46 protein-coding genes and 1 pseudogene (1 of these 47 running past the window's edge) are annotated in these 57671 nt (G+C 47.5%); 39 read left to right on the plus strand and 8 right to left on the minus strand.

Features of this window, described 5'->3' with window-relative positions; genetic code table 11:
* Positions 1-166: 166 nt before the first annotated feature.
* The 3 genes from pssA to trxC all read right to left on the minus strand — a co-directional run bounded on the left by pssA (position 167) and on the right by trxC (position 3047).
* Complete coding sequence (pssA, locus tag GVI43_RS10810; protein ID WP_159566965.1) at positions 167-1522, minus strand: CDP-diacylglycerol--serine O-phosphatidyltransferase; 1356 nt, start codon at positions 1520-1522, stop codon at positions 167-169.
* Between the two features lie 202 nt (positions 1523-1724).
* Positions 1725-2468, minus strand: coding sequence for a tRNA-uridine aminocarboxypropyltransferase (locus tag GVI43_RS10815; protein WP_159566875.1), 744 nt, complete (start codon positions 2466-2468; stop codon positions 1725-1727).
* 153 nt (positions 2469-2621) lie between these two features.
* Positions 2622-3047 (minus strand): thioredoxin TrxC, encoded by a 426-nt coding sequence (trxC, locus tag GVI43_RS10820; RefSeq protein ID WP_159566876.1) that lies wholly within the window; start codon positions 3045-3047, stop codon positions 2622-2624.
* 182 nt (positions 3048-3229) lie between these two features.
* Between trxC and GVI43_RS10825 the strand changes: the two genes are divergently transcribed.
* Positions 3230-4273, plus strand: a complete 1044-nt coding sequence (locus GVI43_RS10825; protein WP_159566877.1) for a tRNA/rRNA methyltransferase — start codon at positions 3230-3232, stop codon at positions 4271-4273.
* Between the two features lie 89 nt (positions 4274-4362).
* On the opposite strand, the gene GVI43_RS10830 is transcribed toward GVI43_RS10825, so the two are convergent.
* Entirely contained in the window at positions 4363-4623 is a 261-nt protein-coding gene (locus tag GVI43_RS10830) for a YfhL family 4Fe-4S dicluster ferredoxin (protein ID WP_159566878.1), read from the minus strand.
* Positions 4624-5068: 445 nt separating this feature from the next.
* Here GVI43_RS10830 and yfhb point away from each other — a divergent pair, with 445 nt between their 5' ends.
* Positions 5069-5725, plus strand: coding sequence for a phosphatidylglycerophosphatase C (yfhb, locus tag GVI43_RS10835; RefSeq protein ID WP_159566879.1), 657 nt, complete (start codon positions 5069-5071; stop codon positions 5723-5725).
* Between the two features lie 118 nt (positions 5726-5843).
* Positions 5844-6347 (plus strand): tRNA adenosine(34) deaminase TadA, encoded by a 504-nt coding sequence (gene tadA, locus GVI43_RS10840; protein WP_159566880.1) that lies wholly within the window; start codon positions 5844-5846, stop codon positions 6345-6347.
* Between the two features lie 19 nt (positions 6348-6366).
* Here tadA and mltF read toward each other — a convergent pair whose 3' ends face one another.
* Entirely contained in the window at positions 6367-7839 is a 1473-nt protein-coding gene (mltF, locus tag GVI43_RS10845) for a membrane-bound lytic murein transglycosylase MltF (RefSeq protein ID WP_159566881.1), read from the minus strand.
* A 334-nt stretch (positions 7840-8173) separates the two neighbouring features.
* On the opposite strand from mltF, the gene purL reads away from it, so the two are divergent.
* The 6 genes from purL (at position 8174) to glnB (ending at position 18714) form a co-directional block, all read left to right on the plus strand.
* Entirely contained in the window at positions 8174-12064 is a 3891-nt protein-coding gene (purL, locus tag GVI43_RS10850; RefSeq protein ID WP_159566882.1) for a phosphoribosylformylglycinamidine synthase, read from the plus strand.
* A gap of 876 nt (positions 12065-12940) precedes the next feature.
* The gene (locus tag GVI43_RS10855) at positions 12941-14365 is read left to right on the plus strand and encodes a sensor histidine kinase (RefSeq protein ID WP_159566883.1); all 1425 of its coding nucleotides are present in this window, start codon (positions 12941-12943) and stop codon (positions 14363-14365) included.
* 6 nt (positions 14366-14371) lie between these two features.
* Entirely contained in the window at positions 14372-15301 is a 930-nt protein-coding gene (qseG, locus tag GVI43_RS10860; RefSeq protein WP_159566884.1) for a two-component system QseEF-associated lipoprotein QseG, read from the plus strand.
* Between the two features lie 24 nt (positions 15302-15325).
* Complete coding sequence (gene glrR / locus GVI43_RS10865) at positions 15326-16663, plus strand: two-component system response regulator GlrR (RefSeq protein WP_159566885.1); 1338 nt, start codon at positions 15326-15328, stop codon at positions 16661-16663.
* A gap of 77 nt (positions 16664-16740) precedes the next feature.
* The gene (locus GVI43_RS10870; protein ID WP_159566886.1) at positions 16741-18363 is read left to right on the plus strand and encodes an NAD+ synthase; all 1623 of its coding nucleotides are present in this window, start codon (positions 16741-16743) and stop codon (positions 18361-18363) included.
* Between the two features lie 12 nt (positions 18364-18375).
* Positions 18376-18714 carry a nitrogen regulatory protein P-II gene (glnB, locus tag GVI43_RS10875; protein ID WP_159566887.1) on the plus strand — a complete coding sequence of 113 codons (339 nt, stop codon included), beginning with the start codon at positions 18376-18378 and terminating at the stop codon, positions 18712-18714.
* A gap of 79 nt (positions 18715-18793) precedes the next feature.
* Here the strand turns inward: glnB and hmpA are convergent.
* Positions 18794-19990, minus strand: a pseudogene (gene hmpA / locus GVI43_RS10880) (NO-inducible flavohemoprotein).
* 238 nt (positions 19991-20228) lie between these two features.
* Between hmpA and glyA the strand changes: the two are divergent.
* The 5 genes from glyA (at position 20229) to GVI43_RS10905 (ending at position 24442) form a co-directional block, all read left to right on the plus strand.
* Complete coding sequence (gene glyA, locus GVI43_RS10885; protein ID WP_159566888.1) at positions 20229-21482, plus strand: serine hydroxymethyltransferase; 1254 nt, start codon at positions 20229-20231, stop codon at positions 21480-21482.
* Between the two features lie 155 nt (positions 21483-21637).
* On the plus strand, positions 21638-22012 hold the full coding sequence (locus GVI43_RS10890) for a rhodanese-like domain-containing protein (protein WP_159566889.1): 375 nt from the start codon (positions 21638-21640) through the stop codon (positions 22010-22012).
* Positions 22013-22036: 24 nt separating this feature from the next.
* The gene (locus GVI43_RS10895; protein WP_425482144.1) at positions 22037-22672 is read left to right on the plus strand and encodes a DUF1007 family protein; all 636 of its coding nucleotides are present in this window, start codon (positions 22037-22039) and stop codon (positions 22670-22672) included.
* Positions 22663-23676 carry a nickel/cobalt transporter gene (locus tag GVI43_RS10900; protein WP_159566891.1) on the plus strand — a complete coding sequence of 338 codons (1014 nt, stop codon included), beginning with the start codon at positions 22663-22665 and terminating at the stop codon, positions 23674-23676. The genes GVI43_RS10895 and GVI43_RS10900 overlap by 10 nt, the downstream gene beginning before the upstream one ends.
* A gap of 40 nt (positions 23677-23716) precedes the next feature.
* The gene (locus tag GVI43_RS10905; RefSeq protein ID WP_159566892.1) at positions 23717-24442 is read left to right on the plus strand and encodes a glycerophosphodiester phosphodiesterase family protein; all 726 of its coding nucleotides are present in this window, start codon (positions 23717-23719) and stop codon (positions 24440-24442) included.
* Between the two features lie 69 nt (positions 24443-24511).
* Here GVI43_RS10905 and suhB read toward each other — a convergent pair whose 3' ends face one another.
* Positions 24512-25315 (minus strand): inositol-1-monophosphatase, encoded by an 804-nt coding sequence (gene suhB / locus GVI43_RS10910; RefSeq protein WP_159566893.1) that lies wholly within the window; start codon positions 25313-25315, stop codon positions 24512-24514.
* Positions 25316-25447: 132 nt separating this feature from the next.
* Here suhB and trmJ point away from each other — a divergent pair, with 132 nt between their 5' ends.
* The 21 genes from trmJ (at position 25448) to der (ending at position 51303) form a co-directional block, all read left to right on the plus strand.
* Positions 25448-26218 carry a tRNA (cytosine(32)/uridine(32)-2'-O)-methyltransferase TrmJ gene (gene trmJ / locus GVI43_RS10915; protein ID WP_159566894.1) on the plus strand — a complete coding sequence of 257 codons (771 nt, stop codon included), beginning with the start codon at positions 25448-25450 and terminating at the stop codon, positions 26216-26218.
* Positions 26219-26417: 199 nt separating this feature from the next.
* Positions 26418-26921 carry a Fe-S cluster assembly transcriptional regulator IscR gene (gene iscR / locus GVI43_RS10920; RefSeq protein ID WP_159566895.1) on the plus strand — a complete coding sequence of 168 codons (504 nt, stop codon included), beginning with the start codon at positions 26418-26420 and terminating at the stop codon, positions 26919-26921.
* 48 nt (positions 26922-26969) lie between these two features.
* Positions 26970-28184, plus strand: a complete 1215-nt coding sequence (locus GVI43_RS10925) for an IscS subfamily cysteine desulfurase (protein ID WP_159566896.1) — start codon at positions 26970-26972, stop codon at positions 28182-28184.
* 55 nt (positions 28185-28239) lie between these two features.
* Positions 28240-28626: a Fe-S cluster assembly scaffold IscU gene (gene iscU, locus GVI43_RS10930; protein WP_159566897.1), complete on the plus strand. Its 387-nt coding sequence runs from the start codon at positions 28240-28242 to the stop codon at positions 28624-28626.
* Between the two features lie 24 nt (positions 28627-28650).
* On the plus strand, positions 28651-28974 hold the full coding sequence (gene iscA / locus GVI43_RS10935) for an iron-sulfur cluster assembly protein IscA (RefSeq protein ID WP_130593012.1): 324 nt from the start codon (positions 28651-28653) through the stop codon (positions 28972-28974).
* A 138-nt stretch (positions 28975-29112) separates the two neighbouring features.
* Positions 29113-29631 carry a co-chaperone HscB gene (gene hscB, locus GVI43_RS10940; RefSeq protein ID WP_159566898.1) on the plus strand — a complete coding sequence of 173 codons (519 nt, stop codon included), beginning with the start codon at positions 29113-29115 and terminating at the stop codon, positions 29629-29631.
* A gap of 12 nt (positions 29632-29643) precedes the next feature.
* Complete coding sequence (gene hscA, locus GVI43_RS10945; RefSeq protein WP_159566899.1) at positions 29644-31494, plus strand: Fe-S protein assembly chaperone HscA; 1851 nt, start codon at positions 29644-29646, stop codon at positions 31492-31494.
* 2 nt (positions 31495-31496) lie between these two features.
* Complete coding sequence (fdx, locus tag GVI43_RS10950) at positions 31497-31832, plus strand: ISC system 2Fe-2S type ferredoxin (protein WP_108901591.1); 336 nt, start codon at positions 31497-31499, stop codon at positions 31830-31832.
* A gap of 54 nt (positions 31833-31886) precedes the next feature.
* Positions 31887-32087: a Fe-S cluster assembly protein IscX gene (iscX, locus tag GVI43_RS10955; protein WP_159566900.1), complete on the plus strand. Its 201-nt coding sequence runs from the start codon at positions 31887-31889 to the stop codon at positions 32085-32087.
* Positions 32088-32301: 214 nt separating this feature from the next.
* Positions 32302-33597, plus strand: a complete 1296-nt coding sequence (gene pepB, locus GVI43_RS10960) for an aminopeptidase PepB (RefSeq protein WP_170324327.1) — start codon at positions 32302-32304, stop codon at positions 33595-33597.
* Between the two features lie 344 nt (positions 33598-33941).
* Positions 33942-38882: an alpha-2-macroglobulin family protein gene (locus GVI43_RS10965; protein WP_159566901.1), complete on the plus strand. Its 4941-nt coding sequence runs from the start codon at positions 33942-33944 to the stop codon at positions 38880-38882.
* A gap of 124 nt (positions 38883-39006) precedes the next feature.
* Positions 39007-41334, plus strand: coding sequence for a peptidoglycan glycosyltransferase PbpC (gene pbpC, locus GVI43_RS10970; RefSeq protein WP_159566902.1), 2328 nt, complete (start codon positions 39007-39009; stop codon positions 41332-41334).
* Between the two features lie 298 nt (positions 41335-41632).
* On the plus strand, positions 41633-42064 hold the full coding sequence (gene ndk, locus GVI43_RS10975; protein WP_159566903.1) for a nucleoside-diphosphate kinase: 432 nt from the start codon (positions 41633-41635) through the stop codon (positions 42062-42064).
* Between the two features lie 264 nt (positions 42065-42328).
* Positions 42329-43495, plus strand: coding sequence for a dual-specificity RNA methyltransferase RlmN (rlmN, locus tag GVI43_RS10980; RefSeq protein ID WP_159566904.1), 1167 nt, complete (start codon positions 42329-42331; stop codon positions 43493-43495).
* 78 nt (positions 43496-43573) lie between these two features.
* Positions 43574-44326 carry a type IV pilus biogenesis/stability protein PilW gene (pilW, locus tag GVI43_RS10985; RefSeq protein ID WP_159566905.1) on the plus strand — a complete coding sequence of 251 codons (753 nt, stop codon included), beginning with the start codon at positions 43574-43576 and terminating at the stop codon, positions 44324-44326.
* Complete coding sequence (gene rodZ / locus GVI43_RS10990; RefSeq protein ID WP_159566906.1) at positions 44316-45269, plus strand: cytoskeleton protein RodZ; 954 nt, start codon at positions 44316-44318, stop codon at positions 45267-45269. Before pilW ends, rodZ begins: the two co-directional genes overlap by 11 nt.
* Positions 45270-45315: 46 nt before the next feature.
* A complete protein-coding gene (ispG, locus tag GVI43_RS10995; RefSeq protein WP_159566907.1) occupies positions 45316-46431 on the plus strand; it encodes a flavodoxin-dependent (E)-4-hydroxy-3-methylbut-2-enyl-diphosphate synthase in 1116 nt (371 codons plus the stop codon).
* Between the two features lie 145 nt (positions 46432-46576).
* The gene (gene hisS, locus GVI43_RS11000) at positions 46577-47866 is read left to right on the plus strand and encodes a histidine--tRNA ligase (RefSeq protein WP_159566908.1); all 1290 of its coding nucleotides are present in this window, start codon (positions 46577-46579) and stop codon (positions 47864-47866) included.
* A 15-nt stretch (positions 47867-47881) separates the two neighbouring features.
* The gene (locus tag GVI43_RS11005) at positions 47882-48487 is read left to right on the plus strand and encodes a YfgM family protein (protein ID WP_159566909.1); all 606 of its coding nucleotides are present in this window, start codon (positions 47882-47884) and stop codon (positions 48485-48487) included.
* A gap of 10 nt (positions 48488-48497) precedes the next feature.
* A complete protein-coding gene (bamB, locus tag GVI43_RS11010; protein ID WP_159566910.1) occupies positions 48498-49679 on the plus strand; it encodes an outer membrane protein assembly factor BamB in 1182 nt (393 codons plus the stop codon).
* A gap of 160 nt (positions 49680-49839) precedes the next feature.
* Entirely contained in the window at positions 49840-51303 is a 1464-nt protein-coding gene (gene der, locus GVI43_RS11015; RefSeq protein ID WP_159566911.1) for a ribosome biogenesis GTPase Der, read from the plus strand.
* A 53-nt stretch (positions 51304-51356) separates the two neighbouring features.
* On the opposite strand, the gene GVI43_RS11020 is transcribed toward der, so the two are convergent.
* Positions 51357-53150 (minus strand): monovalent cation:proton antiporter-2 (CPA2) family protein, encoded by a 1794-nt coding sequence (locus tag GVI43_RS11020; RefSeq protein WP_159566912.1) that lies wholly within the window; start codon positions 53148-53150, stop codon positions 51357-51359.
* Between the two features lie 495 nt (positions 53151-53645).
* Here GVI43_RS11020 and GVI43_RS11025 point away from each other — a divergent pair, with 495 nt between their 5' ends.
* The 4 genes from GVI43_RS11025 to GVI43_RS11040 all read left to right on the plus strand — a co-directional run.
* Complete coding sequence (locus GVI43_RS11025) at positions 53646-53909, plus strand: hypothetical protein (RefSeq protein WP_159566913.1); 264 nt, start codon at positions 53646-53648, stop codon at positions 53907-53909.
* A gap of 12 nt (positions 53910-53921) precedes the next feature.
* Positions 53922-54149: a zinc ribbon domain-containing protein gene (locus GVI43_RS11030; protein ID WP_159566914.1), complete on the plus strand. Its 228-nt coding sequence runs from the start codon at positions 53922-53924 to the stop codon at positions 54147-54149.
* An 80-nt stretch (positions 54150-54229) separates the two neighbouring features.
* Positions 54230-56110, plus strand: a complete 1881-nt coding sequence (locus GVI43_RS11035) for an ATP-binding protein (protein WP_159566915.1) — start codon at positions 54230-54232, stop codon at positions 56108-56110.
* 73 nt (positions 56111-56183) lie between these two features.
* A protein-coding gene (locus GVI43_RS11040) for a tetratricopeptide repeat protein (RefSeq protein ID WP_159566916.1) crosses the window boundary here: on the plus strand, positions 56184-57671 show its 5' portion. It continues 828 nt past the right edge of the window; only the first 1488 of its 2316 coding nucleotides appear in the window; the start codon lies at positions 56184-56186; the stop codon falls past the right edge of the window.

The raw sequence follows: 57671 nt of genomic DNA on the forward strand, positions 1-57671 counted from the left end.
TCGTAACGAGAAACGAGATCAAGGGCCTGTCCAATGTGCATAAAAAAATCCGGAAACGGGTGAGCATTTCCGGATTCTTACACAACCACTGGATCGGTCAACCGATCCTTAACTGATCGGCATTACCCAGATTCAGGAGGTTTTCATATTAACGTTATAGATCTGATTACAGGATGCGGCTAATCAATTTATCAATACGGATTCGCCTTAATCGCCTGATTAATTTGCGTATTTTAACCGGATAAAACTGAATGCTTTGTAGCTGTTGGAAATGGCTAACAATAAAGGTATGCGTCCGAATACAATCCAATTCATGAAGACGGGCCTGCTTTAATTCCTCTTTGGGGTCATGAATTAAAATTGCATTTTCTAAGTCCAGATGCCATGCCCGGGGATTAAGATTATTACCGGTAATTAATTGCCAATTATTGTCTACCCACATGCCTTTTAAATGGTAAGTGTTATCTTCATCTTTCCATAATCGAATAGTCAGTAGTTCTTGATCAATATAACGCTGTAAGCGGGTAACAAAACGGCGTAGGTTGATTTCATAAAGGTAGGGTAATGCGCCAATAATTTTAAATGGCTCATCTTCCGGAATATAGAAGTCATTAGCTGTTTTATCACCGACAATAATTTCAACCTGCTTTCCTTGGCGCAGCAGTGAAATAATATTTTTCACCAATTGGGCTGGTAAATTAAAATAAGGAGTGCAAATTGTTAGTTTTTCTTCGGTGCCGTTCATTAGCCAGTTAATTGTTTTATTTAACGGACTGTGGCGACCTAAACCGACTAATGGCGTTACTGCTAGCTGATTATTATCGGCGTTGGCTTCAAATTGATAATTTTTAACCCGTAGTTCCTGTCTGAATCTCTTTATTTCATTTTTTAACTCTGGGCTACGAGGCCGGTCTTTGTAGTCTAAGCGGTGTACCGCATCAGACGTTAGTACTGATTGTTTCGCATAACCAGCCATACTATCTGCTAGCGCAGTATTAGTAATAAATTGATAGCGGTCGTAACGGTATTTATCGTGTCTATGAAGATAAACGTCATTAACGCTGGCACCGGTATAGGCAACGGTATTATCGATAATACTACCTTTTAGGTGTAGAACGCCTAAAGCTTCACGAGTATTAACTGGAACACCATATATAGGAATTTCAATACCTGAGTGCTGCTGAGCCATTTTGTAATACCAGTCAGCATTAGTGTTTTCGGCGGTAGCACCAATTCTACCTCGCTGAGCACGATGCCAGTCTACTAGTATCGCCACCTCTAATTCAGGTCGGCGAATCTTAGCCTGATACACCGCTGACAGAATATCAATACCAGCATCATCATGTTCTAAATAGAGTGCAATCAGGTATATGCGGTGTTCTGCATGGTTAATCAGGTCAAGTAAAGTAGAGCGATAATCACCAGGCGTTGATAATATTTTAATATTATCAATTGGCTGAGATATTTTAGGCAATTGTGCAAGGTGTTGTTGAGATTTCTTACGTTTAAATGATGACAACATCACAGTGCATTCTTCTCTTGTTGGGCTATGGCAAGGGGCCATAGCGTGCAATTAGTTAACAGTCGAATCGGACAATACTACCACCACTCAATGGTAATGTGACCAAAAAACAGCACCTATCTTGTAAATCTGTCGATGATATAACATATTTTAACTAGATTGTATCGTATCTATTTGATACTAATGAATATTATTCTTTGAGTTATAATTTAGCCGTACAATTTTCAGCGGAATGAGCGATGAGGCTTTCCAGTGAGCGGTTAGCTTTACCAGCCAGATAACGTTGCTTAAAGTTAACAAAGTAACTATTTAACTGCTCTGACGCTGTAATTTCATTGACCTGTGCCAATAATTTGATAGCTACTTCTACAGTGCAAAGCTGCTCTTTGGTGCTTGCTTCACGCAAAAGATAATCTGAACTTTCATCTGCCTCAATAGCTAGAATTGGCAGATTATCTAGATAAGGGCTCTTGCGAAACATTTTCCGGGCTTCAGCCCATGTGCCGTCAAGCATAATAAATAGCGGGTGCTTTCCGAGCTGTTTGTCGACCGTTTTGGTGACTCTGCCGGGAAGGGCGTAAGAGGCGGGGAATATCAGATAGGGCTGATAGCTATTATCGGATAATAAAGTCAATAACTGTGGATCGACCGTTGTTCGTGACCAAATGAACGCTGTAGTCTCAGGAAGTATGTCTGCAATTAGCCTACCGGTATTGCTCGGTTTCAATGGTTCTGTGTCATACATTAATAAACAGAAGCGGCTGTCTGACGTCATTGGTGAAATCGAAGAGCATAGGCAATGAATTTTGGGTAGTAGGCAGCGGGTACAGCGTATCACTCGGCAGCCTCTGGCTTTATATGACCGGGTTGATTGAGCAAGACGTTTTTCACGAAGGCCTAATACAGCGTTGTCAACGGAGGGCGTGAATTCAATTTCTGGCTCCATTTGATCTTTACCTGAAAAATGTATGTTTGGTGGCAACGATCGATTTTAACACTTTTCCAAAGGAGCATTGATGAAACCAATCAGTTAAGGAGCGCAATAATACGTTATTATGCGCGCCTCGGTTATGGTTTTATCATTGATTTATGTTCGAAATTATTTTGCCAGTACTTCATTCAGCCATTGGTTAAATGACTCTTTTGGCATCGCTCCATTCAACATATCTATGCGTTGTCCCTTCTTGAATACCATAATGGTAGGTATACTACGGATACCATAACGGGCACTTAGCTCCTGTTCTGCTTCGGTATCGACTTTTACAAAGCGGAATTGACGCTCTCTTTCTTGAGCTGTATCTTCAAAAATAGATGCAAAGTTAAGGCATGGGCCACACCAGGGTGCCCAAAAATCAACGACGACGGGTAAATCGTCTTTTAATAATGAATCAAGAGACGTTTTGGTAGCGTTGATCACCTCGCCATCAAAAAGCTCATGTCCGCAGCGACCACATTTGGCGTCTTCTTTAACTCGCTCTTCAGCAATACGATTGGTTGTTAGGCAAGAAGGACAAAGGGTATTCATGCTGTTACCTCAGTAAAATTACACACTAATTTTACTTATTATGTATAAACGATTAACTGTCCACAATGTGGTTTTGTCGATGGTTACAATAGTTTTAGTCTTTTAGCAGATCATTAGTGGCTTACCGGTAAAACATCAGGTAATCTGCGCGCCGAGTGCGATGGTGGGAGTGGAGAATAGATATGAATGACTCTTTTAGCGGTAAGAATGGCAAAGTTAAAGTAATGTACGTTCGCGGTGATGACAATAAAGATGATAAGAGCAACAAACGCTCTGATAAAAGTCGCCCGGTAAATAAAAATGCTAACCGCAGCGATAAGAATCCACGTTGGGGCGATAGTGACCGTCCGCGTAAACCAGTACGTAATGAAAATGAAAAGCCAGCCCGCTCAGCATGGCAGGCAAGGTTGCAGGACGTCAGCGAGCCTGAGCCGTTTGATCACGGTGGAATTAGCGGTAAAAGTCAGATAGATCCGGCTCAACTGCGTAAGCAACGTGAAGAAGAAACAAAGGTTTATGGGGAAAATGCTTGTAAAGCGTTATTCCAGAGCCGTCCTGATGCGATTGTTCGCGCTTATTTTATTCAATCCGTGACTCCTCGTTTTCGTGAAGCGCTTCGCTGGATGGCGGCTAATCGTAAAGCGTACCACGTCGTTGAAGAAGAAGAGTTAGCCAAAGTATCAGGTACAGAACACCACGGTGGCGTCTGTTTTCTGATTAAAAAACGTGGTGGATTATCCGTTGCTGATTATTTAGCGAAAGCAGCAAAAACCGACTGTGTGGTTGCTATGGAGAATGTAGGCAATCCTCATAATCTCGGCGGAATGATGCGTTCTTGTGCTCATTTTGGCGTCAAGGGCGTATTGCTGCGCGATCCTAGCATGTTGGAGTCCGGTGCTGCCATTCGTACTGCTGAAGGTGGTGCGGAGCATCTTAGCGCTATTGGTATTGATGATTTTCCTGAAGCTCTTGATATTTTCCGCCGCGCGGGATATACCATTGTTACTACTTCTAGCCACAAAGGGACGCCATTATCTAAAGCGACCTTACCGGCTAAAACCGTATTAGTGATTGGTGAAGAGCGTGACGGATTGTCCGATACGGCGATGGAGCAAAGCGATATAAGTGTATCAATTGGCGGTACAGGAAACGTTGAAAGTCTAAACGTTTCAGTTGCTACAGGTATTTTATTAGCCGAATGGTGGCGCCAGAATTTAGCCAAATAGGCCAGTTCGGTCGGTTTTAGTTTCGAAACTAAATGAAATTCAAGGGAGCGCTATTAGCGCTCTTTTTTTACGATTACTTTTTGTCTTTATTATAGTTTATCGGCGTGATGGATTAAAACGAACTTGTCCCACAGCTGCTCATTGCTCTCTTTGTGCTCGGGATCGTGAATGATAGTGTTATCGATCGGGCATACTTTCATGCAGGTTGGTTGATCGTAGTGGCCAACGCACTCAGTGCAGAGATTAGGATTAATTTCATAGATTTCAGCGCCCATTGTAATTGCCTGATTCGGGCATTCCGGCTCGCACATGTCACAGTTAATACAGCTCTTTTTTATCAATAACGCCATTTCAATCACTTACCTAAAATTCTTATTTGTATCTGAGAGTGAATCCGCTTGTCTTATCTCATGCTTTTACGCACTCATTGTATTGATATTCAGTGTATGGAACGTTGAAAAACGTAAAATATGCAGCAGAGATATTTTTCAGCTCCTAAATACGATGTGTACGAACCATTATCTATAGTTCAGTAAACACGGGGGATCCAGCGCCGCGCACTGTAACACAAAACCTAAAAAAGCCCAATAATGGCGTTTTTTTAACCGTATTGAAGAGTTAGGCTCTGCGTAAACTGGCGTGTGCCTATTAGGTAGACAAATCCGTTGGCTGCCTGAAGGGAAAAGGATCGCTACTATAGACGATAAACAGTCAGAGAAAAGGTATACTCTCCTAATTATTTTTTCGAGAAGTTTGGTTCAATGAGCATCGCCATATTCTATTATAGGAGTCAGTTTGTCAGCTAACCAACCACATCGGCGTACCGTATTTTTTGATTTGGACGGTACCTTACACCAGCAGGATCTATTTGGTAGCTTCTTACGCTATTTGGTTAAACGTTTACCTATAAACCTGATACTGGTTATTCCTCTGTTACCTTTAATTGCTCTCGGTTTGTTGATTGGCGGGCGCTCATGCCGCTGGCCTGTTAGTTTATTTTTATGGGCAATGACGGTAGGGCAGGGTGAGGCTAGGTTGAAACGGCTGGAAGCCCGGTTCGTTGAAAATTTTAAACGGCAGGTTGTTGCTTTTCCTGCCGTTCAAGGGCGCTTGGCTGAGTATATCAACGATGAAAATACTGACGTATGGCTGTTAACCGGTTCGCCTCAGAGGCTGGTTGAACAGGTTTATGCCGACTCTTTTTTCATTAAAAAAGTTAATCTTATCGGCAGTCAGGTAGTCAGAGCCTACGGTGGTTGGGTTATTACTATGCGTTGTCTGAATAAAGAAAAAGTTAATCAGCTCGAACTTCGCCTTGGTAAACCGCTGACATTATATAGCGGCTACAGCGATAGCATTCAGGACGATCCGGTTCTTTCGCTTTGTGAGTTTGCTTGGAGGGTTGATGCAGAAGGCAATTTAAGTCCGCTAAAATTTACGTCGCGATTTTGATAGTTAGCAGGAAAGCATCATAAGAGTGCTTTTCCTGAATTAACTAAAAGCGTAATTACATTGCCTGTCTGAATAGCTCAACAATTGGCAACGCTCTACAACATGAGGGGGAATAACCATGCAGCAAGAGTTGTACACTGATGAATACTGGATGCGTTATGCGCTTGAGCTAGCAAAGAAAGCCGATAATGAAGGCGAAATCCCCGTTGGTGCCGTTTTGATTTTAGACAATGAAATAATTGGTGAAGGCTGGAATCGCCCGATTGGCAAGCATGATCCAACCGCTCACGCTGAAATTATGGCTCTTCAGCAGGGGGGGGGCGCTCTACAAAATTACAGGCTACTGAACACTACGCTATACGTTACGTTAGAGCCCTGCGTCATGTGCGCCGGAGCTATGGTACATAGTCGTATTCAGCGTTTAGTCTATGGCGCTAAAGATCTCAAAACGGGTGCCGCAGGGTCGCTACTTGACGTCTTAGGGCATCCGGGGATGAATCATCAGGTTGAAGTGATATCGGGCGTATTGGCTGATGCCTGCTCGGCCTATTTGAGTGATTTTTTTAAACGGCGTCGTGAACAAATAAAGACAATGAAGAAGCATAAAACCGGGCTGTCTTAGCCCCCGCGTTTGGGCGAAACTAATTGCGCACGACTAACTGGTTCGGCTTTACTGCTGGAGAAGATGCGTTTATTTTTGCTTCTTTAGCTGCCTCTAGCAACGTCTGAGACATCTGATGTTCTTTTTCTTGCAGATAGCCAGCTAGGCTAATTCTGTAACGGCGGATATTTTCAACAAATTGGTATGCCTGATGGCCGCGGGCATAGCCATACTGGGTCCTAGCGTAATACTGCTTCTGGCTGAGCATGGGCAGCCTTTTCTTTACGTCAGCCCAACTGTCAGGATTTTCTCCCTGCTGTGCCGTAAGGCTACGAGCGTCAAGCATATGGGCATATCCCATATTGTAAGCCGCCAGAGCGAACCAAATGCGGTCATCTTCAGGAATAGTTCCCGGTATTTTTTCTATCAGCTGTTCAAGGTAAGTAATTCCGCCCTTGATACTCTGTTCCGGGTCTAGCCGGTCGGTTACGCCCAACGATTCAGCCGTATTACGGGTTAGCATCATAACCCCCCTGACTCCGGTAGCCGATGTTGCCAGTGGATCCCAGTGGGACTCCTGATAGGCAATCGCGGCGGCTAACTTCCAGTCTATTTTTGTCACGTGTTTTTCAAAGTAAGGCCGAAGGTTCGGTAATACGTCATCAATAGCGTTTAGAAAGGTTTTAGTATCCACATAATTGAATTCACCCACGTGGCCCAAGTATTTTTCTTCTAGATTAGCCAACGTTCCGTCTTCAACAACTTGATTAAAGAAATCCAGCATGGCCGCGTTAAGACTATTGTCTTCGCTATTTTTGACGTACCACATTACAGGCTCTTCTTCAGTGACATCAAAGGCAACGGCCAGATTTGGATAAACCCGTTGCACAATGGCAATAGTCACTGAATCAGCGATGGTGTAATCCAGCTTGCCGTCAGCCACTTGCCTGAGTAACTCTGTCGATGAACTGGTTGATGAGGCATTCCAGTTTAGCTCCGGATATTTGCTCTTTTTTAACTGCTGGAGAGTTGAAATGCTGGCTGAGCCTGTCACCACCGTGAGTTGCCCTTTTATATTATCCAAGGACGATGGCTTAGGCGTGCTCTGGTGATAGACCAACTGCTGGGATACGGAGTAGTAAGCCGGGCCAGTATTGTAGTCTTTCATACGCTCGGGGTTATAAATTAGCCCGGCCGCTAAAATGTCGGCCTTCCGCCCGTCGAGTTCTGGAAAAAGGGTAGTTATATTATGCTGGGCTTCAATATTGAGTTTTACACCTAGATACTCAGCGAACAGTTTTACCAGTTCATAATCGAGCCCCCTGGTACCATCACTGCTTTTGTAATAGTAAGGGGTAACGTTCAGCGTGCCGACATTCAGTACTCCGCGAGCCTGTATTTCTTGTACTTGGCTGCTGTCGCTACTGCGCCAATGGAGCATTGGCCATAGCGTTAAGGCAATGAGTAAGGTAACGACACCAATAAACAGATAACTAATCTTTAGTGGCTTCAAATAATTTTCTCTATAGGTGAAATTTGGGCTGAATACGGTTAGAGCGGGATGCTATTTGAGGTTTAACGTGCTCCGATCTGAATCATTTCGGACAGCGATCTATCTGTTGATATTCAATGAAATTATCTATTTTTCTATCGTGTGATAGCCAGCGAGCCTATATGCTATTGAGGCATTTTGCTTAACTAGACGCCTCTTGGCAAACACTATGTGTCAGGTACGGAATTTTCCCATTAGAAAATAATAGCGACGCAAACGGTTTCGTCATCGTGATTGATTCTCTATAATGGCGTCAGTTTTCCTTCGCTCATCCTTAGACTAGAGAAACGCTACTATGGAAATTTTGCGTGGTTCCCCTGCTTTATCCGCTTTTCGTATCACTAAATTACTCTCTTTATGTGAGGATGCTCAAATTCCAGTCAGCGATATTTACGCTGAATACGTCCATTTTGCGGCTTTGACTTCCCCGCTATCAGAAAGTGAGGCCACCAAGCTCCAGCGTTTACTCAAATATGGCCCGTCTTTGGCGGAACACCAACCTGAAGGTCGGTTGCTGCTGGTTACGCCAAGACCGGGAACGATTTCACCATGGTCTTCTAAAGCGACGGACATTGCACATAACTGTGGTTTAGGGCTGATTCAGCGTCTGGAACGTGGAATTGCCTACTATATTCAGGCCGAGACATTAACGTCATCCCAGTGGCATACGTTGGCCGGGTTACTCCACGATCGTATGATGGAGTCGGTATTTACCGATTTCAACCAGACGGAAGCCTTGTTCTCTCAGCATCAGCCGGCTCCTTTAGTTGAGGTTGATATTTTGAACGAGGGGCGTGAAGCGCTCGAAGATGTGAACCAGAAGCTAGGGCTGGCTTTAGCTTCGGATGAAATTGATTACCTGTTAAACGCGTTTAATCGTCTGGGTCGCAATCCGACCGATATTGAGCTGTATATGTTCGCTCAGGCTAATTCTGAGCACTGTCGGCATAAGATTTTTAACGCTGACTGGATTATCGATGGGAAAACCCAGCCTAAATCATTATTTAAGATGATTAAGAACACCTTTGAACAACATCCTGACTATGTTTTATCTGCCTATAAAGATAACGCGGCCGTGATGGAAGGGTCTGACGTCGGCCGATTCTTTGCTCAACCGGATTCAGGCATCTATGACTACCGTCAGGAATTAGCTCATATTCTGATGAAAGTAGAAACGCATAATCATCCGACGGCTATTTCACCTTGGCCGGGAGCCGCTACCGGTTCTGGCGGAGAAATCAGAGACGAGGGCGCGACCGGCCGGGGGGCTAAACCTAAAGCTGGCTTAGTCGGATTTTCCGTTTCAAACCTGCGCATTCCCGGCTTTGAACAACCGTGGGAGCAAAACTTCGGTAAGCCTGACCGCATTGTGACCGCGTTAGATATTATGACCGACGGGCCTTTAGGCGGCGCTGCTTTTAACAACGAGTTTGGTCGCCCGGCTATTTTAGGCTACTTCCGTACCTATGAAGAAAGCGTCGCTAGCCATAATGGGCAGGAGCTTCGAGGCTACCATAAACCGATTATGCTAGCCGGTGGTCTGGGGAATATTCGAGCGGATCACGTTCAGAAAGGTGAGATTGTAGTCGGAGCCAAGCTGATTGTGCTCGGTGGCCCATCAATGAACATTGGTCTTGGTGGCGGTGCGGCTTCATCGATGGCATCGGGTCAGTCAGATGCTGATTTAGATTTCGCTTCCGTTCAGCGAGATAACCCTGAAATGGAGCGCCGCTGTCAGGAGGTTATCGATCGCTGCTGGCAAATGGGCGATGACAACCCAATTTTATTTATTCATGACGTCGGTGCTGGTGGTTTGTCTAACGCTATGCCGGAGTTAGTCAGCGATGGTGGGCGCGGCGGTAAGTTTGAACTGCGTGACATTCTTAACGATGAGCCGGGCATGAGCCCGTTGGCAGTTTGGTGTAATGAATCGCAGGAGCGTTATGTCTTAGCGATATCACCGGATCAACTATCGCGATTCGATGCCATTTGCCAACGCGAGCGGGCCCCGTATGCGGTAATTGGTGAAGCCACCGAAGAGCTTCATTTAACGATGAATGACCGCCATTTTGATAATAAACCGATCGATCTGCCGCTGGACGTTTTATTGGGTAAAACGCCAAAAATGGTACGGGATGTCAAATCTCTGAGCTTCAGTGGCCAGATGCTAGATCGTGCAGGTATCACGCTCGAAGATGCCATTAAGCGAGTGCTTCATTTACCTGCGGTCGCTGAGAAAACCTTCCTGATTACCATTGGCGATCGCTCGGTAACCGGTATGGTTGCCAGAGATCAAATGATTGGACCTTGGCAAATACCGGTCGCGGACTGTGCCGTGACGACTGCCAGCTATGATAGCTACTATGGTGAAGCGATGTCGCTGGGCGAAAGAGCCCCGGTGGCGTTACTGGATTTTGCCGCATCGGCCCGTCTGGCCGTTGGTGAAGCGATAACTAACATTGCAGCGACTCAGATTGGCGAGCTTAAACGAATTAAGCTCTCGGCAAACTGGATGGCTGCTGCGGGCCATCCGGGAGAAGATGCCGGTTTGTACGAAGCCGTTCGTGCCGTTGGCGAAGAGCTTTGTCCGGCACTGGGCATCACCATACCGGTGGGTAAAGACTCGATGTCGATGAAAACCCGTTGGCAGCAGGGCGATGAAACGCTTGAGATGACTTCCCCTTTATCATTAGTCATTACGGCGTTTGCCCGTATCGAAGACGTGCGTAGTACCGTAACGCCACAGCTGCGTACCGATAAAGGCGAAAATACGCTGCTATTGATAGACTTAGGCGAAGGGCGTAATGGCTTAGGCGCAACGGCGTTAGCGCAGGTTTATCGGCAGCTGGGCAATAAACCGGCAGATGTGCATAGCGCAGACAAGCTGGCCGGTTTCTTTAATGCGATGCAGACTCTGGTCGCCGATCGCTCACTGTTGGCTTATCACGATAGGTCTGACGGCGGATTAATCATCACATTAGCCGAAATGGCTTTTGCTGGCCATTGTGGACTGGACATTCAGCTGGAATCGTTAGATGAAGATCTGCTATCCGTATTGTTCAATGAAGAGCTTGGTGCTGTTATTCAAGTCACTCAAAGCAATCTCGAGCAGGTTAAACAGCGTCTGGCTACGTTTGGTTTGGCTGACTGCGTTCATGAAATTGGCCGTGCCGTGGTGGGCGATAATATTTGTCTTCGTCAGGGGAAACGGTCGGTGTATCAGCAAAGCCGTCAGGCGCTGAGGATCTGGTGGGCTGAAACCACGTGGCAAATGCAGCGTTTACGGGATAATCCGGCCTGTGCAGATTCAGAACATCAGTCTAAACACAATATTCAGGATCCGGGTTTGAACGTCAGCCTAACTTTCGACCCTAAACAAGACGTTGCCGCACCTTATATTCTTAAGCAGGCTCGTCCGCGTCTGGCGGTATTACGCGAACAAGGCGTTAACTCTCATGTTGAAATGGCGGCGGCATTCCACCGTGCCGGATTTGAACCCGTTGACGTTCATATGAGCGATCTGCTGGAAGGACATGCTTCACTGGCGAGTTTTCACACGCTGGTGGCCTGCGGCGGTTTCTCATACGGAGACGTACTAGGAGCCGGAGAAGGTTGGGCGAAATCTATTCTGTTTAACGATCGGGTTCGCAGCCAGTTTGACGGTTTCTTTAACCGACAGGACTCACTGGCTCTGGGGGTATGTAACGGCTGTCAGATGATGTCTAACCTTCGTGAGCTGATTCCCGGTGCTGAACACTGGCCGCGCTTTGTTCGTAATTTGTCAGACCGTTTTGAAGCGCGATTCAGCCTGGTTGAAGTTGCGGATAGTCCATCTCTATTCTTTAAAGATATGGCTGGTTCTCGTTTACCTATCGTTGTTTCACACGGCGAAGGGCGAGTAGAAGTTCGCGACAGATCGCACCTATCAGCATTAGAGCAATCTGGCCTGATTGCCCTGCGTTATGTTGATAACGGTGGGCAGGTTACTGAGGATTACCCGGCAAACCCTAACGGTTCACCGAATGGGATCACCGCCGTAACCAATAAAGATGGTCGTATAACCGTTATGATGCCTCACCCGGAGCGCGTGTTCCGTACTGTCAGCAATTCATGGCATCCGGAACAGTGGGATGAAGACAGCCCATGGATGCGCCTATTCCGTAACGCCCGCAGGCAGCTAGGCTAATTCAGTAAGGCCGTTTGTTGGTCGAAACATGATAAAGGCGACGAAGGTCGCCTTTTTTAATGCTTTGATTATATAGGAAATTATGTTTCCTGTTGGCAAATGCAGACAATACGTCGTACTGGGTGTCTCAGATAAGAGACATTTAACTAAATGATTAATATAATAAATAATCCTGCCATCGAACTATGTCGGTATTTAGAGACAGAATAGCTAATTTTGACCGTAGTTAGAAAATCTCATGGTTAGCATAACGCTGTAATTAATATATTAACCTTTGTTTATTAGTTGGTTATGATATTTATTTTGAAGTTGGCACGATGCATGCATATAGTATTGCGTCGCTCATTCAACTATTTATGTCAGCGCAGTGAAAACTGAACTACATAAGCCATCAGAATGATGCCAAAGCCATGGTACCTACCGTCTACGACATCGATATTAACTGCTTTTGCAGCTTATCAAACATCAGACGACACGTTGAGTGAGGTGCCAGCCTGTGTCTAGCGATGATGAACAGAGCTTCATCAATAATTGACACATTTGGATGTTATTCGTCAGGTCTACCGATGATTGGCTTAGCCTTCATCAAACAGAAGACGAAAAATCAGGGCATCCGCGCATTTCTCCCTAGGGGTGCTAACGCATTCTTAGGGAACAAAGTTTATCAATAAACGATATTCGTTAAGCACTTATCATTAATTAGATAAGTGCTTTTTTTTGCACTAAAAATGGCCTGATTTAACCCAGTCTGGCTATCACCGTATTAATTATCGCCGGATTGCGATAATTGTTTGGAAAAATAATAGAATAAGTCTATTCACATCAATAAAGGTCGGTTAGCATCTTACCTGAGTGATTCACTGTGAGAGCGCCGCGTTGAAAAAGTTTAGTCGTTTTCCCCATTCCCTTCGTCAATTGGTTTTGCTGGCATTTTTGCTGGTGCTATTGCCTTTGTTAATATTGGCCTATCAGGCATATAAAAGTTTGGATCTTCTCAGCGAACAGGCGGCGGATATTAACGGCACGACGCTGAAAGATGCTCAGCGCAGTGAAGCGATGACAAATCTGGCACTGAGTATGGAACGAAGCTATCGGCAATACTGCGTATTGGGTGATAAAACGCTGGAGAAACTCTATTTAAATCAGCGCCAGCAATATGCCGCAATGCTGAACGTTCACGCCGCTATTTTACCCGATGATAAATACTATAAGACGTTACATCAGCAATTAGCCGGGTTATCAACTATCTCCTGTAAAAACAGCGGCCCCGACGATAATTCATCGCTCTTGCTGGAGTCTTTCTCTAAAGCCAACGCTGAAATGGTTCAGGCTACCCGCGACGTGATTTTCTCCCGCGGTGAAAAACTTCAGCAGGCGATTGCCGACAAAGGCTATTTCTTCGGTCAGCAGGCCTTACTATTATTCCTGCTCAGTATTTTCTTAGTGTTCCTGTTTACCCGTATGATTATCGGTCCGGTTAAAGCCGTTGAGCGTATGATTAATCGCCTCGGTGAAGGGAAAACCCTCAGCAATTTATCGCTGTTTAAAGGCCCGCGTGAAATCCAGTCTCTTGCTCAGCGAATTGTTTGGCTCAGTGAGCGGTTATCATGGCTGGAATCGCAGCGCCATGAGTTCTTACGCCATATTTCCCACGAGCTTAAAACGCCGCTTGCCAGTATGCGTGAGGGAACTGAGCTATTAGCCGACCAAGTCGTTGGGCCACTGACTGAAGATCAAAAAGAGGTGGTCGGCATTCTTGATAACAGTAGCCGCCATTTGCAGCAGCTAATCGAACAGCTATTAGACTATAATCGTAACCAGTCTGATTCCCGGGCGGAAAAAGAGCATATTAATCTACAAGAGCTGGTTTCTGCCGTTATTTCTGCCCACAGTTTACCGGCAAGGGCAAAATCTATGCGCACTGAGTGTCAGCTAGCTAAAGATCGTTGCTGGGCTGAATCTGTGCTACTAATGCGCGTTCTTGATAATCTCTATTCCAATGCGGTGCACTATGGCGAGGAATCCGGTACCATCTGGATTATTAGCCGTCAGGTTGATCAATTGATTCAAATTGAGGTCGCCAACACCGGTGAGGCAATTTTGCCTCAGGAAAGGGCAATGCTGTTTGAACCGTTTTATCAAGGAAGCCGCCAACGAAAAGGGGCGGTAAAAGGCAGCGGATTAGGGTTAAGCATTGCCCGTGACTGTATCCGCCAAATGGATGGTGAGTTAGTGTTGGTCGAAGTTGATTACGCTAACGTGTGTTTTCGAATTGAATTACCGTTAACTGCTGAGAAGTAATACATAATGCGTAGTAACAGGTTTATACAACAAATTTTAGACAGCAGATTAAACTTAACCACAGTGGCGACAACCCCTGCGGGGCAAGTACTGAAGCGGGCTTTAGTCTTTGCTTCAGCGCTGGCTTTGCCTGCCATTTTATCCGGCTGTGTTAGTCAATCATTAGGCAGTAGCCTATCCGGCACAATAAAAAATGAATCGCCGGATCGTCGGGTTAATGATTATTCACGCGTGAACTGTGATAGTTCCATTTGGCAGAATCAGGATGATGAAACCAATGAAAATTCACTCTACTGGCTAAGGCTGATGAGCTGTGTTCAGTCGTTAACTCCCCCTCTGGCCCGCATCCAATCTTATGGCTATGAAGTGGTCAAATGGGACCGAGCCTTTAAGCGCGCCATTCTGTTAGCCCTCAATGAACCGACCAGCAGAGAGCGTCGCAAATCATTAGAGCAATTGAACAGTTTTAAAGACACGTACCCCGACAGTGTTTATCCGCTAATTCAGCTCTGGAGCGATCAACAGACCAGTGAACTCAATTTATTTGATGAACGCCTCCGCACTCAGCGCCTGAAAGAAAGCAATGACGCCCAGCTTGATGCTTTGCAGCAGCAACATCAGGATCTCAAACATCAGCTCAGTGAGACCACCCGCAAGCTCGAAAATCTGACGAATATCGAACGTCAGCTCTCTTCTCGTAAAATGCCTCAGACGGAGCTGCCTCATGATGAATCGAATAGCAACGCTAAGTCTGATGCTGGGCCTGCAACACCTGAAGAGCTGAAAAAGCCGGTGCCCGATGCTGTACCCGTAACGAACCCTGTAGAAGACATTAAGCCTGATAGCCCTAAACCGGTTACGCAGCCTGCTATTTCTCAGCCAGCGGCGACAGCGCCCGTACCTGCTAAGCCAGATACGCCACCACAAAAACAATAAGACTTTATAAGGAGATTCGGCGATATGTCACAGCGTAAGCCTGCTAATTTATTATTGGTTGATGACGATCCTAGTTTGTTAAAGCTTTTGGGAATGCGTTTGACCAGCGAAGGCTTCAATGTCACAACGGCGGAAAATGGTCTGGAAGCGTTACGTCGCTTGGCTCGTGACCCTGTCGATCTCGTTATCAGTGATTTACGAATGGATGAGATGGACGGCATGGCGCTGTTTGCTGAAATTCAAAAGCGCCAGCCGGGAATGCCCGTGATTATTCTTACTGCTCACGGTTCTATTCCCGATGCGGTAGCGGCAACGCAACAGGGCGTATTTAGCTTTCTCACCAAGCCTGTCGATCGCGATGCGCTGTATAAAGCCATTGACGAAGCGCTGGCGCTTAAAATTCCGGCCGGTGATGATAGCTGGCGCGAGCAAATAGTCACCCGTAGTCCGCTTATGCTTCGCCTGCTTGAACAGGCCAAAATGGTCGCTCAGTCTGACGTTAGCGTATTGATCAACGGGCTGAGTGGGACCGGTAAAGAGGTATTAGCCAACGCGATTCACCACGCGAGCCCGCGAGGGCGTAAACCTTTTATTGCTATTAACTGTGGTGCTTTACCGGAACAGTTACTTGAGTCAGAGCTTTTTGGCCATGCCAAAGGTGCTTTTACCGGCGCTGTTAGCAGCCGTGATGGCCTGTTTCAGGCCGCGACGGGCGGGACTTTGTTTCTAGATGAAATCGGTGATATGCCTTTAGCCCTCCAGGTGAAGCTGCTGCGTGTGTTACAAGAGCGTAAAGTTCGCCCGCTAGGAAGCAATAAAGATCTGGATATTGACGTTCGTATTATTTCCGCGACTCACCGCGATTTACCTAAGGCTATGGCTAAAGGCGAATTTCGCGAAGATCTTTACTATCGTTTAAACGTGGTCAATCTTAAAATCCCGGCGCTGCATGAGCGCGCTGAGGATATTCCGTTATTAGCCGACCACTTATTACGCGAATCAGCAAAACGGCATAAGCCGTTTGTGCGTAGTTTTTCCACTGATGCAATGAAACGACTGATGGCTGCAAGCTGGCCGGGTAACGTTCGCCAGTTGGTTAACGTCATTGAGCAGTGCGTTGCCCTGACCAGCACGCCGGTGATTAATGAGTCTCTGGTTGAGCAGGCGCTTGAGGGGGAAAACACCGCGTTGCCAACTTTTGCCGAAGCCCGTAATCAGTTTGAGTTGGTCTATTTGCGTAAGTTGCTGCAAATGACAAAAGGCAATGTGACTCATGCCGCCAGAATGGCCGGTCGAAACCGAACTGAATTCTACAAATTACTGTCGCGTCATGAACTGGATGCGAATGATTTCAAAGAGTAGGATTTAATCTTTTCTAATCCAGACGGGAGTCATTTATACTTCCGTCTTTGTAACCAGATAGCGAACAGTGAATTGATATGAGCAGAGCTCTCTCTATCGCATTAGCGCAGTTAAATTGGCTGGTGGGTGATATCGAAGGTAACGCCGACCGCATGTTGCAAATCCTTAACGAGCAACGGCACGCAGGCGCAGATATTGTTATGTTTTCTGAGCTGGCCCTTACCGGATATCCGCCAGAAGATTTACTTTATCGCGACGATCTTTATCAGCGCTGCGACGTGCAGTTAGCCAGGCTTCAGGCGGCTTCTTCCGAGCTCGCTATCATTGTGGGTCATCCTTACCGGGATAACGGTCGGTTATATAATGCGCTCTCTTTTTTCTGGCAAGGCAATCTGGTTACCCGCTATTACAAACAGCAGCTTCCTAACTATGGCGTATTCGATGAGAAGCGCTATTTCAGCGCGGATAATAAGAGCCAGTTTATCGAATTTAAAGGCTATCGCCTCGGCCTGTTGATTTGCGAAGATCTCTGGTTTAACGGCCCGGTTGATGAACTGAAAGCGTCTGGGGTCGATATGATCTTATCGATCAACGCCTCGCCTTATAACCGCGAAAAGCCTTATATCCGAAATCAGCTCCTGTCTGAACACAGCCGCCGTACTGGCTTGCCATTGGTTTATCTGAATCAGGTTGGCGGCCAAGATGAGCTAATTTTTGACGGCTGTTCTAAGGTGTTTGATGCCGCAGGTAACATGACTCACCGTCTGGCAGCGTTTAGTGAGCAAATAGCTCAGGTTCGGCTTAACGATATTCAGATTGAGCCGATGGCCGGTTTGGCTCCTCAGGCTTCCGATCTCTCGCTAATCTATGACGCGTTGGTATTAGCCGTTCGCGACTATGTGACCAAAAATGGATTTAAAGGCATTATTCTTGGCCTGTCCGGCGGGATTGATTCCGCGTTAACGCTGGCGATTGCGGTTGATGCTCTGGGCAAAGATAAAGTTCAGGCCGTGATGATGCCTTTTCGCTATACCGCAGAAATCAGTATCCATGACGCCAGAGAAGAAGCTGAGATTTTGGGCGTAGAGTTTGATGTTATCTCGATTGAACCTATTTTTGACGCTTTTATGGCTCAGCTAGCGCCAATGTTTGTTGGTACTAAGCGTGATACCACGGAAGAGAACCTGCAGGCTCGCTGCCGGGGTGTGATTCTGATGGGGCTATCGAATAAGCGCGGTAGTTTGGTTCTGACTACCGGTAATAAGAGCGAAATTGCGGTAGGCTATTCCACTCTTTATGGTGACATGGCGGGTGGTTTTGACGTATTAAAAGATGTGCCAAAAACGCTGGTGTTTAAGCTTTCTGAATATCGTAATACCCGTTCATACGTTATTCCTCAGCGGGTTATCGACCGCCCACCGTCCGCGGAGCTGGCGCACGACCAACGGGATGATGACAGTCTGCCGCCGTACCCGGTGCTGGACCAAATTTTAGATGGCTACGTCGAACGAGATATGTCGGTGGAACAGTTGGTTGCCGAAGGGTTTGATGAAGCGATTGTTCGTAAAGTTATTCGCCTGGTGGATATTAATGAATATAAGCGTCGTCAGGCTCCTGTAGGTCCGCGCATTACTGCGCGTAATTTTGGCAAAGATCGGCGTTACCCGATCACATCCGGCTTTGGCCGCAAAAACTGGTAAGGATCCGCTGTTATGAAAAAGATTGACGCTATCATCAAGCCGTTTAAATTAGATGATGTTCGCGAAGCGCTGGCGGAAGTTGGCATTACCGGCATGACAGTGACTGAAGTGAAAGGTTTCGGCCGCCAGAAGGGGCACACTGAGCTATATCGTGGCGCTGAGTATATGGTGGACTTCCTGCCAAAGGTCAAAATTGAAATCGTTGTTGCTGATGAAATCGTTGATACCTGCGTAGAAACTATCATGAATCGGGCTCAAACCGGTAAAATTGGTGACGGAAAGATATTCGTTTTCGACGTTGCCAGAGTGGTGAGAATTCGGACCGGCGAGCAGGACGAAGACGCTATTTAGCCGTGGCGTATTTTTTGCTGAGAGGCAATATCAGCCTCTCAGCGGATAAAACGGTTGGCGGTGCTCGTTTCATCTCATCTTAAAATTCAACGATCTTATGCGGGCCAAAGCACTCATAGCGTAGCTGCTCCGGTTTTACTCCCCAGTTGGTGAGCTGCCGGGCAATATGTTGCATAAAAGGCACCGGCCCACAGAAGTAATACTGCATATTTTGCTGAGATAGCTCAGCTTTCAGCGCATCAAGCTGCATCAATCCCCGATGGTCGTAGTGAGTGCCGCTAAGATCCTGCGCATTAGGTTGGTTATACCAAATCTGCTGGTGAACGTTCTGCATTGAATTTTAAATTTCGGTTACTTCGCTTCGAAAGGCATCGATTGCGCCATTTTCTGCCGCATGCAGCCAGTAGATATCAGCTGAATGGTTTTGCATTTTGAGCGAGTTCAGCATTGCCAGCATCGGGGTTACCCCTACGCCGCCAGATATCAGCGCGATGGGCGTTTCCGCTTTCACATCAAGAAAGAAGTCACCGTATGGCGGGGCTAGGCTCAGGGTATCGCCCTCCTGAACGGTGTCATGCAGGAAGTTTGATGCTTTGCCCTGCGGCTCACGCTTTACTGCAATTCGATAGTTATTACCGTTGGGGGCGTGAGTCAGTGAGTACTGACGAATCTCCTGATTTTCCAAGTTTTCGCCGCGCAGGTAGACGGCGACATACTGCCCGGCTTTATAATCTGCGACGGGTTTACCATCGACCGGAGCGAGTTCAAAGCTGGTGATAACCTCGCTCTCTTTGCGCTTGTTAACAATACGGAATTCTCTTAGGCCTTCCCATCCGCCTTGTTCGTTTGCCACCTGCCGGTAGATCTGTGATTCACGCTGGATAAACACGTTGGCCAGTACCTGATAGGCTTTTCCCCAGGCTTCAATAACTTCAGCTCCCGGATGCAGTAATTCATCAATGGTTGCCAGTAGGTGATGGCCAACGGTGCCGTATTGGTCTGGCTGAATATTAAAGCTAGCGTGTTTTTGAGCAATACGTTCAACGGCGGGAAGGATCGCCGATAAGTTTTCGATATTGGATGCATAGGCGCAAATAGCACCGAATAATGCCTCCCGTTGAGCGCCGCTCTGTTGATGGCTAAGGTTAAAAATATCTTTGAGTTCTGGATTGTGTTTGAACATCCGGTCATAGAAATAGCCGGTTAGTTTAGGCCCGGTTTCAAGCAGAACAGGGATAGTTGATTTAACAATGGCAACAGTGTGGCTATCTAGCATGGATGTTTCCTGATTATTTAATGATGCACATAAAGTGCATAATAAATACATCTTATGTTTGATCTCTGTCAATATAAAATATTTTTAAATGGCTTCCGATGGTTCCGCCTTTCATGCAATCGTTTGCGTAAAAACCTTCATTTGGCTCTATTTAACAAGATAAAAACATATTACACTGGGATCACGTTGCACGTAGTTGCACCTTTTGCCAGTTGATTAGCTTATTCAGGAGATGCGGATGTTAAAGCGAGATATGAACATTGCCGATTATGATGCCGAGTTATGGCAGGCTATACAAAAAGAGAATGTTCGTCAGGAAGAACATATTGAATTGATTGCTTCTGAAAACTATACCAGCCCGCGCGTTATGCAGGCTCAGGGTACTCAGTTAACCAATAAATATGCTGAAGGGTATCCGGGCAAGCGCTATTACGGCGGCTGCGAATACGTTGATATCGTAGAACAACTGGCTATCGATCGCGCTAAAGCGCTGTTTGGGGCAGATTATGCCAACGTACAGCCACACTCAGGTTCTCAGGCTAATGCTGCGGTTTATATGGCTCTGCTCAACCCGGGCGATAAAGTTCTGGGTATGAATCTGGCCCACGGCGGTCACTTAACTCACGGCTCACCGGTTAACTTCTCCGGCAAGCTTTACGATATCGTTCCTTATGGTATCGATGAAAGTGGCAAGATTGACTATGCCGATCTGGCCACTCAGGCGCAGGCGCATAAACCAAAAATGATTATTGGCGGCTTTTCTGCCTATTCTGGCGTGGTTGACTGGGCCAAAATGCGTGAAATCGCTGACAGCATTGGCGCTTACCTGTTTGTTGATATGGCCCACGTTGCCGGCTTAGTTGCTGCAGGCGTTTATCCGAACCCGGTCCCTCATGCTCACGTGGTCACCACGACAACGCATAAAACCTTAGCGGGCCCTCGCGGTGGTCTGATTTTAGCTAAAGGCGGCGATGAAGACCTGTATAAGAAACTCAATTCGGCCGTATTCCCCGGTGGTCAGGGTGGCCCTTTGATGCACGTGATTGCCGGTAAAGCCGTTGCGTTAAAAGAAGCGATGGAGCCTGAATTTAAATCTTATCAGCAACTGGTTGCGAAGAATGCCAAAGCGATGGTGGAAGTGTTTAAATCTCGCGGTTACAAAATTGTTTCCGGCGGTACGGAAAACCACCTGATGCTGCTGGATCTGGTCGATAAAGATATCACCGGTAAAGACGCTGATGCAGCGTTGGGCAGAGCCAACATCACGGTCAATAAGAACAGCGTTCCTAACGATCCAAGAAGCCCGTTTGTGACTTCCGGTGTGCGTATTGGTACGCCGGCGGTGACCCGTCGCGGCTTTAAAGATGCCGAGGTGCGTGAGCTGGCCGGTTGGATCTGTGACATTCTGGACAACATGGGTGATGACGCGACCATTGAGCGCATTAAGGCTAAAGTGCTTGAAGTTTGCGCCCGTTTCCCGGTTTATGCCTAAATTCAAACGGTATACATAGTCATTTTGCTATAAAGTGAAATGCAGTTTAATAAAATGGGCGTTATATTAATTATGGCGCCTATTTTTTTACCTTAAAATTGGCGGGTTATTACCCGGCGACGAGCAATAGCTTCAGAGAATTAGAGGATAACTAAATGAAAAAGCATAACCCTGGCTTTGAACAACTGTGTGAGGCCGCACGTAACAATGTGAATGAAGTGAGCATCCAGCAGGTGAAACAGATGATTGATGACGGTACTGTGCCGCTGGTGTTAGACGTCAGAGAAGAGAGTGAATGGCAGAAGGGCCATATCCCCGGTGCTCAGCATTTAGGCCGCGGTGTATTGGAACGCGATATTGAAACCCGCGTTCCCGATAAACAAACGCCGGTGATCCTCTACTGTGGCGGCGGCTATCGTTCTGCTCTGGCGGCGGAAAGTATCCAAAAGATGGGATACAGCCAAGTGCTATCCATGGACGGCGGCTATCGTGCATGGGGCGAAGCAAACTATCCATTGGTTAGCGAATAGTTGGCGGCAAACCGCGATTGAATGATGGCCTCAATGACCCGAATATATGTTTTCCTGCTTTGCCTGATGAGCCCGCTGGCCGGCGCACATCCCCACAGCTTTATTGATTTAAACGCCAGCCTGTTAACTGAAAAACAGGCACTCATCGGCATAAAAATGGTCTGGTTAATGGATGAGTTAACCTCTGCTGAACTATTGCACGATGCGGCGCTGGCAAAAAATAGTGCGGGCGCATGGAAGTCTATGGCGGATGAAATCATGGAAAATGCGGCTGCTCAGCACTACTTTACTCAGATTAACTCTGGCGGGCAGGCGGTAAGCTTAAGCGCTAAACCCAACGATTACTCACTATCACGGCTGGGAAATAAAGCCGTTTTGTCGTTTGTACTGCCGCTGGAGAAACCGCTTCCTTTGGCTAATAACGTCATTACGATTTCGACTTATGAACAAAGTTATTACGTCGATATGAGCTATATCACCGATGACGCCTTCAGCCTGCCGACTGATATTACCGCATCCTGTAAAGTCAGCATTCATACGCCAAAACCAGACGCTTCGCTGCTAACCTACGCTCAGTCGCTGGATAAAGACGATGTACCGGAAGAAGACATGGCGCTGGGTAGCAAATTTGCCCAAACGGTGACGATTGCATGCAAGTGATAGGTTCAGCCTCAACGCCGACGAAACGCGGGCTGCGGAGCTTTTGGCCTCTGTATGTCTGCCTTGTCGCTTTGTTATTGCTGGGCGGCATTATCTGGCTTAAATGGCCCGATTTATTACTACAAAGCGCTATCTGGCAGAAATTGCTTCATCAGCGGCTGGTCAGCTTGTTGCAACAGGTTAAAGCTCACCCTCTGGAAACGGGCGGTATGCTGATGTTGTTTAGCTTTACTTATGGCCTGCTGCATTCTGCGGGCCCGGGGCATGGAAAGGTTATTATTGCTGCTTATCTGGCCACTCATCCGCTAAAGCTTCGCAGTAGTTTATGGCTAACCATCGCCGCCTCCGTGGTTCAGGGTATGGTTGCTATTGTTCTGGTAACTGTCGTGACTTTTGTATTACAGCTCTCTTCGCGCGCTTTGCATCAAAGCAGTTTCTGGATGGAAAAGGGAAGCTATTTACTCATTGTGCTGGTGGGATGCATTCTCTGTTATCGGGCCGTGCGAAGCCTGCTCGCTATAGCTAAAACCTACCGGCGTTCAGGGATGAATATCATTGCCCTCAGACCTATGGATGCCAATCATGTGCATAGTGATGACTGTGGCTGTGGGCATCGCCATTTGCCCACTCAGCATGAGCTATCCAGCGGCAGCGGTTGGAAGACTCATTTAGCCATTATATTCTCCATTGGTTTGCGTCCTTGTTCTGGCGCAATATTGGTTTTACTCTTTTCAAAAGTGATTGATGCCTATTATTGGGGCATGGCTTCCGCTATGGTAATGGCGATAGGAACGGCAACGACGATTTCGCTACTAGCGCTGTTTGTCCACTTTGCTCGTCGGTTAGCTGAACGTCTGACGTCAGCCCGAGGGCATCGGCAGTCTTGGGGGAGGGTCGCGCTGGCTTCCCTTTCATTAGGCGGTGGCGCATTGCTTATTCTGGCCGGATTGATTCTTTACTATGCGGTTTCTCCCGTAGCTATGGGGGGAACCCCTGTTTTTTAGTCTGATATTGATTGTCGCTATTTAAATAAAAGGACGCGTTATGAGAACTATTTATGCCCACCGCGGCATGTCTTCACTGGCTCCTGAAAATACCTTATCGGCTGTTAAACTTTGCGCAGATTACCGGGTTGATTGGTTTGAGTGCGATATCGACATTCTGCATGATGGCACCATTGTAGTTTCTCACGATTCAACGCTGGATCGCTGTACTAACCGTTCCGGCTCATTATTTGATCTCGACCGACAAGCGCTCTCCAGTATTGACGCCGGAAGTTGGTTTAGCCATGACTACCTAGATGAGCCTCTGCCAACTATAGAGCAGCTGGTTGTGGCGATAAACCGCTATAAGCTCAATGCCAATATTGAAATTAAATCCTGCGAGTCCAGCGCTCAGGCCAGCCGCGATTTGCTCAGCGGCTTGAACGCTGCGCTAGAGCAGCTTGCCCCAGAACGGGACTATATTATCTCCAGCTTTAATCCGATTCTGCTGGCTGAATTTAAAAAAATACGGCCTCAGGCCAAGATAGCCTGCCTGTTTGAGCAACAGACTCTAAATGATGATTGGCATGTCATTATGGAATGGACCGGAGCGGAATATATTCACCCTCAGAATGAAGGCCTGACGCGCGAACAGGTCAGAATGTTTAAGGAGCGAGGGTATAAAGTTAACGTTTGGACAGTTAATGAAAAAGACCGGGCTAACCAACTGTTTAACTGGGGCGTTGACGGTATTTTTACCGATGTTGCTCAGAATTTCTCAAGGTAAACCTTCTCATTACCTTCTCATTATTACCGGGCAATAAAAAGAAAGTTTATTGCCCGGTATACAGAATGATTAACGCTTCAGTGCATCACTCAGTTCATCACGAATGGTAGAAAGCAGGGCCTTCACTACGCGCGGGTTGCCTGCAACCACGTTGCCAGAAACGTAAGAGTTATGGTCGCCAACAAAATCAGTCACGATACCGCCAGACTCACGAACCAGCAGTTCACCGGCAGCAAAATCCCAAGGCTTCAGGCCAATCTCAAAGAACCCATCAACTCGGGCAGATGCCACGTAGGCCAGATCCAGCGCGGCTGAACCGGTACGTCGGAAATCTGCACATTGAGTGAACAGCTTACCAACTATATTGATGTAAGTTGCTGAATGCTGCTTGAGTTTGAACGGAAAGCCGGTTGCCAGAATGGTACCGGAGAGATCTTTAGAGTTTGAACCGCGTAAACGATAACCGTTTAACTGCGCACCCTGACCGCGAGTTGAGGTAAAGAGTTCGTTACGCATTGGGTCATAAACTACGGCAACTTCGGTACGGCCCTTAACGCGCACGGCGATAGAGACACAGAAATGGGGGAGGCGTTTAATAAAGTTAGTGGTGCCATCTAGCGGATCGATAATCCATTGTACGTCCGAGTCTTCACCGACAAGTTCGCCGCATTCTTCGCTGATGATGGTGTGTTGAGGGTAAGCTTTACGGATAACTTCGATAATTAAATGCTCAGCTTCGCGATCAACGTTAGTAACGAAATCGTTGTCACCTTTCTGACTTGCTTCAACGGCGTCAGGTGTTTCATAGAACTTGGCGATCAGGTTACCGGCCTTGCGCGCAGCGCGTACGGCTATGTTCAGCATAGGATGCATGGGTATCTTCCACTAAATGTTAAAGAACAGGAGAATCATAAAACGGCGCAAAGTATATCAGAGGATCGGCAAAATACATAGGCTGTGTTACCATTCTTCCCCACAACTTTTAGCGCGCAGAATTTTGTTCCTATGTCAGAGCTTACGTCACAGATAACCGGATTGGACAATATCCGTATCGTTTTGGTTGAAACATCCCATACCGGAAATATGGGCTCTACCGCCCGGGCCATGAAAACCATGGGATTGACCAACCTTTATTTAGTTAATCCATTAGTTCGTCCAGACTCTCAGGCAATTGCTCTGGCTGCCGGTGCCAGTGACATCATCGGTCGGGCTTCTATCGTTGACACGCTCGATGAAGCCTTGGTTGGATGCCGCTTGGTCGTTGGAACCAGTGCGCGCTCCCGAACCCTACAGTGGCCCATGCTGGAACCCCGTGAATGTGGCGTAAAAATGACTCAGGAAGCCTCTCAGGCTCCGGTCGCGCTGGTGTTTGGTCGTGAAAGAGTCGGGTTGACTAATGATGAGCTACAAAAGTGCCATTATCATGTCGCCATTCCGGCTAATCCTGACTATAGCTCATTGAATTTAGCCATGGCGGTACAAATCTTAGCCTACGAAATTCGGGTGGCGTGGTTAGATCAACAGGCCGAAAATGCCGCTCCGCTACCCCTCGAACAGGAAGAATACCCATTGGCGGAAGATCTGGAGCGCTTCTATCAGCATATGGAATCCGTATTACTGAATATTGGTTTTATTCGCGCTTCTCATCCGGGGCAGGTGATGAATAAGCTTCGTCGCTTAATTAACCGCTCTCGCCCTGAAAGTCAGGAAATAAATATCCTACGGGGGATCCTGAGCGCCATTGAAAACCCTGATGACAGAAATAGGCAGAAATAATAGCCTTGAACGCCTTTTCAATTGTTACAATACGCGCGACAATAGCTAAATACGCTTTGTATTTGGCCTACTTGAGCCGCATGGTGGCATGTTTTAATCGTCAGAATAATACTTGACTAAAACAGTCAACTAAATAGTTGACTGAAATGGTTGGGAATGCCAAACTGTCAACATATTCACTAACAGATGGGCATTATCAATGAGACTGACATCAAAAGGTCGTTATGCAGTAACCGCCATGTTGGACGTGGCTTTACACTCTCAAGACGGACCTGTCCCCTTAGCTGATATATCCGAGCGTCAGGGAATCTCTTTGTCATATCTTGAGCAACTGTTCTCTCGTTTGCGCAAAAATGGTTTGGTCAGCAGCGTGCGCGGGCCCGGTGGTGGTTATTTGCTAGGAAGAAGCCCCGCTGAAATCGCCGTGGGCTCTGTAATTAGTGCGGTAGACGAATCCGTCGATGCTACCCGCTGTATGGGGCACGGTGGATGCCAAAGCGGTACCCGTTGCTTAACCCATACGCTGTGGCACGATCTCAGCGAGAGGATCAGCAGTTTCCTTAATGACATCACGCTGGCTGAACTGGTTAAGAATCAGGAAATACTCGAGGTTGCCGACCGCCAAAATAATGATACTCAAGGTGCGGTAACCAGCTCTCATCATTTATTCGATGAGGCGAAGAAAATCAATCTGCGCGCTTAACCGCCAGTGATTATTTGCATTATTTTGAAGTAATGTACGGAGCAAAGAATGAAATTACCAATTTACTTAGACTACTCAGCAACGACCCCGGTTGATCCGCGGGTTGCAGAGAAGATGATGCAGTACTTAACGCTTGACGGAACTTTTGGTAACCCGGCTTCCCGGTCTCACCGTTTTGGCTGGCAGGCTGAAGAGGCGGTAGATATTGCCCGTAATCAAATTGCTGATTTGGTTGGTGCGGATCCTCGCGAAATCGTATTTACTTCAGGTGCGACAGAAGCTGACAACTTGGGTATTAAAGGTGCTGCCAACTTTTATCAGAAGAAAGGCAAGCACATTATTACCAGTAGAACTGAGCATAAAGCGGTGCTGGATACCTGCCGCCAGTTAGAACGCGAAGGCTATGATGTCACTTACCTGACCCCACAGGCTAACGGTATTATCGACCTGAAAGATCTGGAAGCGGCAATGCGCGATGATACTGCCGTCGTCTCAATCATGCATGTCAACAATGAAATTGGCGTGGTTCAGGATATCAAAATCATCGGTGAAATGTGCCGTAGCCGCGGAATCATCTTCCACGTCGACGCCACTCAGAGCGTTGGTAAACTGCCGATTGACCTGTCGCAATTGAAAGTTGATTTAATGTCATTCTCTGCCCATAAGATTTATGGCCCTAAAGGAATCGGTGCGCTGTACGTTCGCCGTAAGCCTCGGGTAAGAATTGAAGCCCAAATGCACGGCGGTGGCCATGAGCGCGGTATGCGTTCAGGTACGTTACCGGTACATCAGATTGTCGCGATGGGTGAAGCTTACCGTATTGCTAAAGAAGATATGGAATCAGACATGGCCCGCATTCGTGCGCTACGCGATCGCCTGTGGAATGGTCTGAAAGACATTGAAGAGACCCACCTGAACGGTTGCATTGAGCAGGGCGTGGCTAACATCCTCAACGTCAGCTTTAACTACGTTGAAGGTGAATCTTTAATTATGGCGCTGAAAGACTTAGCCGTCTCTTCTGGTTCAGCCTGTACTTCTGCCAGCTTAGAGCCGTCTTACGTTTTACGCGCTCTGGGAATGAGTGATGAATTAGCCCATAGTTCGATCCGTTTCTCTTTGGGGCGCTTTACCACAGAAGAAGAAATTGACTACACCATTGATTTAGTTAAAAGATCTATCGGCCGTTTACGTGACCTGTCTCCTCTTTGGGATATGTTTAAGCAGGGTGTGGATATCAGCACCATTGAGTGGTCTCATCACTAATTAACTTATCACTGGGCATCATTTGATGGCTTAGTGACGGGCAGGAGTAAATATCATGGCTTATAGCGAAAAAGTTATTGAACACTATGAGAACCCACGTAACGTAGGTTCTTTTGACAATGAAGATCCAACCGTTGGTAGCGGTATGGTTGGCGCACCGGCGTGCGGCGACGTAATGAAGTTGCAGATTAAAGTTAACGATGAAGGTATTATTGAAGATGCCCGTTTCAAAACTTATGGCTGCGGTTCTGCGATTGCCTCCAGTTCATTGGTTACTGAATGGGTTAAAGGCAAATCTTTAGATCAGGCGCAGGCCATTAAGAATACGGATATAGCGGAAGAGCTGGCATTACCACCGGTCAAAATTCACTGCTCTATTCTGGCTGAAGATGCAATTAAGGCAGCTATTGCGGATTACAAAAACAAGCACAGTAGCAAATAAGAATTCAAACATTGAGGTTTGGTTATGGCGATTACCATGAGCGATAGCGCTGCGCAGCGAGTTCAGACATTTTTATCTAACCGGGGAAAAGGCGTTGGCCTTCGCCTTGGAGTAAGAACGTCGGGCTGCTCCGGGATGGCATACGTTCTCGAATTTGTTGACGAACTACACGATGAAGATACGGTATTCGAAGACAAAGGCGTTAAGGTAATTGTTGATGCAAAAAGCCTGGTCTATCTGGACGGTACCGAGCTGGACTTTGTTAAAGAAGGTCTGAATGAAGGGTTTAAGTTTAATAACCCTAATATTTCAAGTGAATGTGGTTGTGGCGAAAGTTTTAACGTCTAGTCTACTTTCGTTGTATATCAACGGTATACGCGTAATGTAAATAGAGTATTTGAAGTTTTGACTATACGGTTGCTCCTTTATTAAGCTGTGCTTTGCAATAAAGGAGCCTTCGCCCAACTATCATCATCAGAGCATGTCATGGACTATTTCACACTATTTAATCTGCCTATCCATTTTGTTGTGGACACTCTGTCACTCTCCGTCCGTTATCAAGAACTCCAGCGCCAGTTTCACCCCGATCGCTATGCCACCGCACCTGACAGCGAAAGGCTGCAATCGATCCAACAGGCTGCAACCATTAATGATGCTTACCAAACGTTAAAAGATCCGCTGCGACGGGCAGAATATCTGCTGTCTCTTAAAGGCTTTGACGTAAGAAATGAGCAACAAACCATGCACGACACGGCTTTTTTGGTGGAACAGCTGGAGCTGCGTGAAGAGCTCGACGCCATTGAGCGTAAATCTGATACGGGATTTGCACTGGCCGGTTTTAGCCAACGGGTAGACAAAATGGTCCGCCAGCGCAGTGAACGATTGATTAACGAATTAGACGATGAGAATTGGCAGACAGCGACGGACACAGTCCGTAAACTACGCTTTCTGGATAAGCTTCAACAGCAAGTAGAGCAGCTGGAAGAAAAGCTGCTGGACTCCTGACGGATACTGAACATGGCTTTATTACAAATTAGCGAGCCCGGACTAACCGCGGCTCCGCACCAACGCCGGCTTGCAGTCGGTATTGATCTTGGCACCACTAACTCGTTGGTTGCCACCGTCCGTAGCGGGCAGGCAGAGACGTTGCCTGACGATCGGGGCCGTCATCTTTTGCCTTCTGTTGTTCACTATCAGGCTGAGGGCATTGATGTTGGTTGGGATGCCCGCATGCAGGCGGCAGACGATCCTTCAAATACCGTAAGCTCCGTTAAACGAATGATGGGCCGCTCCCTCAGTGATGTTGTCCAGCGTTATCCAAATTTACCCTATCAGCTTCAGCCAAGTGAAAATGGGTTGCCAACGATTGTGACCGCCAAGGGTGTGGTTAATCCGGTGCAGGTTTCCGCCGACATTCTCGCGGCATTAGCCAAACGAGCTCAGGAAACCTTGGGTGGCGATCTTGATGGCGTCGTCATTACCGTACCCGCTTATTTTGATGATGCTCAGCGTCAGGGTACTAAAGACGCCGCCCGTTTAGCCGGGCTGCATATCCTGCGCTTGCTAAATGAACCCACGGCGGCGGCTATTGCCTACGGTTTAGACTCAGGTCAGGAAGGCATTATTGCCGTTTACGATTTGGGTGGCGGTACTTTTGATATTTCAATTTTGCGTTTAAGCCGTGGCGTATTTGAAGTGCTGGCAACCGGCGGTGATTCAGCCCTCGGCGGTGACGATTTTGACCACCTATTGGCCGACTGGCTACGGGAACAGGCTGGGTTGGGTGAACACAGCGACCATCAGCAACAGCGCCAACTGTTGGATACGGCCATTGCCGCAAAGATTGCCTTGAGTATGAGCGATAGTACCGAGGTTAAAATCGGTAACTGGCGGGGAGAAGTCACCCGTGAACAGTTTGATTCGTTAATTAATCATTTGGTGAAGAAGTCGCTGGTTTCCTGCCGCCGTACGCTAAAAGACGCTGGCGTTACCGCTGATGAAGTATTACAGGTTGTGATGGTCGGTGGTTCGACCCGCGTACCGTTAGTTCGTACTATGGTTGGTGAGTTTTTTAGCCGCACGCCGCTGACGACCATCGATCCCGATCGGGTTGTTGCTATCGGTGCTGCGATTCAGGCAGATATTCTGGTGGGCAATAAGCCTGATTCCGATATGTTACTGCTTGACGTGATCCCGCTGTCTCTGGGCATTGAAACCATGGGCGGATTGGTGGAGAAAATTATTCCGCGCAATACCACTATTCCAGCTGCCCGGGCTCAGGAGTTCACCACGTTTAAAGATGGTCAAACCGCTATGATGGTGCACGTGCTGCAGGGTGAGCGAGAGCTGGTTGACGATTGCCGCTCTCTGGCCCGCTTTACTCTGCGCGGCTTGCCCGCCATGCCGGCTGGCGGTGCTCATATTCGCGTTACTTTCCAAGTTGATGCCGATGGTCTGTTGAACGTAACGGCGATGGAAAAATCCACCAACGTTCAGGCTTCCATTCAGGTGAAACCCTCTTATGGTCTAAGCGATGATGAAATCGCAACCATGATTAAAGATTCCATGGCTAACGCTCAGCACGACATCAGTGCTCGTATGTTGGCAGAGCAAAAAGTGGAAGCCGCCAGAGTGCTAGAGAGCCTGATCGCAGCCCTGAAGAGTGATTCTGATCTGCTAAGCGACGCCGAACGTAGTGATATTGATACCAAGATTATTGAATTAGAAGCTACTGCGCAGGGCGATGAACCTGCGGCTATCGAAGCGTCGATTAAGGCGCTGGATTCAGTCACCCAAGATTTTGCCGCCCGCAGGATGGACTCTTCCATTCGCCGCGCTTTGGCGGGTCATTCTGTAGATGAGGTTTAAGTATGCCTAAGATCGTTTTTTTGCCCCATCAGGACCTGTGCCCAGACGGTGCGGTTGTTGAAGCTAAAGAGGGCGAAACAATATTAGACGCCGCACTGCGTAATGGCATTGAAGTGGAACACGCCTGCGAAATGTCCTGTGCGTGTACGACCTGCCACTGTGTTGTGCGTGAAGGGTTTGATTCTCTGGCTGAAAGCAGCGAACTGGAAGATGACATGCTGGACAAAGCGTGGGGATTAGAGCCTGAAAGCCGTTTGAGCTGTCAGGCTAAAGTGACCGATGAAGATTTAGTGGTCGAGCTACCCCGCTACACGGTCAACCATGCCCGCGAGCATTAATCCTTAAGCCCGTTGCGCTAAACGGCAATTGCTGACTTGATAAGGGCCAGAATAATGAATTTAACATGGCAAAGTACCCGTGAAATTGGTGAAGCGCTATACGATCAATTTCCCGATGTAGATCCAAAAACGGTGCGCTTTACTGATTTGCACCGTTGGGTTTGTGAGCTGGAGGATTTTAACGACGATCCTGAAGCCTCAAATGAACGAGTACTAGAAGCCATTTTGCTCGTCTGGCTCGATGAAGCCGAGTAAATGACGTCTACCGGGTCACCTTCAGGTGGCCCTCTTTATATCCGTCATACTTCAAGTTGCAGGTGCGTTGGCCGCTCTTATTTACTTCAGTCACTCCAGTCTCTTTTCTACTCATTGACCGAGGGCTATTTCCTTTGCCGAGCGACTACGTCTTGAATTATTTTGGGTATATATTGGTTTAAATATTAGAAAGTAAAAATACGGGAGTAACAAAATGACTAATCAATTGATGCCTGTTTCTATTTCCCATGAGCCAGCGGCAGCAGTCTGGGGTGAAAAAGCGCTGCTAAGCGCGAATAATGATGGTATGACCATCCACTTGACCGGCAACGGTAAGCTGGGAGCAGTACAGCGCGCAGGCCGTAAGCTCGACGCTCAGGGCATTAAACAGGTTAAGCTGGTCGGTGAAGGCTGGGATTTAGAACGTAGCTGGAGTTTCTGGCAGGGATTTCGCGGGCCGAAGGGTGAACGCAAAGTTGAATGGGCAGAGCTTGAAGCCACTGAACAACAAGAGTTAGAACGCCGTTTAAGCATTATTGACTGGGTACGCGATACCATCAATATGCCGGCGGAAGACCTTGGGCCAGAACAGTTGGTGAAGCGTACGGTCGATCTGTTCTGCAGCCTGTCCTGTGACGCCGTTAGCTACCGCATTCTTAAAGGTGAATCCCTGCGCGAACAGGGCTATATGGGTATCCATACCGTCGGCCGTGGCTCCGATCGTGAACCTGCATTTTTAGCGCTGGACTACAACCCAACCGGCAATCCGAATGCGCCGGTGTTAGCGTGTCTGGTGGGTAAAGGTATTACTTTTGATTCCGGCGGCTACAGCATGAAACAAAGCGCTTTTATGGACTCAATGAAGTCAGATATGGGCGGTGCCGCCACCATTGCCGGAGCGCTGGCTCTGGCGGTCAGCCGCGGTTTAAACCAACGGGTTAAGCTGTTTCTGTGCTGTGCAGACAATCTGGTCAGCGGCAATGCGTTTAAGCTGGGCGATATTATCCGTTATCGCAACGGAAAAACCGTTGAGGTGATGAATACCGATGCGGAAGGGCGCTTGGTTCTGGCCGACGGCCTGATTGATGCACAAGCGCAAAATCCTCAGTTTATTATTGACTGTGCAACGCTGACCGGCGCGGCTAAAACTGCGCTGGGAAATGACTATCATGCGCTGCTGAGCTTTGATGATGAACTATCCAATGAGCTATTGGCCTGCGCGGCCAGTGAAAATGAGCCATTCTGGCGCTTGCCGCTGGCGGAATTTCATCGCAGCCAGTTGCCGTCTAATTTTGCAGAGCTCAATAATATGGCAGGAGCGGCCTATAGCGCAGGTGCCAGTACCGCAGCTGGCTTCTTGTCTCACTTCGTGACGCACTATCAGCAAGGCTGGTTGCATATTGACTGTTCGGCAACCTACCGTAAGGGTGCCGTAGAGCAATGGGCCGCCGGAGCTACCGGTCTAGGCGTAAGGGCTATTGCTAATCTTCTGTTACAAAAAGCTAAATAACGCTATCAAGTTATTAGTTAATTTATTCAGGCCAATCCATTAGGATTAGCCTGAATGTAGGCATAACGACGCGCTTTGGAATGAGCACTCAGGGATGAAATTGTCAGCGGTATGCAATCCAATCCTGCATTTTATAGCCATACTCATTCTTAAGGCCGATCGGCCAGATTTAAACGCCGGAGTAAACCACTATTGCCAATAGTGCCGACTTTTAGCAAAAGTTAATGCCTTTATGTATCGTTTGTCTTTCCAGATACACAGCGGTTAAGTATGATTTGTATTGTTACCGAGCTAGCATTATCACTTACCTGTTTTTACCCAATCATTTTCAGAGAGAATCGCTTATGCGTCAGGGAAATTCTGATTTTATGTGGCTAAAAGGTTTACTTTTTGCCTCCTGCCTTGGGTTAGTTTCGACACCGCTTTACGCCGTTTCACAACCCGCGTCCAAAACGACTGAACAGACGGCTGAGCGCTATGCCGGTAAAGCATTTTCTATACTGGACGCTTCTGAAGTTCAGCTGGATGGCGCTAGCGCCATGGTGGTTACGTTTTCCATTCCTGTTGCATCAGATCAGATGTTTGCTTCTCTGCTGCATCTGGTTGATGAAACAAGCGGTAAGGTTGATGGTGCATGGGAGCTCTCTGATAGTAAAACCGAGCTTCGTCTTCGTCATTTGGAACCTGGCCGTAAGCTGATCCTGACCGTTGACAAGAATCTTGTTGGTATTAACGGCGCTAAGTTGGGTAATGAATTACAAAAAAAACTGACTACCCGTGATATCGAACCATCCGTTGGTTTTGCCAGCCGAGGTTCTCTGTTGCCGAGCAAGGTTATTAGCGGATTGCCGGTTATTGCTCTAAACATCAATAAAGTTGACGTTAACTTTTTTCGCATTAAGCCTGAAGCCCTGACCGATTTTCTGGCTGAATGGGAAGGAACTGGCGCTAAAAGCTATTGGGAGTCCGGTGAGTTTCTGAAAAAAGCCACGCTGGCTTATACCGGCCGTTTTGATCTGAATCCACAGCGCAATACGCGTGAACAGATCTTGCTACCGCTAAACGGCATCAAAGAGCTTAACCAGCCGGGTGTGTATCTGGCGGTTATGAGCGAGGCCGGTGCTTATCAGTACAGCAATCCAGTCACGATTTTTACTTTAAGCGATATTGGTATTTCTTTGCATCGTTATCACGATCGTCTTGATGTGTTCACTCAGGCGCTGGACGGCGGGAAGGGGATTGAAAACGTCAAAATCGAGATTTTTGATGAAAAAGGTAACTCACTTGCTCAGGTTAAAACCTCTTCAGACGGCCATGCCCAGTTGATCAAAGATGTAAAAGCGAAGGTCATGCTGGCCACAAAAGATGGGCAAACCAGCATGATCGATCTGACTAAATCAGCGTTAGATCTGTCAGAGTTTGATATCGCAGGCCCTGAAGGGTATGCCACTCAGTTTTTTGCATTTGGTCCCCGGGATCTCTACCGCCCCGGTGAAACGCTGATCGTTAACGGTTTACTGCGCGATGCGGACGGCTCCGGGTTACCAGACCAGCCGATTAAAGTCGATATTCTAAAGCCCGATAACCAAGTTACCCGCAGCTTTGTCTGGCAGCCAAACAAAGGCTTATATCAGTACCAATATGAAATTCCGGCCGGAGCACCCACCGGAGTATGGTCACTACGCTTTAACTTAGGCGATAAGCAGCCGCGTTTTTACAAGTTTAAAGTCGAAGACTTTATGCCGGAACGCATGGCATTGGAGCTGAAATCGGTTGAAAACGAACCGGTTGCACCTACGCAGGAAATCACCTTTGATGCGACCGGTCGCTATTTATACGGTGCGCCAGCCTCGGGTAACCGCCTTCAAGGCCAACTGTTCCTGCGCCCTGCGAGAGAAGCGGTAGCTAAGCTTCCGGGCTACGAATTTGGTTCAATACTCGAAACCGATGGATTCCGTTCTCTGGACGAGTTTGACCTTAAGCTGGATGAAAGCGGCCTGACTAGCGTTACTCTTCCAAGTACTTGGGATAAGGTGAAATCACCGCTTAAGGTTGTGATTCAGGCTAGCCTGATGGAGTCGGGCGGTCGCCCGGTAACCCGTCGGGCTGAGCAGGCTATTTGGCCAGCGAAAACCATGCCGGGTATCCGCCCTCTGTTTAATAAAAAAGAGACTTATGATTATAAGTCTAATAGCTATAAGCCACAGTTCACGGTTGACTCTGATAGCCTAGCCGGTTTTGACGTGGTGTATGCGGATGCCAACGGTAATAAGCTGGCGGCGCCCTCATTGAACGTGCGCTTAATTCGTGAACGTCGCGATTACTATTGGGAATGGTCATCTGACGGTGGCTGGAGCTCACAGTACGATCAGAAAGATTTAGTGGTATCTCAGGAAACCAAAAGCGTTACCGCCAATCAGGTGCTGAAAGTCAGCTATCCGGTTGAGTGGGGCTCTTATCGCATTGAAGTTGAAGACCCGGCCACCGGTGTAACCAGTAGCCTGCGTTTCTGGGCCGGTTATAGCTGGCAGGATAATACCGATGGTACCGGAGCACTAAGGCCCGATCAGGTTAAGCTGAAGATAGATAAACCAGCCTACAGGCCGGGAGAGAAGGTTAAGCTTAACGTTGAAGCGCCAACTGCCGGTAAAGGTTACCTGATGCTGGAATCCAGCGATGGCCCGCTATGGTGGAAAGAGATTGACGTTCCTGCCGGTGGTGCCGACTTTGACGTGCCGGTGAATGAAGAGTGGAACCGCCACGATCTGTACATCAGTGCGCTAATCGTTCGTCCGGGCGATAAAAATTTACAGGCCACGCCAAAGCGCGCCGTTGGTCTACTGCATTTACCATTAATTGATGCTAACCGTAAGATTTCATTAGCCCTCAGCACGCCGGAGCGTATGCGCCCGAATCAAACGCTGACGGTCAAAGCAAAAGCATCAATCAAGGACGGTCAATTACCGAAATCCGTTAATGTATTGCTGTCTGCGGTAGACAGCGGCGTGCTGAACATTACTAGTTTTGTTACGCCAGATCCGTATGACGCTTTCTTTGGCCGTAAGCGCTATAGCGTCGATCAGATGGATATTTATGGCCAATTGATTGAAGGTCAGGGTAAGGCTGCCAAGCTAAGTTTTGGTGGTGATGGTGAAGACGATGCCCTGTCTCGTGGCGGTAAAAAACCGGTAACCGTCGTGCAGATTGTTGCACAGCAGGCCGTGCCGGTGGTGCTGAACGACCAAGGCGAAGGTGAAATCCAACTGCCTATCCCTGATTTTAACGGTGAACTTCGTCTGATGGCTCAGGCTTGGAGCGATGAAGAGTTCGGTAGTGCTGAAAGTAAGATTATTGTTGCTGCACCATTGATCGCTGAACTCTCTATGCCACGCTTTATTGCGAATGGCGACCGCAGCATACTCGCCCTCGACCTCAGTAATTTGACCGATTCAGAGCAAACGTTGACCGTCGGCGTTGCCACTCATGGATTGATTAAGCAAACGGGTGCAGCAACTCAGAACGTGAAGTTAGCCAAAGGCGAACGTAAAACCTTAAGCATACCGGTTGAAGCGTTAAACGGTTTTGGTCAGGGCGATATTGCGGTTAATGTGACCGGGCTAGTTTTACCGGGCGAACCAACCACCGTTGTTGCCCGCCACTGGACTCTGGGCGTTCGCCCCGCAGCGCCAGCCAAGACTAACAGCTATGCCATGACGTTAAGCTCAGGGCAAAGCTGGGCGTTACCGTCAGATGCGCTACAGGGTCTGGCTACTTCAACCGTTGAAGGGCAGATGACCTTAACCGGTACGCCACCGTTGAACGTTGCTCAGCACATTCGTGAGCTGTTTGCCTATCCGTACGGTTGCCTTGAACAAACAACCAGCGGGCTATATCCGTCGCTGTATTCCAATCAGGCCCAGTTAGCGGCATTAGGAATTAAGAGTGACAACGACGAAGTTCGCCGTAAAAATATTGACATCGGTATTGAACGCCTGCTGGGTATGCAAAAAGAAAATGGTAGCTTTGCCCTGTGGGACAAACAAGGCTATGAAGAATACTGGCTGACCTCTTATGTGACTGACTTCCTGACCCGTGCCCGTGAACAGGGTTATTCAGTTCAGGAAAACGCGCTGAATAAAGCTAATCAGCGCCTGTTACGTTACCTGCAGGATCGCAACCAGATCGAAACCCGTTACAGCCAAAACGACAAAACCGCTGAAGCATCGCGCTTTGCCGTTCAGGCCTATGCTGCTTTGGTGTTAGCTCGTCAGCAGCAGGCTCCGTTAGGCGCTCTTCGTCAACTGTATGACCGCCGGGAAGAAGCGATGTCGGGTTTACCTCTGGTTCAGCTAGGGGTCGCTCTGCAGCTTATGGGTGATATGCCAAAAGCCACTCAGGCTATCAAGCAAGGCGTCTCTAAGGGCGGAGCTAAGCGTGACGTATGGCTGGGTGATTACGGCAGCAACCTGCGGGATAACGCATTAATCCTGGCGTTGCTTAACGAATATCACTTATTGCCAGAACAGCAGGGCAGCGTTCTGATGGCGCTGTCTGATAATCTGGTGTCTGAACGCTATCTCTCGACTCAAGAACGTAACGCGGTTTATCTGGCCGGTCGGGATCTGTTGAACAAGCAGTCTGCTGACTGGAGTGTTGGCGTGTCGGGTGCAGAAAACAAAGACGTGGCTAACAACAAATCGGTTTCCGCTCGTTATGATGCCAATCAGCTGGCAAAAGGCATTAGCCTGACCAATAACGGTGGATTAACGGTGTATCCGCGTATTGATATTACCGGTTATCCACTGAAGCAACCGGCTCCGATGAGTAACAACCTACATCTTGAACGCAGCTTCTATAACCTTGATGGATCTCCGGTCGCGCTGAATCAGGTTAAGAGCGGGCAACTGATGGTCGTTCATTTAAATCTGTGGTCCGACAATCAGGTGAATGACGCACTGGTGGTAGATTTACTACCAGCCGGTTTTGAACTGGAAAACCAGAATCTGGGAGATAGCAGCGCCAGTCTTGGTGATAGCGCAGGTCAGCTTGCAACGCTGCAGGGTAAAATGCAAAGCGCCGAAATCCAGTATCAGGAATATCGCGACGATCGCTATGTTGCTGCGGTGAAGGTTAACGGTGGTCGTGGCGATCCGGTAACGTTACTGTACTTGGTGCGGGCGGTGACTCCGGGTAGCTACACTATTCCGGCCCCTCAGGTTGAATCTATGTATAAGCCAGAGTGGCGGTCTATTGGCTCAACGCCTGCTCGCTTAGAGGTCAAGTAACTCACGGCACGGTTGTTAATTTTCTAGCGTGATAGAAGGGCGATTTTAGGATCGCCCTTTTTAATCAGATTTAAATCATAACGTTAATGAGTAACTTCAATTGCGTCGGATATTTTCAAATATAATGACCTTCCGGTTTCTGCGCAGGTCGCTGGCCGTTTTGACGTTGATGATTGCCGTCACCGTCGCAGGTCTATGGTGCGCCGATAAAATTTGGCCACTGCCGGATACCAATGTTCAAATGGCTCGCGTCGTGGTATCCGACGATGGAACGCCACTGTGGCGCTTTGCCGATGCGGACGGGGTGTGGCGCTATTCCGTGTCGTTGGACCAAGTATCACCGTACTATATTCAGGCTTTACTGACTTATGAAGATCGCTGGTTTTACGATCATCCGGGAATTAACCCGTTATCAATCGGTCGGGCACTGTGGCAAAACCTCACCCACCAACGAATTATCTCCGGTGGCAGTACGCTTTCAATGCAGGTTGCTCGGCTTATAGAACCCCATGACCGCACGCTTACCGGTAAACTACGTCAGGTTTTTCGTACCCTTCAGCTTGAATGGCATTACAGTAAAGATCAGATTCTTACCATGTATATTAACCGGGCACCCTATGGTGGAACTTTACAGGGTATCGGGGCGGCAAGCTGGGCCTATCTGGATAAACCGCCTTCTGAACTAACGCGCTCCGAAGCCGCATTATTGGCAGTATTGCCTCAGGCGCCCAGTCATTTAAGGCCCGATCGTTATCCTGAAAGAGCACAGCAGGCCAGAGATAAGGTGCTATCGCGACTGGCTGAATATGGTGTGTGGAGCGAGCAGCAGGTTAAAGAGATCAAAGAAGAGAGCGTGTGGCTGGCTGACCGACAGGCCCCACAGTTAGCCCCGTTACTAGCCAGGCGCTTATTGTCAGAAAGTAAATCCGATGTCATTGAAACGACGATTGATGCTTCTTTACAGCGCCGCCTTGAAGATATGGTGATGGGCTGGAAGAGCCAGCTACCGGACAATACCTCGATGGGTATTCTGGTGGTTGAACACTCAACGATGGCGGTAAAAGCCTATATTGGTTCAGTGGATCTTAACGATACCAGCCGGTTTGGTCATGTGGATATGGTGACCGCTTGGCGTTCTCCCGGCTCAACGTTAAAACCCTTTGCCTATGGTATGGCGCTGGATGACGGACTGATCCATGCTGAATCTTTATTGCAGGATGTTCCCCGTCAGTTTGGTGACTATCGCCCTGGAAATTTCGATACCGGATTTACCGGGCCGGTAAGCGCGTCCGATGCTTTGGTTAAGTCACTGAATCTGCCCGCAGTACAGGTGCTAGAAGCCTACGGCCCTAAGCGTTTTACCGGCAATATGCGCAATGCCGGCATTACCCTGCGTTTCCCTCTTAACAGCGAGCCTAACCTTTCGTTGATACTAGGGGGAACCGGAATGCGTATGGATGAGCTGGTCAGCGCTTACAGCGCTTTTGTGCGCCACGGTAAAGTCGCTGCGCTTCGCTATCGCCCACAGGATCCGTTGATTGAACGCCCGTTGCTTTCGCCCGGATCGGCATGGATTGTTCGCCGTATATTAGCCGGTGAGGCGCGCCCGGTGGCGGATAACCAGATATCCGACATTACGCCTTTGGCCTGGAAGACAGGTACCAGCTACGGTTACCGCGATGCATGGACTATCGGTATGAACGGTGGCTATCTGATTGGGATTTGGGTTGGCCGACCCGATGGAACGCCGGTAGCTGGCCAGTTTGGTTACGCAACGGCCGTGCCTATCTTGCATCAAGTGAATAATCTATTGGTTAACCGGAGCGCTCAGACTGCCCGGACGTGGCCTAAAGATCCCCGGCCTGATTCAGTTGGCAGGGCCGTGATTTGTTGGCCTCAGGGGCAAAGCCTTGAAGCTGGCGATCCAAACTGCCGCCAACGGCGTCAGGCGTGGATTTTGGACGGTACCATTCCGCCAACCTTATCCGCTCCCGGGCAAGATAGCGGCGTTGGCGGTTGGTTGAACCTATGGGTTAACGCGGAAGGTAAGCGGGTAGCACCTGACTGCAGCGATACGATTAAACAGCGTATTGCCTTATGGCCTACGCCGCTTGAAATCTGGTTACCGTTATCTGAGCGCAAAGAGAGTCGCTTGCCTTCGCGCGATGAAAATTGCCCACCTATCGGTCATGATATGAGCCCGCCTTTATTACTATTGGGCGTTAAGGAAGGCGCTACCCTGAGGCGTTTACCGGGGGTGAAATCCCTCGATCTTCGCTTGGATACTCAAGGTGGCCGGGGGAAACGCTGGTGGTTTATTAACGGTGAAGCGGTCGCTGAAACCGAAGAGGCTCAGCCACTGGTTAAGACACTGACTGACTCCGGTAAGTACCAAATTAGCGTATTAGATGAGAGCGGGCAGGTGAATAGCGTAAGTTTTGTTCTAGACTAGCGCCATTCACTGAGCAATTGAAGAAAAGGCAACGGGGTTTTGCTACCCGTCGCATTTTTTATTGATAATTTAACGCGATAAGTATCGGAAATTTATTGTCTATCAAATTGGTTTATCATGATGAATGCGTAGCAGATCGAAAAATGTATAATAAGATGAGCTTATTTTAAGAAAATGTTACATTCAAGATGGTCAAGGTGAATATCTCTTCGTATAATTAGCCGCGAATTACCTATTCTACAATGTTTTATCTAATAAAATATAAAACACATATATGTATGCTACATATGAGGTGAACATGTCTGCCGAACGTACTTTATCTATCTTAAAACCAAATGCGGTGGCTAAAAACGCGATTGGTTCTATTTATTCTCGTTTTGAAAGTGCAGGATTTATTATTGTTGGCGCTAAGATGCTGCATCTTACCCGCGAACAGGCTGCGGGTTTTTATGCCGAGCATGATGGAAAACCATTTTTTAACGGCCTGCTGGATTTTATGACTTCGGGACCGATATTGGTTCAGGTACTGGAAAGTGACAACGCCATTCAACGTTATCGCGATTTGATGGGGGCAACTAATCCAGCAAATGCTTTAGCCGGTACGCTGCGTGCAGACTACGCCGATGGCCTAACTGAGAATGCGGTTCATGGATCTGATTCTGCTGCGTCTGCTGCGCGTGAAATTGCCTATTTCTTTAGTGAAGACGAAGTGCATTCACGTACTCGTTAAGTCAAATATAGCGATAATCAAAGGGTTCGTATGGGCCCTGATGTTTATAGTGAAAATACTCTAAATTCTTAGTTTGGCTTATGATGTTCTTTTCTAGGGTTATTATTTCTATTTCTGACAGTAAATAATACCGGATAGAAACTTAATATTAAAAGCAGTATAATACGCTGCAAGTTGCCTTTTTGTGTGGGTATTATTAGGCATAATTTTATTATTCATGAGTTTTCTAGCGCCATAAAGTGTAATAACGAGGCCTTTGTTACTATGTCCGAACGTATATCTACGCCATCTGAAGTCAGCGTGTTAACTGCGAATTCGTCAGAAAAAATTAATTTGTTAGATCTTAATCGTCAGGCTATGCGCGAGTTTTTTGCATCGTTAGGTGAGAAACCATTCCGGGCCGATCAGGTCATGAAGTGGATGTATCACTTCGGTTATGACGATTTTGAGCAAATGACGGATATTAATAAGGTTTTACGGGCAAAGCTTCAGCAAATAGCGGAAATTCGTGCACCGGAAGTAGTGACCGAACAGCGTTCGTCTGACGGCACAATTAAATGGGCGATTGCCGTTGGCGATCAGCAGGTTGAAACCGTTTATATTCCGGAAGAAGATCGGGCTACGCTGTGTGTTTCATCACAGGTAGGCTGTGCGCTGGAATGTACATTCTGTTCTACGGCTCAGCAGGGTTTTAACCGTAATTTACGCGTTTCTGAGATTATCGGCCAAGTATGGCGTGCGGCTAAAATTATTGGGCCATCTAGGCTGGCCGGGCAGCGTCCGATTACTAACGTTGTGATGATGGGAATGGGCGAACCGCTGCTTAACCTGAGTAACGTAGTGCCAGCCATGGAAATCATGCTGGATGATTTTGGCTTTGGATTATCTAAACGTCGGGTTACGTTATCCACTTCAGGCGTTGTTCCGGCGCTGGATAAGCTTGGCGATCTTATTGATGTGGCATTAGCAATTTCACTGCACGCGCCGAACGATCGGATCCGTGATGACATTGTACCAATCAATCGCAAATATAATATTGAGACATTCCTCTCTTCTGTTCGTCGCTATTTAAGTAAGTCAAATGCGAATCAGGGGCGAGTTACCGTTGAGTATGTGATGTTAGACCATATTAACGATGGCACTGAACATGCCCATGAACTGGCGGAATGCCTTAAAGATACACCGTGTAAGATTAATCTTATTCCTTGGAATCCGTTCCCCGGAGCTCCTTATGGGCGTAGCTCTAACAGCCGGGTAGATCGTTTTTCTAAGGTTTTGATGGAATATGGTTTTACCGTTATTGTGCGTAAAACTAGGGGTGATGATATCGATGCTGCCTGTGGTCAACTGGCCGGAGATGTTATTGACCGGACTAAGCGCACATTAAAAAAGAAAGCCAACGATGAACTAATTGTAATTAAACAAGTCTAAAATCCGATGTGTTACAAATATATGCGTGTCTCTTATTCACGCGTTGTTTGGGACCAGCGAACAAGGAATGTAAGTCTGATGCAAAGAGTGTTGTTACCCATATTACTGCTTGCCAGTAGCCTTATTGGTTGTACTGGCTATTCGACGGGTGACAGCATGGTCAACAAAGATAAAGCAGCTCAGGCCCGTCTTGCTTTGGGTATGGCCTATCTTAGGGACGGAGATATGCAGGCTGCTCGTGTTAATTTAGAACGAGCCGTCAACTATGCACCAACAGACTATCAAACACAGTTAGGAATGGCGCTTTATCAGCAGAATATTGGTGAAAACGATTTTGCCGAGAGCCGTTTTAAACAAGCGTTGGTTTTAGCGCCGAATAATGGCGATGTACTGAATAATTACGGTGCCTTTCTTTGTAGTTTGGGGCAGTATGACTTAGCCCAAGGTTACTTTGATAATGCTGCTAAATTAGAGAATTATGAAAAAATAGCCGATACTCTTGAGAATTCAGGCTATTGTTTATTAAAAGCGGGGCAAACCGAACTGGCTATCTTGAAGCTGAGTCGGGCATTAAAACAGGTACCGCAGAAAGGCGCTCGTTTGCTAAAAATGGCAACCAAGTATTATCAGCTAGAACAACGCGCGGAGGCGATGGCTTTATTGAATAGTTATCAACAAACCCTACCCGCCAGCGCTGAAAGTTTATGGATGCAGATCCAATTTGCTGCGTTAGATAATCGTCCGAATGACGTTCAACGTCATGGTCAACTGCTGGCGCAAGATTTTTCACAGTCGAAACAATACCAATTATTCCTAGCTCATGAATATTGATTTACCTAAAGAACAAAACCCGCTCGCTGAAATCGGTCGACGACTCAGCGAAGCCAGAGAATTATCAAACCTCAGCCAACAAGCGGTTGCGGAACAGTTGCGGCTGAAGGTTACTACCGTTCGTGAGCTGGAAGAAGGATTAAATCCTTTAGGCCTTGCTCCAACGTTTATCCATGGCTATATCCGTTCTTATGCAAAACTTGTTCAGTTGCCAGCGGATGAACTCATTGCCCTATTACCTAAAAGTAAGGGAGCCTTCGGAGACAAGACTAGTCTTGAATCAAACCGAATTAAGGGTTTTACGTTGGGTAAACCGCGTAAAAAACTCGATCGTTGGCTAATGCTGTTTACTTGGATGATTCTGTTTGTCGTCCTTGGATTAACAGGAGCATGGTGGTGGGAGAATCACAAGGCTCAGCAAAATGAAATGACTTCAACGGCTGAACAAAATCAGATTGCTATTCCGGTTCAACAACAACCGAATACGACGACTCCGTCAACCAATGATAATCAGATTCAGAATAGTACCTCTGTTCAAAATACTCAGCCAGCATCAGACAACGCTATGCCGTTGGCAAATAGTACTTCGGGAACGTCAGCGCTAGGGCCAACGCCAACGCTGGAACAGGCCGTTGCTACACAAATTGCAGAAAATGAAGCCTCTAATGGCGTAACGTCAGCGGTGATGAGTCCTAACTCAAATGATATCAATATGAGTTTTACTGCCGACTGCTGGATTGAAGTTATTGATGCAAGAGGCAAGAATCTTTATAGCGGATTACAGCGCAGCGGTGGCAAAATGTCCTTAACCGGACAGGCACCTTATCGGGTTAAGCTAGGTGCTCCAGCCGGAGTTGACCTTGTGTTTAAAGGCAAAAAAGTAGATTTGACTCAGTATAAAAATGTGAATCGGACTGCTCGCCTGACGTTAGCGGCTGAATAGTGAATAAAACCTATTCTGCCGTGATTACTATAGTGGGGTATTAATAATGCATAACGAAACGCCGATAGTTCGTCGTCAATCAAAACGTATTTATGTTGGTAATGTACCTATCGGTGATGGTGCACCTATCACGGTTCAGTCGATGACCAATACCCGTACGACCGATGTTGATGCGACGGTTAAACAAATCGAAGCCCTACAGCGTGTTGGTGTGGATATTGTCCGAGTCTCAGTTCCTACTATGGAAGCGGCAGAGGCCTTTAAGCTCATCAAGCAACGCGTTTCCGTTCCTTTGGTAGCCGATATTCATTTTGATTACCGCATTGCGCTAAAGGTTGCTGAGTACGGCGTGGACTGTTTACGTATTAATCCTGGTAATATTGGGCGTGAAGATCGTATTCAAGCGGTTGTAGACTGCGCCAGAGATAAGAACATCCCTATCCGTATCGGTATTAATGGTGGCTCTCTGGAAAAGGATATTCAGGAAAAATACGGTGAACCAACGCCTGAAGCGCTAGTTGAATCAGCCCTGCGTCACGTAGAAATTCTAGATCGTCTAAATTTTGATAATTTTAAAATCAGCGTTAAGGCTTCTGACGTGTTTCTTGCCGTCCAGTCTTATCGTCTACTCGCCAAACAAATTATTCAGCCATTGCATTTAGGTATCACTGAAGCCGGTGGTGCCCGCAGTGGTTCCGTTAAATCAGCGATCGGTTTAGGCATGCTGCTTGCTGAAGGTATCGGCGATACATTACGAATCTCACTGGCTGCCGATCCGGTAGAAGAAGTGAAGGTTGGTTTTGATATTTTAAAAGCGTTACGCATTCGTTCCCGCGGCATTAATTTTATCGCCTGCCCGACCTGTTCTCGTCAGGAATTTGACGTTATCGGTACGGTTAACGCTCTGGAACAGCGTCTAGAAGATATTATCACCCCAATGGACGTCTCTATTATCGGCTGTGTAGTTAACGGGCCCGGTGAAGCATTAATATCTGATATCGGAGTAACCGGTGGACACAAGAAGAGCGGCTTTTATCAAGACGGTGAGCGTCAAAGAGAACGATTTGATAACGAAAAAATGATTGACCAGCTTGAGGCAAAAATTCGCGCCAAAGCGTCGATGATTGATCAAACAAAGCGTATTGATATCAGTCAGGATTGATAACAAACCGCAGTGATATTGAACGCAGGCAGTGAAAAATAGGCTTATATAACGGCATTACTGTGTAACAACTGCCTATTTACATTGATGTGGAGTGCCTATACCTCCTATAATCGGCTAAATTTTGAAGATATAGAGAATTGACGTGTCAAAGAAAATTCAATCTGTACGTGGCATGAATGACCATTTGCCGAAAGATACAGGGATATGGCAGCGGGTTGAGGAAGTCATTAAGCGCGCCGTTGAGTCTTATGGATATAGCGAGATTCGCACGCCAATTCTTGAACAAACTCCACTGTTCAAGCGAGCCATAGGCGAAGTTACCGATGTTGTAGAGAAAGAGATGTACACCTTTAACGATCGCGAGCGCGACGGTGAAGAGGTGATTTCCTTGACTCTGCGTCCAGAAGGAACGGCTAGCTGCGTTCGGGCCGGAATTGAGCACGGTCTGCTTTATAATCAGGAACAGCGCCTTTGGTATTTGGGGCCGATGTTTCGTCATGAACGCCCGCAAAAAGGTCGTTATCGGCAGTTTCATCAGATTGGTGCCGAAGTCTTTGGCCTTACGGGGCCTGATGTTGATGCCGAACTGATTATGCTAACCGCCCGCTGGTGGCGTGATTTGGGCATATCCGATAGCGTGACGTTAGAGCTCAACTCTATCGGTTCACTCGATGCGCGGGCCAAATACAGAGAAGCGTTAACTGCATTTCTGGAACAATATAAAGACCGTTTGGATGAAGACTGTAAGCGGCGGATGTATACCAATCCGTTGCGCGTGCTTGATTCTAAAAATCCAGACGTGCAGGCATTGCTCAATGATGCACCGACGCTTCCTGATTATTTAGACGAAGAGTCAAAAGCTCACTTTGCTGGCCTGTGCGGGTTTTTAGACAGTGCAGGCATCGGATATAAGATTAATCCCCGTTTGGTTCGTGGCCTAGATTATTATAACCGGACGGTATTTGAGTGGGTGACCAGCAGTTTAGGCGCTCAGGGTACCGTTTGTGCCGGTGGGCGTTATGACGGCTTAGTGGAACAACTTGGCGGTCACCCGACTCCGGCCGTAGGTTTTGCCATGGGGCTCGAGCGTTTGGTACTATTAGTTCAGGCTGTTAATCCTGATTTTCAGGCAAATAGAGCCGTGGATGCCTATCTGATTTCATCAGGTGAAGGTACACAAATGGCGGCAATGCAGCTGGCAGAAAAGCTGCGTGATGCGCTGCCTAAGCTACGTTTAATGACCAATTACGGTGGCGGTAACTTTAAAAAGCAATTTTCCCGCGCCGATAAATGGGGTGCCCATATCGCATTAGTCATGGGTGAAAATGAAGTTTCTGCTGGCCAAGTTGTGGTAAAAGATCTGCGTAATGGTGAGCAACAGACGCTGGCGCAGGCTGAAGCTGCTGCGTATTTAGCAACATTGATCGGTTAATTTGAGAGGGACACCGTGGAAATCTATAATAATGAAGACGAACAGCTAGATGCGGTGCGTAGCTTTTTCCGGGAAAATGGAAAAGCGATAGTAGTCGGCGTTGTGTTGGGCATTGGTGCTTTATTTGGCTGGCGTTACTGGCAGTCTCATCAAAAACAAGAGGCGGCTAATACATCAATGTATTTCGATCAGGCGATGGTACATCGCGATAATACGTCCAATCTGGACGCTTTTATTAAGGCTAACGAAAATACCTATGGCATATTTGCTGCGCTGAAACTGGCTCAGGAGTCTGTCGATAAAGGTGATTTTGCTAAAGCCAAACAGCAATTGTTATGGGCTCAGGGCCATACTAAAGACGATAATTTATTGCCAACCATTAGTCTTCGGTTAGCGCGCGTTCAACTGCAGGAAAAGCAGTTTGATGACGCATTAAAAACGCTGGATACCGTACAAAAAGGTGGTTGGTTTGCTCAGGCTCAGGCCATTCGTGGTGATGTACTTGCAGAGAAAGGTGATACAAAAGGGGCCCGTGAAGCGTATAGTCAGGCTTCTGAGTCCGATCCTTCTCCGGTACTGAAAGAATTACTGCGTATAAAATTGAATAATCTGGCCGCTTAAGGGGAGTTGAATGAAATTACGTAGGATTGTGTGCGTCGGATTGCTGTCTGTAACTATGTTAAGCGGCTGTTCGCTGTTTGGTGGTGAAGAAGACGTAGTTAAAATGTCTCCGCTGCCTAAAGTTGAGAACCAGTTTTCTCCGAATAAAGTTTGGAGCACGTCCGTTGGTAACGGAATTGGTGAGTATTATTCTCGCCTGCGTCCAAGCTGGCAGGATGGCCGTATTTACGCGGCAGACCGTGATGGCATGGTTAAAGCGATGGATGCTGATACCGGCAAACAAATCTGGAAAACTAGCGTCGTAGAGAAAGAACATTTTTACTCTTCATCTAAACCAGCGGTATTATCCGGTGGTGTTACCGCGGCAGGCGGTCACGTTTATGTCGGTAGTGAAAATGCCATTGTCTATGCACTAAACAAAGAAGATGGCTCTATTGCGTGGAAAACTACCGTTGCCGGTGAAGCTATGTCGCGCCCGGTTGTTGACGGTGGCTTAGTCTTGATTCACACCACTAACGGCATGTTACAAGGTCTGAGCGTCGAAGACGGTTCTATCAAGTGGACGGCCAACTTAGATATGCCTCTGCTTTCACTGCGTGGTGAATCATCCCCGGCTACGGCTCACGGTGCTGCGATCGTTGGCGGAGATAACGGTCGAGTGACTGCGATTCAGATGGAACAAGGTCAGCTGATTTGGCAGCAAAGAATTTCTCAGCCAAGCGGCGCAACTGAAATCGACCGTTTATCTGATGTAGACAGTACACCAGTTATTGCTGATAACATTGTTTATACCCAAGGGTATAACGGTAGTTTCACTGCGCTGGATTTACGCAGCGGCCAGATTTTATGGAAAAGAGATATGGGGTCTGTGAATGACTTCTCTATTGATTCCGGCCGAATTTATTTGGTTGATCAAACCGATCGTGTTGTTGCATTAGATATCAACGGTGGCGCTATTTTATGGACTCAGAGCGATCTGCTATACCGCGGATTAACTGCTCCTGTTATCTATAATGGCTATGTGGTTGTTGGTGATGCTGAAGGCTACTTACACTGGATGGACAGCGCAAGTGGTCAATTTGTTGCTCAGAATAAAGTGGATGGTGATGGTTTCCTATCGTCTCCAATCGTTGCTGGCGACAGACTGGTAATTCAGGCCCGCGGTGGTTACGTTTATTCTTTCACCCGCTAAGGCTTTAGTTCATCAGGCGAACATGACGATTTAATTATCACCTATGTTCGTTTAAAACGGCTCCTGACATCAGGGGCCGTTTCGTCTTATATAAAGCTGATTATAAAAATTACATATTCAGCATAAAATCATAGAGTTATAAAAGAACGAGGCTTCAACAATGATACCTGTTATCGCGCTGGTCGGGCGTCCGAACGTGGGCAAGTCCACGCTATTTAACCGCTTAACGCGTACTCGTGATGCATTGGTTGCTGATTTTCCAGGGCTAACCCGCGATCGTAAGTACGGTAAAGCCGAAGCTGGCGGTCATGAATTTATCGTGATTGATACCGGTGGTATTGATGGTACTGAAGATGGCGTTGAAACTCGTATGGCTGGGCAGTCTTTGGTAGCTATTGAAGAGGCCGACGTTGTTCTGTTTATGGTTGATGCCAGAGCTGGATTAATGGCGGCAGATCAAGGTATTGCTCAACATCTTCGCATGCGTGAAAAGGCGACCTTTTTAGTTGCGAATAAAACCGATGGTCTGGATCCTGATACCGCCGTTGCTGATTTTTACTCATTGGGCTTGGGTGAAGTGTATCCGATTGCTGCGTCCCACGGCCGTGGCGTAACCTCTCTGATAGAGGAAGTTCTCGGTCCTGTTATCGAAGAAGAGCCGGATGAAGAGACTGACGATTTCTGGGGCGAAGAAGTTGAAGAACCGCTGCCGGATGAAGATGCCATAGAAGATACCTCTTATCTCGAAAATCTTCCGATTAAGCTGGCGATTGTCGGTCGCCCGAACGTAGGTAAGTCAACGCTAACTAACCGTATTCTTGGTGAAGAGCGGGTTGTTGTTTATGACATGCCGGGAACCACCCGAGATAGCATTTATATTCCAATGCAGCGTGATGAACGTGAGTACATACTTATTGATACCGCTGGTGTACGAAAGCGTGCCCGTGTGACTGAAACCGTTGAGAAGTTTTCAGTTATCAAAACGCTGCAGGCGATTGAAGACGCTAACGTCGTGCTGTTAGTTATCGATGCCCGTGAAGGTATTTCAGATCAAGACTTATCTTTGTTAGGCTTTATCCTGAACAGCGGTCGTTCACTGGTTATTGCAGTGAACAAGTGGGATGGCCTGAGTCAGGAAGTTAAAGAACAGGTTAAAGAAGCTTTAGATATGCGGCTGGGATTTGTTGATTTTTCCCGCGTGCATTTTATCTCTGCTTTACACGGCAGTGGCGTAGGTAATTTGTTTGAATCAGTACAAGAAGCCTATCGCTGTGCTACCAAGCGTGTTAGTACTTCAATGCTCACGCGGATTATGCAAATGGCTCAAGACGATCATCAGCCACCGTTAGTGCGCGGTCGTCGGGTTAAGCTGAAGTATGCTCATGCCGGCGGTTATAATCCTCCAATTGTGGTGATCCACGGTAATCAGGTGAAAGATTTACCCGATTCCTATAAACGCTACCTGATGAACTATTTCCGTCGTTCGTTAGAGATTATGGGTACGCCAATCCGTATCCAGTTTAAGGAAGGGGAAAACCCGTTCTCTGGCCGCAGCAATCAGTTGACTCAAAGCCAGCAGCGTAAGCGTAAGCGTCTGATGCAACATATTAAGGGCCGTAAGTAAGGCTTAGCCGGTAGCAAACAAGAAGAAGGGCACCAATAGGAGCCCTTCTTTTTTTATCTCTGAACCGCTTCCGGCTCGGCCGGTTTATGTTTCGTGAAATCGTCAGAATAAATATCAGACGGATGGTGGCCCGGCTCTTCGTTATCAGCCTCAGCCTCAGGCTGAACTGACATCGATTCATCTTTACGCAGTGAATCAACCAGTTCAGACACCTGCTCATCAGCAACGCCCAATACTTTTAGCGCTTCAGCACCAATATGCAGGCTACTTTCCAGCGTTTCTACCACCACCCAGTTTGCACCGGCTTCGAGCAGCTTATCTTTGAGCTCTAGATCTAAAACTCTGGCCAGTATTTTCACCATGGGGTAGAGCATTCGTAGCGTAGATACCGCACGCAGTGCGCTGGTGCTGTGGTCGATGGAGACAATCACCATTTGGGCTTGTTCAACGCCGATCACGTTAAGCAGCTTTGGATCGGTAATATCACCAAAATAGGCGGGAACGCCTGCTTTTTGAGCCTTCCTGACCACCTCGGGATTTTTTTCTATCACGATATGCGGAATAGCTGAATCCTGAAGCATCTGGGCTAGTACATAGCCGGTATCACCATAGCCTGCAACTACAACTCTGGCTTGGTGGGCCGTTTGATCCGGCCTCAGGCTTGGGTCTACGTCTGCTTTAACGTAGCGTTTAGTCAGATTACATCCAAAGGTATACAGGCTTTGTGTGAAGGCCATACTGACGGAAATAACGCCAATACCCATGATAAAGGTTCCATCGTCAATAACGGCGAATGCTTTTGCTACGCCAAACAGGACAAATCCAAACTCACCGCCCTGACACAGCAAGAAAGCGATTTTAGTTGAAGCCTCTTTAGACGCGCCAAATAGCAACGAGAGTACGAACAGTACCGCTATCTTAATGGCCAAAACGACGGCAACGTGCATGGTAAACAGGAGCGGCGTTTGTGCCAGCGTGGCAAAATCGATAGACATGCCGACGGAGATGAAGAAAATGCTCATTAACAGGCTTTTCACTGACTCTACGCTGGCGTGAATTTGGAAACCATACTTAGAGGTAGAGAGCATCATACCCATAATAAAGGCACCCAGCGCCATCGACAAACCGAAGTGATCCATCACGTAGGCTGCCAGCATAACGGCAAACATCACAAATAAGGCGAAGCTTTCGCGGTAGCCATTTTTAGCCATACGGTTCAGTACCCACGGAACCACAACACGGCCAAAAATAATAACTAATAGTAATGCGCCGATAACCGAGATGGTTTGTAGCCACATTGGGGAATCATCGGGCAGAACGGAAATTTTATCAGAAAGCAGAGGGACTAAAGCCAATAGTGGAACAATAGCCAGATCTTGCATCAGCAATATAGCGAAACCGATTTTGCCATGTTCACTGGAAAACTCATTGCGTTCCTGAAGTATCTGAATAACGAAGGCCGTTGACGACAGCGCTAAGGTTAGGCCGATAATCACAGCCGCATTCACGTTATTGTTAAACAGATAGAAATAGCCGCCAATAGCCGCACCGCTAAGCAATATCTGCCAAGAACCTAAGCCAAATACCACTTTACGCATTGCCCAAAGGCGCTTCGGTTGCATTTCCAGGCCGATGATAAACAGTAGCAAAACAATACCAAATTCAGAAAAATGCAGTATTTGCCCGACGTGCTCCTTAAGAATCACCTGACCGGGCGTATGGGGCCCGATGATGACACCGGTGATTAATAAACCCAGAATCGAACCTAATCCGATTTTCTTAGACAGGGTAACGGCAATGGCAGCAACAAACAAAATGATGACGAGTAACAGTAGAAGATCATTCATGGTGAGATCTTCTTTTGTTGATGTGAGGGCGGGGGAATAATTTTAGTCGGTGTCTCATCATTTGCGTTACGGCCCCTTTTGCGTTTTCTGTCTTTCGTTTATGCAGTCACTTCACCCGGATTTTAAGAACAAAGTATGATTATCTACAGTTGATTGCTTATTATACTCATTATGGCCGTAATTGTGCATGAAGTTTTTATTACTAATGATTGTGTATCTTAGTGGCTGTCAGAATAATTACTCGCAGGTATAACTCTTGAAGTCAGATAGCGATATTAAGCCAACTTTATTACGTTTGAATATCAATAATTAGTGTTGTAGCAAACTATAGCTGACAATTCCATGCATTTTTTAATATTTTATAATTTATCTATTGATATATAAGTAAAATATTTATAAATCTGAGGCCTTATTATCGATACTGAAAAACAGACCTGTTCAGACATGGTGTCGTGAGAAGCCTGCCAGTTTGCCTCTAACGTTACCGTGCCTCATATGCTAATGCTACTGATGGAAATGGCGCTACGGCTTTTTCACCTGATTGATGATACTTTTTGTGATTCAGCTAACCGATTAGCGTCCAGTCTGGCGTTGCTGTGTACTGGTGCCTGCCTCGACTTTTGTGCTATGTTCAAGGCCCAAAATGTTACCATTTTGGCCCGTATTGCCCGAAGAGTTGTGGTACCGGGCGTGTTGGGTTTGGTGCATGCTTATACGGCTTTAGGTTGGTTATTTTTTCGCATAGCCGATCTCATTTAACGGGAGTATTGAATGGATGCCTTTTGTCCCAAATGCCATCAGTTACTGCTTTGGCAGCAAGGGGATTTTTATCGTTGTGAAACATGCGGTAAACGTTACCTACAGATAGCCCCTTGTCCCGAATGCCAGAACCCGCTACAAAAGATGCAGGCCTGCGGTGCCGTTGATTATTTTTGTCAGCATGGCCACGGTCTGATATCAAAAAAGCGATTGGATTTTCACTATGTTGAACAAGGCTAAGCCAAACCACCATCAGCCTAATACATGCTTTCTAGTCATAGTTGAATCTATATTAATATCAGGATGTTATAACGTATATTATGGATAATTCTTCATTTTCTCAAGACCCTTCTTCTACCGCTCAGTTTTGCTCTGCGGGCGTTGATCTCAGTGGATTAATGCAGGTGTTGAGTAAGCACCTCTATTCTACGCCGATGGTGGCTTTGCGTGAATTGGTGCAAAACTCACACGACTCAATAGTTCGCCGGCGGATTGAACATCACGGTCAGCCTGATTGTGGGCGAATTCAGGTTATTGGTGACGTTAAAAATGGTCTAATTCGCATTATTGATAACGGAGCCGGGCTGACTGAAGGTGAAATTCATGCTTATTTAGCGACGGTGGGCGTTGGCTATACCCGTACCTTACGTCAGCAGGATAGCGAAACCGGCCTGATTGGTATGTTTGGTCTCGGGTTTCTGTCGGCATTTGTGCTGGCAAAACAGGTTATCGTTACCACCACCTCTTATCAACAGCCCGAACAGGGATGGCGATATCTTTCCAGCAACGGTGAAAAATATTCGACGGAACCGGTTCCTGCCCGGGAGAACGGTACTGAAGTTACTCTGCTATTGCGTGATGAATTTAGCCATTTAGCCAGCGAGAAAGTGCTGAATGATATTCTCCGGCGTTACTGTATTTTACTGCGTGAGCCTATTTTTGTCGGTCAGGCTCCTGAACCAATCAACCCTGATTTACCTCCGTGGCGCAGAGAGGCAAATGTAGCCGTTCATCCTATTCAGGATCGCAGACAGCGTTTGGAATTCGCTGCGCATTTTGAAGAAAATTTTGAGCCGATTTGCACTGTCCCTGTGATATCTGACGCAAAAAGTGATGCCGTTGGTATGCTTTGGGTTCAGGATGGTTCAACCTACGGCACCAGCGATAATCGCAATTTGTCGATTTTCCTGCGCGGCATGCTATTAGATGACGATGCCCGTGATTTATTACCTCCGTGGGCCGGGTTTATCGGCGGTGTCATTGAGTCAAATAAACTAACGCCAACCGCCAGCCGCGAAGATTTACAGCGTGATAGCCACTATTTTGCAGTGCAGTACGCCCTGAGTGAGTCATTGATTCATGGACTGGCGGAGATTGCCCTCCGACAGCCTGAAGTATGGCGCCGGATCATTGTTCGTCACAATGAAACGCTGCTTGGCGCTGCGCTGTGCGATGAGCGTTTATTTGACCTGTTGATTGATACGATTAAGGTTCCAACCTCTCAGGGTGATTTACGCGCTCAGGATTTACGTTCTAAAGGGGCTATTCATGTCATTCTGGATGCCAAAGAGGGTTTTGAGGAAACGCTATTTCAGGCTTTAGGCGTTCCAGTGGCCTATGGCGATCGCTATGCGGTAGTACCATTCTTGCGGCGCTGGGCAGTGGCTAAAGGCTGCCAATTGGTTGAGCTGGGCACGAATGCCGGTAATAAGCAGCTGTTTCGGCTAGAGGAGCTACCGGCTAACGAAAGTGAGTGGTTGCTCTCGGTATTGGGTGACGGAGAGAAGCTGATAGCTTCCCGCTTTGATCCGGCTGAACTGCCGCTGGTTGTGGTACATGACCGCGAGGCCGAATTGAAAAAACGCCTTGAGGACGACGAAAGCGACAAGCGAATTTCAGTCGCGGCGCTGCATCTCGCCCGACAATTTACCGCTAAAATCGCCGTAACCAACACCCGGCAACTTTATATCAATCTAAATAACCCCGCAGTAAACGCGCTGCTGGAAGGGTTTCGTCAGCATCACGCTGGTTTAGACGCCGCTGCCCGCATGCTTAAAGCACTAAAAGTGATTATGTCGAGCCGTGGCAGCCAAACTCAGGCGATGGCTCTTAACCGCGCACTGTCTGATTTCAGCCAGCTCATCCCCCAAATGCTTGCTCGGCCTGTAGATGTGTTTCCGGGGCACGATGAGAGTAAGTAACTACTCTCAAATTTGAAATCGCACGGCTGCCCGCGGAAGGTGGGTATCAATAAAGCTAATGACAGGATAACAAATGGATATTTGGAACTGGGTTAATAAATTAGAAGACGATCTGAAAGCAGCCGGGCAAGGTGAGGCTGCCCGGATCATCGATAGGTTCACGGATGACGTTGCAGAGTTGAATATCGATAAAGCCGACGCCTTATTTCCTGAGGTACTGGCGCTGAGCCGAAGTCTGAAAAACCCATGGCTGGAGGTATTTGTTCGCCACTGGGACTTGCGTAACCGCGTTGGCAGTCGCCTTGAAGGAGAAGCCGCGCTGGCGGCCTCGGTTGAGCTATTTGAGTTTGCCCATCGTCCTGAAACTATGGAATGCCCGCAGTCGGTGTGCGTGACGCAGGATCTGGCCGGCTGTTATGCCAACATTGACGGTCCGGGCTGGGTAAATGAACGTATTGCGGTGTGTGAAGAGACATTGGCGCGGATCGACACCAGTTGGAACTGTTTTCACTGCCTTTCGTGTGAATATGCCGAAGCGCTGCTTGACGACGGCCACGCTGACGATGCGCTGACATTTTTACGTCAGCAGGAAGAAAAAGTCACTACCACGACCTCCGATGACTGCCTGTCTATCCATAACTTTCAGATTAAAACCCTGCTGAATATGGCGCGTTATTCTGACGCAATGGAACTGATTGAAAAAACGGATGAAGTCGCAAAGTCTTACCCATGGCAGAAAAACCGCCAGTTTCGCAACCTGCTAAAGGCCCGATGTCTGGCAGGGTTAGGCCGTGATGACGAAGCGTTAGAAGCCATTCCCGCATGGTCAGCTCTGGTTCCTGAATTCTATATGGATTGGACCGATGCCAATAAGCTGCTGCTAAAGAACTCGCCGGATAAAAATACTTGGCAGCTGGGCGGCCTGATTCAAAAAATGTTAGATCACGTGAGTAGCGTTGGCGCCCACCGGCATACCATCACGCTGGCCGTTTGGCATGCTCAACTGGCTCTGGCCCGCGGCGCGGTATGGACTGCACGGCGTTCGCTGGATATTGGTTATCAGCATCTACCTAAGTTAAATAAGGTTCGGGGCGCAGATTTACTCTTAGACAGCCTAAAGCTTGCCATCGAGCAGGCTAATGACAATACCCGTTTGCCGGTGCCTGCAGATCGGCTTCTGAGCTGGCTGGAACAACGGACCGGTGAGGATGAGTCGCGTAATCCGGAAGAGGAGGCCGAGTGGCTAGTACAAGCCTCTCTGGAGCGGCCTGATGATGAAGATTTGATTGAAATGGCATCATCAGCGCTAGTGGCCTGCGGCGCAATGACTCAGGCTAAAACGTTACTCTGGCAGTACGTTTCGACGCATCCGTCTGTAGAGTCAGCGCTTGCTTACCGGCTGCTGGATATCCTGCTGGATGATAAATTGGACCCTCAGAGTCAGGCTGAAATTGTCAGGCTGTCCGACATATATCAGCCAATGTTACCTGCCGTAGCGCTGTGGTGCCTGATTAAGCAGGCGCAGCATCGGGAAAACTGGTCTGAAGTCGAACGGCTGTGT

Source organism: Budvicia diplopodorum (assembly GCF_009800925.1).
Taxonomy (GTDB): Bacteria; Pseudomonadota; Gammaproteobacteria; order Enterobacterales; family Enterobacteriaceae; genus Budvicia; species Budvicia diplopodorum.

Coding starts and splice junctions, on each gene's coding strand:
- bamB (WP_159566910.1), top strand. CDS start 48,498: ATGAAATTACGTAGGATTGTGTGCGTCGGATTGCTGTCTGTAACTATG.
- iscU (WP_159566897.1), top strand. CDS start 28,240: ATGGCTTATAGCGAAAAAGTTATTGAACACTATGAGAACCCACGTAAC.
- rlmN (WP_159566904.1), top strand. CDS start 42,329: ATGTCCGAACGTATATCTACGCCATCTGAAGTCAGCGTGTTAACTGCG.
- GVI43_RS11030 (WP_159566914.1), top strand. CDS start 53,922: ATGGATGCCTTTTGTCCCAAATGCCATCAGTTACTGCTTTGGCAGCAA.
- ispG (WP_159566907.1), top strand. CDS start 45,316: ATGCATAACGAAACGCCGATAGTTCGTCGTCAATCAAAACGTATTTAT.
- GVI43_RS10825 (WP_159566877.1), top strand. CDS start 3,230: ATGAATGACTCTTTTAGCGGTAAGAATGGCAAAGTTAAAGTAATGTAC.
- qseG (WP_159566884.1), top strand. CDS start 14,372: ATGCGTAGTAACAGGTTTATACAACAAATTTTAGACAGCAGATTAAAC.
- hscB (WP_159566898.1), top strand. CDS start 29,113: ATGGACTATTTCACACTATTTAATCTGCCTATCCATTTTGTTGTGGAC.
- GVI43_RS10900 (WP_159566891.1), top strand. CDS start 22,663: ATGCAAGTGATAGGTTCAGCCTCAACGCCGACGAAACGCGGGCTGCGG.
- pbpC (WP_159566902.1), top strand. CDS start 39,007: ATGACCTTCCGGTTTCTGCGCAGGTCGCTGGCCGTTTTGACGTTGATG.
- GVI43_RS10830 (WP_159566878.1), bottom strand. CDS start 4,623: ATGGCGTTATTGATAAAAAAGAGCTGTATTAACTGTGACATGTGCGAG.
- purL (WP_159566882.1), top strand. CDS start 8,174: ATGGAAATTTTGCGTGGTTCCCCTGCTTTATCCGCTTTTCGTATCACT.
- pilW (WP_159566905.1), top strand. CDS start 43,574: ATGCAAAGAGTGTTGTTACCCATATTACTGCTTGCCAGTAGCCTTATT.
- GVI43_RS11025 (WP_159566913.1), top strand. CDS start 53,646: ATGCTAATGCTACTGATGGAAATGGCGCTACGGCTTTTTCACCTGATT.
- pepB (WP_170324327.1), top strand. CDS start 32,302: ATGACTAATCAATTGATGCCTGTTTCTATTTCCCATGAGCCAGCGGCA.
- rodZ (WP_159566906.1), top strand. CDS start 44,316: ATGAATATTGATTTACCTAAAGAACAAAACCCGCTCGCTGAAATCGGT.
- glyA (WP_159566888.1), top strand. CDS start 20,229: ATGTTAAAGCGAGATATGAACATTGCCGATTATGATGCCGAGTTATGG.
- GVI43_RS10815 (WP_159566875.1), bottom strand. CDS start 2,468: ATGGAGCCAGAAATTGAATTCACGCCCTCCGTTGACAACGCTGTATTA.
- hscA (WP_159566899.1), top strand. CDS start 29,644: ATGGCTTTATTACAAATTAGCGAGCCCGGACTAACCGCGGCTCCGCAC.
- ndk (WP_159566903.1), top strand. CDS start 41,633: ATGTCTGCCGAACGTACTTTATCTATCTTAAAACCAAATGCGGTGGCT.
- iscX (WP_159566900.1), top strand. CDS start 31,887: ATGAATTTAACATGGCAAAGTACCCGTGAAATTGGTGAAGCGCTATAC.
- GVI43_RS10890 (WP_159566889.1), top strand. CDS start 21,638: ATGAAAAAGCATAACCCTGGCTTTGAACAACTGTGTGAGGCCGCACGT.
- GVI43_RS11035 (WP_159566915.1), top strand. CDS start 54,230: ATGGATAATTCTTCATTTTCTCAAGACCCTTCTTCTACCGCTCAGTTT.
- trxC (WP_159566876.1), bottom strand. CDS start 3,047: ATGAATACCCTTTGTCCTTCTTGCCTAACAACCAATCGTATTGCTGAA.
- GVI43_RS10905 (WP_159566892.1), top strand. CDS start 23,717: ATGAGAACTATTTATGCCCACCGCGGCATGTCTTCACTGGCTCCTGAA.
- pssA (WP_159566965.1), bottom strand. CDS start 1,522: ATGTTGTCATCATTTAAACGTAAGAAATCTCAACAACACCTTGCACAA.
- iscA (WP_130593012.1), top strand. CDS start 28,651: ATGGCGATTACCATGAGCGATAGCGCTGCGCAGCGAGTTCAGACATTT.
- GVI43_RS11020 (WP_159566912.1), bottom strand. CDS start 53,150: ATGAATGATCTTCTACTGTTACTCGTCATCATTTTGTTTGTTGCTGCC.
- tadA (WP_159566880.1), top strand. CDS start 5,844: ATGCAGCAAGAGTTGTACACTGATGAATACTGGATGCGTTATGCGCTT.
- der (WP_159566911.1), top strand. CDS start 49,840: ATGATACCTGTTATCGCGCTGGTCGGGCGTCCGAACGTGGGCAAGTCC.
- trmJ (WP_159566894.1), top strand. CDS start 25,448: ATGTCAGAGCTTACGTCACAGATAACCGGATTGGACAATATCCGTATC.
- glnB (WP_159566887.1), top strand. CDS start 18,376: ATGAAAAAGATTGACGCTATCATCAAGCCGTTTAAATTAGATGATGTT.
- GVI43_RS10965 (WP_159566901.1), top strand. CDS start 33,942: ATGCGTCAGGGAAATTCTGATTTTATGTGGCTAAAAGGTTTACTTTTT.
- fdx (WP_108901591.1), top strand. CDS start 31,497: ATGCCTAAGATCGTTTTTTTGCCCCATCAGGACCTGTGCCCAGACGGT.
- glrR (WP_159566885.1), top strand. CDS start 15,326: ATGTCACAGCGTAAGCCTGCTAATTTATTATTGGTTGATGACGATCCT.
- suhB (WP_159566893.1), bottom strand. CDS start 25,315: ATGCATCCTATGCTGAACATAGCCGTACGCGCTGCGCGCAAGGCCGGT.
- GVI43_RS10925 (WP_159566896.1), top strand. CDS start 26,970: ATGAAATTACCAATTTACTTAGACTACTCAGCAACGACCCCGGTTGAT.
- iscR (WP_159566895.1), top strand. CDS start 26,418: ATGAGACTGACATCAAAAGGTCGTTATGCAGTAACCGCCATGTTGGAC.
- GVI43_RS10870 (WP_159566886.1), top strand. CDS start 16,741: ATGAGCAGAGCTCTCTCTATCGCATTAGCGCAGTTAAATTGGCTGGTG.
- GVI43_RS10895 (WP_425482144.1), top strand. CDS start 22,037: ATGGCCTCAATGACCCGAATATATGTTTTCCTGCTTTGCCTGATGAGC.